At 71.1% G+C, this 55,872-nt stretch carries 57 protein-coding genes and 1 tRNA gene (1 of these 58 only partly in view); 22 read left to right on the top strand and 36 right to left on the bottom strand.

The window, feature by feature from the left end:
* Positions 1-35: the end of a dodecin gene (locus ACXJKD_RS00290; RefSeq protein WP_056923837.1), read on the top strand. The gene continues 175 nt to the left of window position 1, outside the view; only the last 35 of its 210 coding nucleotides appear in the window; the start codon falls outside the window, past its left edge; the stop codon is at positions 33-35.
* A gap of 60 nt (positions 36-95) precedes the next feature.
* On the opposite strand, the gene ACXJKD_RS00285 is transcribed toward ACXJKD_RS00290, so the two are convergent.
* Positions 96-572, bottom strand: coding sequence for an Lrp/AsnC family transcriptional regulator (locus ACXJKD_RS00285; protein ID WP_457252331.1), 477 nt, complete (start codon positions 570-572; stop codon positions 96-98).
* Between the two features lie 108 nt (positions 573-680).
* Between ACXJKD_RS00285 and hppD the strand changes: the two genes are divergently transcribed.
* A complete protein-coding gene (hppD, locus tag ACXJKD_RS00280) occupies positions 681-1,901 on the top strand; it encodes a 4-hydroxyphenylpyruvate dioxygenase (protein ID WP_457252330.1) in 1,221 nt (406 codons plus the stop codon).
* A gap of 149 nt (positions 1,902-2,050) precedes the next feature.
* Entirely contained in the window at positions 2,051-2,962 is a 912-nt protein-coding gene (locus ACXJKD_RS00275; RefSeq protein WP_457252329.1) for an RDD family protein, read from the top strand.
* A 102-nt stretch (positions 2,963-3,064) separates the two neighbouring features.
* Here the strand turns inward: ACXJKD_RS00275 and fahA are convergent, their stop codons facing one another.
* Positions 3,065-4,345, bottom strand: a complete 1,281-nt coding sequence (gene fahA, locus ACXJKD_RS00270; RefSeq protein WP_457252328.1) for a fumarylacetoacetase — start codon at positions 4,343-4,345, stop codon at positions 3,065-3,067.
* Between the two features lies 1 nt (position 4,346).
* Complete coding sequence (locus tag ACXJKD_RS00265) at positions 4,347-5,201, bottom strand: hypothetical protein (RefSeq protein ID WP_457252327.1); 855 nt, start codon at positions 5,199-5,201, stop codon at positions 4,347-4,349.
* Positions 5,202-5,307: 106 nt separating this feature from the next.
* Between ACXJKD_RS00265 and ACXJKD_RS00260 the strand changes: the two genes are divergently transcribed.
* Both ACXJKD_RS00260 and ACXJKD_RS00255 read left to right on the top strand, forming a co-directional pair.
* Entirely contained in the window at positions 5,308-6,582 is a 1,275-nt protein-coding gene (locus tag ACXJKD_RS00260) for a homogentisate 1,2-dioxygenase domain-containing protein (protein WP_457252326.1), read from the top strand.
* Between the two features lie 139 nt (positions 6,583-6,721).
* Positions 6,722-8,623, top strand: a complete 1,902-nt coding sequence (locus tag ACXJKD_RS00255) for a bifunctional metallophosphatase/5'-nucleotidase (protein ID WP_457252325.1) — start codon at positions 6,722-6,724, stop codon at positions 8,621-8,623.
* A gap of 46 nt (positions 8,624-8,669) precedes the next feature.
* Here the strand turns inward: ACXJKD_RS00255 and ACXJKD_RS00250 are convergent, their stop codons facing one another.
* From ACXJKD_RS00250 to ACXJKD_RS00205, 10 genes are all read right to left on the bottom strand, one after another.
* Positions 8,670-9,761, bottom strand: a complete 1,092-nt coding sequence (locus ACXJKD_RS00250) for a uroporphyrinogen-III synthase (protein ID WP_457252815.1) — start codon at positions 9,759-9,761, stop codon at positions 8,670-8,672.
* Between the two features lie 20 nt (positions 9,762-9,781).
* Entirely contained in the window at positions 9,782-10,996 is a 1,215-nt protein-coding gene (gene cobA / locus ACXJKD_RS00245; RefSeq protein WP_457252324.1) for a uroporphyrinogen-III C-methyltransferase, read from the bottom strand.
* The gene (gene nirD / locus ACXJKD_RS00240) at positions 10,993-11,430 is read right to left on the bottom strand and encodes a nitrite reductase small subunit NirD (protein ID WP_457252323.1); all 438 of its coding nucleotides are present in this window, start codon (positions 11,428-11,430) and stop codon (positions 10,993-10,995) included. Before nirD ends, cobA begins: the two co-directional genes overlap by 4 nt.
* Positions 11,427-14,006 carry a nitrite reductase large subunit NirB gene (gene nirB / locus ACXJKD_RS00235; RefSeq protein WP_457252322.1) on the bottom strand — a complete coding sequence of 860 codons (2,580 nt, stop codon included), beginning with the start codon at positions 14,004-14,006 and terminating at the stop codon, positions 11,427-11,429. Before nirB ends, nirD begins: the two co-directional genes overlap by 4 nt.
* Positions 14,007-14,016: 10 nt before the next feature.
* Positions 14,017-15,666 carry an FAD-dependent oxidoreductase gene (locus tag ACXJKD_RS00230; protein ID WP_457252321.1) on the bottom strand — a complete coding sequence of 550 codons (1,650 nt, stop codon included), beginning with the start codon at positions 15,664-15,666 and terminating at the stop codon, positions 14,017-14,019.
* Positions 15,663-17,879 carry a molybdopterin oxidoreductase family protein gene (locus tag ACXJKD_RS00225; RefSeq protein ID WP_457252814.1) on the bottom strand — a complete coding sequence of 739 codons (2,217 nt, stop codon included), beginning with the start codon at positions 17,877-17,879 and terminating at the stop codon, positions 15,663-15,665. The genes ACXJKD_RS00230 and ACXJKD_RS00225 overlap by 4 nt, the downstream gene beginning before the upstream one ends.
* Positions 17,880-17,901: 22 nt before the next feature.
* Positions 17,902-19,290, bottom strand: coding sequence for an MFS transporter (locus tag ACXJKD_RS00220; RefSeq protein WP_457252320.1), 1,389 nt, complete (start codon positions 19,288-19,290; stop codon positions 17,902-17,904).
* 211 nt (positions 19,291-19,501) lie between these two features.
* Positions 19,502-19,975, bottom strand: a complete 474-nt coding sequence (locus ACXJKD_RS00215; RefSeq protein WP_457252319.1) for a nitrite reductase (NAD(P)H) small subunit — start codon at positions 19,973-19,975, stop codon at positions 19,502-19,504.
* A gap of 63 nt (positions 19,976-20,038) precedes the next feature.
* Complete coding sequence (locus tag ACXJKD_RS00210) at positions 20,039-20,647, bottom strand: isochorismatase family protein (RefSeq protein ID WP_457252318.1); 609 nt, start codon at positions 20,645-20,647, stop codon at positions 20,039-20,041.
* Positions 20,648-20,684: 37 nt separating this feature from the next.
* Complete coding sequence (locus ACXJKD_RS00205; RefSeq protein WP_457252317.1) at positions 20,685-21,980, bottom strand: nicotinate phosphoribosyltransferase; 1,296 nt, start codon at positions 21,978-21,980, stop codon at positions 20,685-20,687.
* 61 nt (positions 21,981-22,041) lie between these two features.
* Between ACXJKD_RS00205 and clpS the strand changes: the two genes are divergently transcribed.
* The 6 genes from clpS to ACXJKD_RS00175 all read left to right on the top strand — a co-directional run bounded on the left by clpS (position 22,042) and on the right by ACXJKD_RS00175 (position 26,099).
* Positions 22,042-22,332 (top strand): ATP-dependent Clp protease adapter ClpS, encoded by a 291-nt coding sequence (clpS, locus tag ACXJKD_RS00200; RefSeq protein WP_457252813.1) that lies wholly within the window; start codon positions 22,042-22,044, stop codon positions 22,330-22,332.
* Between the two features lies 1 nt (position 22,333).
* On the top strand, positions 22,334-23,005 hold the full coding sequence (locus tag ACXJKD_RS00195; protein WP_457252316.1) for a DUF2017 domain-containing protein: 672 nt from the start codon (positions 22,334-22,336) through the stop codon (positions 23,003-23,005).
* 146 nt (positions 23,006-23,151) lie between these two features.
* Entirely contained in the window at positions 23,152-23,973 is an 822-nt protein-coding gene (murI, locus tag ACXJKD_RS00190) for a glutamate racemase (protein ID WP_457252315.1), read from the top strand.
* Positions 23,970-24,749 (top strand): MBL fold metallo-hydrolase, encoded by a 780-nt coding sequence (locus ACXJKD_RS00185; protein ID WP_457252314.1) that lies wholly within the window; start codon positions 23,970-23,972, stop codon positions 24,747-24,749. Before murI ends, ACXJKD_RS00185 begins: the two co-directional genes overlap by 4 nt.
* Positions 24,746-25,255, top strand: a complete 510-nt coding sequence (locus ACXJKD_RS00180) for an ASCH domain-containing protein (RefSeq protein ID WP_457252313.1) — start codon at positions 24,746-24,748, stop codon at positions 25,253-25,255. Before ACXJKD_RS00185 ends, ACXJKD_RS00180 begins: the two co-directional genes overlap by 4 nt.
* Positions 25,256-25,379: 124 nt before the next feature.
* The gene (locus ACXJKD_RS00175) at positions 25,380-26,099 is read left to right on the top strand and encodes an MBL fold metallo-hydrolase (RefSeq protein WP_457252312.1); all 720 of its coding nucleotides are present in this window, start codon (positions 25,380-25,382) and stop codon (positions 26,097-26,099) included.
* Positions 26,100-26,115: 16 nt separating this feature from the next.
* Here the strand turns inward: ACXJKD_RS00175 and ACXJKD_RS00170 are convergent, their stop codons facing one another.
* A complete protein-coding gene (locus ACXJKD_RS00170) occupies positions 26,116-26,916 on the bottom strand; it encodes a deoxyribonuclease IV (RefSeq protein WP_457252311.1) in 801 nt (266 codons plus the stop codon).
* Positions 26,917-26,973: 57 nt separating this feature from the next.
* On the opposite strand from ACXJKD_RS00170, the gene rph reads away from it, so the two are divergent.
* Both rph and rdgB read left to right on the top strand, forming a co-directional pair.
* Positions 26,974-27,720, top strand: a complete 747-nt coding sequence (rph, locus tag ACXJKD_RS00165) for a ribonuclease PH (RefSeq protein WP_457252310.1) — start codon at positions 26,974-26,976, stop codon at positions 27,718-27,720.
* Positions 27,720-28,343, top strand: a complete 624-nt coding sequence (rdgB, locus tag ACXJKD_RS00160) for an RdgB/HAM1 family non-canonical purine NTP pyrophosphatase (protein ID WP_457252309.1) — start codon at positions 27,720-27,722, stop codon at positions 28,341-28,343. The genes rph and rdgB overlap by 1 nt, the downstream gene beginning before the upstream one ends.
* An 18-nt stretch (positions 28,344-28,361) precedes the next feature.
* Here rdgB and ACXJKD_RS00155 read toward each other — a convergent pair.
* Positions 28,362-28,445 (bottom strand) — tRNA-Leu (locus ACXJKD_RS00155).
* A 67-nt stretch (positions 28,446-28,512) separates the two neighbouring features.
* Complete coding sequence (locus ACXJKD_RS00150; protein ID WP_457252308.1) at positions 28,513-29,133, bottom strand: TetR/AcrR family transcriptional regulator; 621 nt, start codon at positions 29,131-29,133, stop codon at positions 28,513-28,515.
* A gap of 33 nt (positions 29,134-29,166) precedes the next feature.
* Here ACXJKD_RS00150 and ACXJKD_RS00145 point away from each other — a divergent pair, with 33 nt between their 5' ends.
* From ACXJKD_RS00145 to ACXJKD_RS00130, 4 genes are all read left to right on the top strand, one after another.
* Positions 29,167-29,670: a cupin domain-containing protein gene (locus ACXJKD_RS00145; RefSeq protein ID WP_457252307.1), complete on the top strand. Its 504-nt coding sequence runs from the start codon at positions 29,167-29,169 to the stop codon at positions 29,668-29,670.
* Positions 29,671-29,797: 127 nt separating this feature from the next.
* Positions 29,798-30,457, top strand: coding sequence for a DUF1684 domain-containing protein (locus tag ACXJKD_RS00140; RefSeq protein ID WP_457252306.1), 660 nt, complete (start codon positions 29,798-29,800; stop codon positions 30,455-30,457).
* Positions 30,458-30,508: 51 nt separating this feature from the next.
* On the top strand, positions 30,509-30,736 hold the full coding sequence (locus ACXJKD_RS00135; RefSeq protein WP_457252305.1) for an Ada metal-binding domain-containing protein: 228 nt from the start codon (positions 30,509-30,511) through the stop codon (positions 30,734-30,736).
* Positions 30,737-30,810: 74 nt separating this feature from the next.
* Positions 30,811-32,151: a CoA transferase gene (locus ACXJKD_RS00130; protein ID WP_457252304.1), complete on the top strand. Its 1,341-nt coding sequence runs from the start codon at positions 30,811-30,813 to the stop codon at positions 32,149-32,151.
* On the opposite strand, the gene ACXJKD_RS00125 is transcribed toward ACXJKD_RS00130, so the two are convergent.
* From ACXJKD_RS00125 to ACXJKD_RS00110, 4 genes are read right to left on the bottom strand one after another with little or no spacing between them, the layout of a single operon-like run.
* Positions 32,148-32,897 carry an energy-coupling factor ABC transporter ATP-binding protein gene (locus tag ACXJKD_RS00125; protein ID WP_457252303.1) on the bottom strand — a complete coding sequence of 250 codons (750 nt, stop codon included), beginning with the start codon at positions 32,895-32,897 and terminating at the stop codon, positions 32,148-32,150. The two genes, ACXJKD_RS00130 and ACXJKD_RS00125, sit on opposite strands and share 4 nt — an antisense overlap.
* Positions 32,894-33,655, bottom strand: coding sequence for a cobalt ECF transporter T component CbiQ (gene cbiQ, locus ACXJKD_RS00120; RefSeq protein ID WP_457252302.1), 762 nt, complete (start codon positions 33,653-33,655; stop codon positions 32,894-32,896). Before cbiQ ends, ACXJKD_RS00125 begins: the two co-directional genes overlap by 4 nt.
* 1 nt (position 33,656) lies before the next feature.
* Positions 33,657-34,034 carry a PDGLE domain-containing protein gene (locus ACXJKD_RS00115; protein WP_457252301.1) on the bottom strand — a complete coding sequence of 126 codons (378 nt, stop codon included), beginning with the start codon at positions 34,032-34,034 and terminating at the stop codon, positions 33,657-33,659.
* Complete coding sequence (locus ACXJKD_RS00110) at positions 34,031-34,720, bottom strand: energy-coupling factor ABC transporter permease (protein WP_457252300.1); 690 nt, start codon at positions 34,718-34,720, stop codon at positions 34,031-34,033. Before ACXJKD_RS00110 ends, ACXJKD_RS00115 begins: the two co-directional genes overlap by 4 nt.
* Before the next feature lie 191 nt (positions 34,721-34,911).
* Between ACXJKD_RS00110 and bcp the strand changes: the two genes are divergently transcribed.
* Positions 34,912-35,382, top strand: coding sequence for a thioredoxin-dependent thiol peroxidase (bcp, locus tag ACXJKD_RS00105; RefSeq protein ID WP_457252812.1), 471 nt, complete (start codon positions 34,912-34,914; stop codon positions 35,380-35,382).
* Between the two features lie 64 nt (positions 35,383-35,446).
* Positions 35,447-35,737, top strand: coding sequence for a DUF3618 domain-containing protein (locus ACXJKD_RS00100; protein WP_457252299.1), 291 nt, complete (start codon positions 35,447-35,449; stop codon positions 35,735-35,737).
* Positions 35,738-35,830: 93 nt separating this feature from the next.
* Here the strand turns inward: ACXJKD_RS00100 and ACXJKD_RS00095 are convergent, their stop codons facing one another.
* From ACXJKD_RS00095 to ACXJKD_RS00080, 4 genes are all read right to left on the bottom strand, one after another.
* On the bottom strand, positions 35,831-36,340 hold the full coding sequence (locus ACXJKD_RS00095) for a rhodanese-like domain-containing protein (RefSeq protein WP_457252298.1): 510 nt from the start codon (positions 36,338-36,340) through the stop codon (positions 35,831-35,833).
* Entirely contained in the window at positions 36,337-36,822 is a 486-nt protein-coding gene (locus ACXJKD_RS00090) for a cysteine dioxygenase (RefSeq protein ID WP_457252297.1), read from the bottom strand. Before ACXJKD_RS00090 ends, ACXJKD_RS00095 begins: the two co-directional genes overlap by 4 nt.
* 385 nt (positions 36,823-37,207) lie before the next feature.
* A complete protein-coding gene (locus ACXJKD_RS00085; protein WP_457252296.1) occupies positions 37,208-37,885 on the bottom strand; it encodes a hypothetical protein in 678 nt (225 codons plus the stop codon).
* A gap of 78 nt (positions 37,886-37,963) precedes the next feature.
* The gene (locus tag ACXJKD_RS00080) at positions 37,964-40,246 is read right to left on the bottom strand and encodes a fibronectin type III domain-containing protein (protein ID WP_457252295.1); all 2,283 of its coding nucleotides are present in this window, start codon (positions 40,244-40,246) and stop codon (positions 37,964-37,966) included.
* A gap of 184 nt (positions 40,247-40,430) precedes the next feature.
* On the opposite strand from ACXJKD_RS00080, the gene ACXJKD_RS00075 reads away from it, so the two are divergent.
* Complete coding sequence (locus tag ACXJKD_RS00075) at positions 40,431-40,661, top strand: DUF3263 domain-containing protein (protein ID WP_457252294.1); 231 nt, start codon at positions 40,431-40,433, stop codon at positions 40,659-40,661.
* A 22-nt stretch (positions 40,662-40,683) separates the two neighbouring features.
* Here ACXJKD_RS00075 and ACXJKD_RS00070 read toward each other — a convergent pair whose 3' ends face one another.
* Positions 40,684-42,939, bottom strand: coding sequence for an MMPL family transporter (locus ACXJKD_RS00070; RefSeq protein WP_457252293.1), 2,256 nt, complete (start codon positions 42,937-42,939; stop codon positions 40,684-40,686).
* A 123-nt stretch (positions 42,940-43,062) separates the two neighbouring features.
* Positions 43,063-43,398, bottom strand: a complete 336-nt coding sequence (locus ACXJKD_RS00065) for a hypothetical protein (RefSeq protein WP_457252292.1) — start codon at positions 43,396-43,398, stop codon at positions 43,063-43,065.
* A 201-nt stretch (positions 43,399-43,599) separates the two neighbouring features.
* Here ACXJKD_RS00065 and ACXJKD_RS00060 point away from each other — a divergent pair, with 201 nt between their 5' ends.
* Complete coding sequence (locus ACXJKD_RS00060; protein ID WP_457252291.1) at positions 43,600-43,908, top strand: prolyl oligopeptidase family serine peptidase; 309 nt, start codon at positions 43,600-43,602, stop codon at positions 43,906-43,908.
* A 52-nt stretch (positions 43,909-43,960) separates the two neighbouring features.
* Here ACXJKD_RS00060 and ACXJKD_RS00055 read toward each other — a convergent pair whose 3' ends face one another.
* Genes ACXJKD_RS00055 through ACXJKD_RS00035 form a run of 5 tightly spaced genes read right to left on the bottom strand, consistent with a single transcriptional unit; the run spans position 43,961 to position 48,959 of the window.
* A complete protein-coding gene (locus ACXJKD_RS00055) occupies positions 43,961-44,926 on the bottom strand; it encodes a Gfo/Idh/MocA family oxidoreductase (RefSeq protein ID WP_457252290.1) in 966 nt (321 codons plus the stop codon).
* On the bottom strand, positions 44,923-46,290 hold the full coding sequence (gene ligA, locus ACXJKD_RS00050) for a protocatechuate 4,5-dioxygenase subunit alpha (protein ID WP_457252289.1): 1,368 nt from the start codon (positions 46,288-46,290) through the stop codon (positions 44,923-44,925). The genes ACXJKD_RS00055 and ligA overlap by 4 nt, the downstream gene beginning before the upstream one ends.
* Entirely contained in the window at positions 46,287-47,216 is a 930-nt protein-coding gene (locus tag ACXJKD_RS00045) for an amidohydrolase family protein (protein ID WP_457252288.1), read from the bottom strand. The genes ligA and ACXJKD_RS00045 overlap by 4 nt, the downstream gene beginning before the upstream one ends.
* Before the next feature lie 3 nt (positions 47,217-47,219).
* A complete protein-coding gene (gene ligK, locus ACXJKD_RS00040; RefSeq protein ID WP_457252287.1) occupies positions 47,220-47,909 on the bottom strand; it encodes a 4-carboxy-4-hydroxy-2-oxoadipate aldolase/oxaloacetate decarboxylase in 690 nt (229 codons plus the stop codon).
* A gap of 24 nt (positions 47,910-47,933) precedes the next feature.
* Positions 47,934-48,959 carry an amidohydrolase family protein gene (locus tag ACXJKD_RS00035; protein WP_457252286.1) on the bottom strand — a complete coding sequence of 342 codons (1,026 nt, stop codon included), beginning with the start codon at positions 48,957-48,959 and terminating at the stop codon, positions 47,934-47,936.
* 125 nt (positions 48,960-49,084) lie between these two features.
* Between ACXJKD_RS00035 and ACXJKD_RS00030 the strand changes: the two genes are divergently transcribed.
* Positions 49,085-49,756: a substrate-binding domain-containing protein gene (locus ACXJKD_RS00030; RefSeq protein ID WP_457252285.1), complete on the top strand. Its 672-nt coding sequence runs from the start codon at positions 49,085-49,087 to the stop codon at positions 49,754-49,756.
* 25 nt (positions 49,757-49,781) lie between these two features.
* Here the strand turns inward: ACXJKD_RS00030 and ACXJKD_RS00025 are convergent, their stop codons facing one another.
* From ACXJKD_RS00025 to ACXJKD_RS00005, 5 genes are all read right to left on the bottom strand, one after another.
* On the bottom strand, positions 49,782-50,996 hold the full coding sequence (locus ACXJKD_RS00025; protein WP_457252284.1) for a 4-hydroxybenzoate 3-monooxygenase: 1,215 nt from the start codon (positions 50,994-50,996) through the stop codon (positions 49,782-49,784).
* 88 nt (positions 50,997-51,084) lie between these two features.
* Positions 51,085-51,882: an IclR family transcriptional regulator gene (locus tag ACXJKD_RS00020; RefSeq protein ID WP_457252283.1), complete on the bottom strand. Its 798-nt coding sequence runs from the start codon at positions 51,880-51,882 to the stop codon at positions 51,085-51,087.
* Between the two features lie 71 nt (positions 51,883-51,953).
* Entirely contained in the window at positions 51,954-52,709 is a 756-nt protein-coding gene (locus tag ACXJKD_RS00015; protein WP_457252282.1) for an alpha/beta hydrolase family protein, read from the bottom strand.
* Between the two features lie 195 nt (positions 52,710-52,904).
* Positions 52,905-54,929: a response regulator gene (locus tag ACXJKD_RS00010; protein WP_457252281.1), complete on the bottom strand. Its 2,025-nt coding sequence runs from the start codon at positions 54,927-54,929 to the stop codon at positions 52,905-52,907.
* A gap of 131 nt (positions 54,930-55,060) precedes the next feature.
* Positions 55,061-55,429, bottom strand: a complete 369-nt coding sequence (locus ACXJKD_RS00005; protein ID WP_457252280.1) for a DUF7793 family protein — start codon at positions 55,427-55,429, stop codon at positions 55,061-55,063.
* Positions 55,430-55,872: the final 443 nt, after the last annotated feature.

Below are 55,872 nucleotides of genomic sequence, written 5' to 3'. Positions count from 1 at the left end.
TGACCGTCAAGCTCGGCTTCCGCCTCGACGACTGAGCAGTTCCGCTTCCGCCTCGACGACTGAGCAGTCAGGCTTCCGCCTCGACGACTGAGCAGTCAGGCCCGAGCCGTCGAGGCGGCGCGGACCAGGGGGAGGGTGCGCAGCGGGATGCGGGTGGCCAGCGAGATCGCCGTGTTCGCGCGGATCACGTGCTCGTCGTCGACCACCGCGTCGATGACCCGCTGGAGGTCGGCGTTGTCGCGCGCGACGATGTGGATGAACAGGTCACCCGAGCCGGTGATGGTGTGCGCCTCCAGCACCTCGGGGATGCCGGAGAGGTGGTCGACGACGGGGGTGTGGCCGCGCCCCTGGCGGATCTCCAGGGTGCAGAACGCCGACACGGGGTAGCCCATCGCCGCGGCGTCGATCTGCGGCGCCCACGACCGGATCACCCCGTGCTGCACCAGCCGGTCGAGCCGGGCCTGCACCGTGCCGCGGGCCACGCCGAGCTGGCGCGAGGCGCCGAGCACCCCGATCTGCGGCTGCTCGCTGAACAGGGTGATCAGCCGGCCATCGAGCTCGTCCAGGTTCATGGGCACATTGTCCACTGTTGGGCCGGGTATGACCAACAGTCTGCGCAGAGTGTGCAGCCCATCAGGCCACGGTTGCACACCACGGCCCGGGCCCGGCACCCTGCACGCATGACCACTCACGCCACGGACACCGCCCTGGACCTGACGCCGCAGGAGCGCGAGGCCAACCTCGACCTCGAGCAGCTCAAGCAGCTCGTCGGCCTCGTCGAGTACGACGAGAGCAAGGACCCGTTCCCGGTCACCGGCTGGGACTCGATCGTCTTCGTCGTCGGCAACGCGAGCCAGACCGCGCACTACTACCAGTCCGCGTGGGGCATGGAGCTCGTCGCCTACAGCGGCCCCGAGAACGGCCAGCGCGACCACAAGTCGTTCGTCCTCAAGTCGGGCTCGATCCGCTTCGTCATCAATGGCGCGGTCAGCCCCGACAGCCCGCTCATCGCCCACCACGCCAAGCACGGCGACGGCGTCGTCGACATCTCGCTCGAGGTGCCCGACGTCGACAAGTGTGTGGCCCAGGCCAAGCGCGCCGGCGCCCGCGTGGTCCGTGAGGCCGAGGACGTCACCGACGAGCACGGCACGGTGCGGATCGCCTCGATCGCGACCTACGGAGAGACGGTCCACACCCTCGTCGACCGCTCGCGCTACGACGGCCCCTACCTGCCGGGCTACGTCGCGAGGACGTCCACCTGGGTCAAGCGAGAGGGTGCCCCCAAGCGCCTCTTCCAGGCCCTCGACCACATCGTCGGCAACGTCGAGCTCGGCAAGATGGACGAGTGGGTGACCTTCTACAACAAGGTCATGGGCTTTGTGAACATGGCCGAGTTCGTCGGCGACGACATCGCCACCGACTACTCCGCGCTGATGTCCAAGGTCGTCGCGAACGGCAACCACCGGGTCAAGTTCCCGCTCAACGAGCCCGCTATCGCCAAGCGCAAGAGCCAGATCGACGAGTACCTCGAGTTCTACAACGGCCCGGGCGCCCAGCACCTCGCGCTGGCCACCAACGACATCCTGCGCACCGTCGACGAGCTGCGCGCCAACGGCGTGGAGTTCCTCGACACCCCCGACTCCTACTACGAGGACGACGAGCTGCGCGCCCGCATCGGCGAGGTGCGGGCCCCGATCGAGGAGCTGCAGAAGCGCAAGATCCTGGTCGACCGTGACGAGGACGGCTACCTCCTGCAGATCTTCACCAAGCCCCTCGGCGACCGCCCGACGGTGTTCTTCGAGATCATCGAGCGGCACGGCTCCCTCGGCTTCGGCAAGGGCAACTTCAAGGCGCTGTTCGAGGCCATCGAGCGTGAGCAGGACGCCCGCGGCAACCTCTGAGCCTGAGGCCTGCGGCGCGACGCCGCACCGCACGACAGGGCGGGTATGCCGGGTGGTCACCACCCGGCATACCCGCCCTGTCGTGGTGGTGGCAGGGCCGCGGACCGGTCGTGGGAGAAACCCTCCTCAGCGCGTGAGAGGCTTGCGGCATGAGCACGCCCACGACTCCCGGCTGGTACGACGACCCCGAGGACGACACCCAGCTGCGGTACTTCGACGGCGTGGTCTGGAGCAAGCACACGACGCCCCGCTCGACGAGGCCCGCCTCAGGGGCGGCGCAGCCCGGCCAGCAGCAGTTCCCGGGTCAGGGCCACCCGCCGCAGTACCCGGGCCAGGGTGGGCCCCAGGCGCAGCCGGGAGCGCAGGTGGGTCAGGTGCAGGGGCAGCCGCCCGCGGCCGGTGGCTGGCAGGCCCCACCCCCGCCCCAGCCCGGTCAGCAGCACCCGCAGTTCCCCGGCGCACAGCAGGGTGGCTGGAACGCCCCGACCTACGGCGGCGCGCAGCGCGTGGCGACCACGCCCGACGGCCAGCCGCTGGCGAGCTACTGGCAGCGCGTCGGCGCGTTCATCATCGACGGCATCATCCAGTTCGTGCTGATGCTGGTGCTCGGTGGCTGGTTCCTGTTCAAGGGCTTCGAGCCCGTGTGGGACGAGCTGAGCACGGCGATGGACTCCGGGGACCCGGGCGCCTTCGACCGGATCACGGCCGACAACGTCAACTTCGGCTACATCCTCGCGTTCGGCCTCATCGCCGCCGTCGTCACCTTCGCGTATGCCGTGTTCTTCCTCAGCCGCACCGGCGCCACGCCCGGCAAGGCAGCGGTCGGCATCAGCGTGCGGCTGCGCGACCGGCCCGGCGTCCTGTCCGTCGCGGATGCGGCCAAGCGCACCTCAGTCCAGGCCGGGCTCAGCCTGCTGGGCAACATCCCGTTGGTCGGCAACCTGTTCTCGCTCGCGGCCCTGGTCGACCTCCTGTGGCCGGCCTGGGACGAGCGCAAGCAGGCCCTGCACGACAAGCTCGCCGGGACCAACGTCGTGGTGGGCAAACAGCCCCGACGCTGACTCATGCAAAAGGCGAGTTAGCGCCGCAACCACGCGGCGCTAACTCGCCTTTTGCATGGGGTAGCGACGCCGTGGGGACCCGGCGCGGACCCGTGCTGCGGGTCAGCGCGCGGGGAGGATCGTGCCGCTGACCTCAGCCAGCTCGATGCGGGCACCGTCGGTGCCGGTCGCCCACGCCCGCAGCACGACCGTGTCGCCGTCCTCGAGGAAGGTGCGCTCGCTGTCGTCCGCGAGCTGCACCGGCTCGGTGCCGTTCCAGGAGAGCTCGAGGAAGCTGCCGCGGGTGCCCTTCGCGGCGCCGGAGATGGTGCCCGAGCCGAAGAGGTCGCCGCTGCGGATCGACGCGCCGTTGACCGACAGGTGCGCCAGCATCTGGGCCGGCGACCAGTACAGGTCGCGGGACTCGGGTCGGGCGACGACGGTGCCGTTCCACTCCACCTCGAGGTGCAGGTCGAGCCCGAACACCGCGTCGGCTCCACCCCGCAGGTAGGGGAGCGGCTCGGGGTCCTGGCCGGGCAGCGGCACCCGGGCCGACGTCAGGGCGGCCATCGGCGTGACCCAGGCGCTGATCGACGTGCCGAAGGACTTGCCGAGGAACGGCCCCAGTGGCACGTACTCCCATGCCTGGAGGTCGCGGGCGCTCCAGTCGTTGAGCAGGACGACTCCGAAGAGGTGCTGCTCGGCGGCGAGGCCGACGTCGACCGGCTCGCCGAGGATGGTGCCGCCGCCCACGACGAAGCCCAGCTCGGCCTCGATGTCGAGCTTGCGGCTCGGTCCGAAGGTCGGCGCCGGGTCGCTCGGGGCCTTGCGCTGCCCCTGGGGCCGCACGAGGTCGGTCCCCGACACGACGACCGTCCCGGAGCGACCGTGGTAGCCGATCGGCAGGTGCTTCCAGTTGGGGGTGAGCGGCGCGGAGTCGGGGCGGAAGATGCGCCCGACGTTCGTGGCGTGGTGCTCGCTCGCGTAGAAGTCGACGTAGTCGGCCACCTCGATCGGCAGGTGCAGGGTGACGTCGGCGAGCGGCACGAGGTGGGGGCGCACCCCCTCCTCGTGGACGTCGTCGGTGAGGATCTCGACCAGCCACGCGCGGGCGACCGCCCAGGCCTCGTGGCCCAGGTCGAGGAATGCGTTGAGGCTGGGCCGTTCCCACGCCGCGGTGAGGTCGGGGCCCTCGCCGACGCCGTAGGCGTCCCGGCCGATCCGCGCGACCTCGCTGGCGTCGAGCACCCAGTCACCGATCCGCACCCCGACGCGTGGTGCCGTCTTCGTGGTCGAGAAGACGCCGTAGGGCAGGTGCGCGACACCGAACGGGTGGTCGGCAGGCAGGTCGAGCCAGGTCTGGGCGGGCGCGGTGGTGGCGACAGGCGTCGAGGGGGAGGACACGTCAGGCTCCTTGGATGAGGCCGAGGGTGATCAGCTCGCCGAGCGGGTCGGTGACCTCGCAGCAGCCGTATGCCGTGAAGAAGGCCCGCACGATGGCCGCGTCGGCGGCACTCATGCGGGTGATCTGGGGGACGAGGGCGTCCGGGTCGCGCTCGGCCAGGAGGGGCACCAGCTCATCGACCTCCTCGCCGTTGAGCGCCCAGCGGACCGCCGCCAGGACGTTGAGCAGGCCGTGCTGCTCCTGGCCGTCGTGGGTGCCGCGGACGACGTGGTGCAGTCCGCCGGTCAGCTTGAAGCCGAGGTCGTGGTCGATGGCGTTGCGGACGAACGTCGCGAGCTCTGTCTCGTCGGGCCACGCCCAGGTGTCAGTCGCGCCGGATCGGAACTTTGCTTGCAGGACAACGGAATCGGAGGCATCGGCGGCGATGTCGGCGACGGCCGCCTCCTGCTGGGCGCCGCGCGGCACCTCGAGGGTGCGGGGGAGCCCGGCGAAGTCCGTGGCCCGCCAGTCGGGTGTCCAGCCGAGCTCCACCCCCGTGACCTCGACACCGGGGGTCTGCCGCAGGAGCGCCACCGCGTCGGCCACGTCGGTGGCCGGCGTGCGGGGCCGCCCGATGACCCCGACCCGCAGCGGTTCCCCGTCGAGCAGCCCGGCGAGGTCGGGGGCAGCCGAGGCGGGGACGAGGAGCGGACCCACGCACGCGGCATACCGGCTCGCGCGGTGGACGCGGTGGAGCCGCACGGCATCCGCGAGTGGTGCGTTGCCCGGCGGGAAGACGGCGGCGTCGTCGACGAGGCCGGCGAACAGGGCCGGCTCGGCCGGGCGGTCGGCCGCGGCCTCCGACAGCGATGTCATGGCCGTGAGGCTACCCGCGACTCCGGCCGGCGCTCCCGGCAGCCCGAGGTGTCGGGGTGGCGGCCAGTCGTGCCATGCTCGGCCCAACCGGACGAGAGAGTGAGCGATGGCGTTCTACCAGCACCAGGGCAACATCCCGCCGAAGCGGCACACCCAGCACCGCCGGCCGGCCGGCCGGGGCAAGCAGGGTGAGCTCTACTACGAGGAGCTGATGGGGGAGGAGGGCTTCTCCTCCGACTCCTCGCTGCTCTACCACCGCAACATCCCCTCGACCGTTGCCGGCGCACGCGAGTGGACGATCGGCGACCTGTCGACGACGCCCAACCACCCGCTGATGCCCAGGCACCTCAAGCTGCACGACCTCTTCGAGGCCAAGGACGTCAAGAACACCGACGTCGTGACCGGACGTCGCCTCGTCCTCGGCAACGGCGACGTGCGCATCTCGTATGCCGTGGCCGGGGCTCCCAGCCCGTGGTACCGCAACGGGATCGGCGACGAGTGCGTCTACGTGGAGCGCGGGAAGGCGCGGGTCGAGACCGTGTTCGGGGCCTTCGACGTGGCCGAGGGCGACTACCTGGTCATCCCGCGGGCGACGACGCACCGCTGGATCCCGAAGCGCTCGACCACGGAGCCGCTGCGGGCCTACTGCATCGAGGCCAACTCCCACATCGCGCCGCCCAAGCGCTACCTGTCCAAGTACGGCCAGCTGCTCGAGCACGCGCCCTACTGCGAGCGCGACCTGCGCGCGCCGGCCGGTCCGCTGCTGGCCGAGGACGTCGGTGCGAAGGCGGACGACGAGACCGAGGTCTACATCAAGCACCGTGGCAACGGCCAGTCGAGTAGTGGCGGGATCGTCGGGACGGTGCACACCCTGCCGTTCCACCCGCTCGACGTCGTGGGCTGGGACGGGTGCCTCTACCCCTACGCGTTCAACGTCCGGGACTACGAGCCGATCACGGGGCGGGTGCACCAGCCCCCGCCGGTGCACCAGGTCTTCGAGGGCTGGAACTTCGTCATCTGCAACTTCGTGCCGCGCAAGGTCGACTACCACCCGCTGTCGATCCCGGTGCCCTACTACCACTCGAACGTCGACAGTGACGAGATCATGTTCTACGTCGACGGCGACTACGAGGCGCGCAAGGGCTCGGGCATCGGCAAGGGCTCGATCTCCGTGCACCCGGGAGGTCATGCCCACGGGCCGCAGCCCGGTGCGTCCGAGGCGTCGATCGGCGTCGAGTACTTCGACGAGCTGGCCGTCATGGTCGATACCTTCCGTCCGCTCGAGCTCGGCGAGGGTGGCCGCGCCGTCGACGACGGGAAGTACGCCTGGTCGTGGAGCCGCGGGCGCACCAAGGACGGGTCCGACTACAGCATCGGCTGACCGCCAGACTTTGCCACTTCGGCATGGTCTGTCATGTCGTGCCCGGGTTAGGCTGAAAGACCCGCCCCGTCGACGACGACGAGGCACGCGCACCCGGGACCCCACCCCCGCTCCCGGCCACTTGTCGTTGGAGGCAATCGTGACGTCTGCCCGCACTGCCGTTCAGGACCTCGTCCAGCACGAGAAGAGCCGTCGCGAGATGCTCGCGCTCGCGGTGGTCGGAGGGGCAGGAGCGGCCTTCTTCGCCAGTGCCCCGAGGGCCGACGCGGTGCCTGAGGCAGGCCGACCGACGACGAAGACGCCCACGTTCCGGCTGACCGTGATGGGCACCACCGACACCCACGGCAACGCCCTGAACTGGGACTACTTCAAGGACGTCGAGTACGACGACTCGACACACAACGACATCGGGCTGGCCAAGATCGCCACGCTGGTCAGCGCCGTCCGGGCCGAGCGTGGGGCCCAGAACACCCTCCTGCTCGACGCGGGTGACACGATCCAGGGCACCCCGTTGGCCTACTACTACGCCAAGGTCGACCCGATCACGGCCGGTTCGAAGCACCCGATGGCCAAGGCTATGAACGCGATCGGCTACGACGCTGCGGCCCTGGGCAACCACGAGTTCAACTACGGGCTCGACACGCTGCGGACCTTCGAGTCGCAGTGCGACTTCCCCTTGCTCAGCGCCAACTCGGTCGACTGGACCAGCGGCGCCCCGATCTTCAAGCCCTTTGTGATCCGCACCTTCAAGGTCAGGGGGAGCAAGCCGGTCAAGGTCGGCATCCTCGGTCTGGTCACTCCCGGCGTCGCCATCTGGGACAAGGCCAACGTCGAGGGGCTCGTGAAGTTCCCGGGGATCGTCGAGCAGGCCACCGTGATGGTCCCGCGCCTGAAGCAGGCTGGGTGCGACCTGGTGATCGTCTCGTGCCACTCCGGCTCCAAGCCCGGCTCGTCGTACGGCGACGCCCTGCCGGTGCCGGAGAACGCCTCCCGCCAGCTCGCGGAAGAGGTCGCAGGCGTCGACGCGGTGCTCGTGGGACATGCCCACGAGGAGGTCGTCGAGCTGCTCGTGCCCAGCAAGGTCACGTCCGGCAAGAAGGTCCTCCTGACCGAGCCGCTCAAGTGGGGGATGCGGCTGTCCGTCATGGACTTCGTCCTCGAGTTCACCAAGGGCCGTTGGCACCTGACCAGCTCGGGGGCGACGCTGCTCAACGCGAACACCGTCCCGGAGGACCCGGAGGTCGCCGAGCTCGTCGGTGAGGACCACGCGGTGGTGCGCACCTACGTCAACTCCGTCATCGGCACCTGCACCCTGGCCATGTCGGCGGCGACCGCGCGGTTCGAGGACACGGCGGCGATCGACTTCATCAACCACGTGCAGGCCGCCGCCGTGAAGGCAGCCCTGGCCGGCACCCCCGACGAGTCGCTGCCGGTCCTGTCGATCGCCGCGCCCTTCAACCGGGACGCCGCGATCCCGGCGGGCAACGTCACCGTCCGCGACGTCGCGGGCTTGTACATCTACGACAACACGCTCCTCGGCATCCGATTCACTGGCGCGCAGGTCAAGGCCTACCTCGAGTACTCCGCGGCCTACTTCAAGACCGTCACCGGCACCGGACCGTTCACGCCGGACTCGGTCACGAACGCGCTGCGACCGCCGGTGGACGGCACCCCGATCCCCGACTACAACTACGACATCATGGGTGGCCTCGACGCCTCGCTGGCCTACGACATCGACATCGCCCAGCCGGCGGGACAGCGGATCACGAACCTCACCTATGCCGGCCAGCCCGTCGACCCGTCGGCCGGGTTCGTCATCGCCATCAACAACTACCGCCAGTCCGGTGGTGGCGGCTTCCCGGGCGTCACCACGGCGCCGGTCCTCTACAACGCGCAGGTCGAGATCCGGCAGCTGCTCATCGACTGGACCACCGAGCAGGGCGTGATCGACCCGACCACCTTCACGACCTACGACTGGAAGCTCGTCTCGAACGGCCAGCCGGTCGTCGTCGAGGGAGCCGCCGAGGGCGGCCGCCACTAGGTCAGGACGAGGTCAGGTCGAGGGTCACGTCAGGTCACGTCATGGGTCACGTGGTGGTCAGCCGGTACCCGCGCTTGACCACGGTCTTGACCATGCCCTTGTGCCCCACGGCTTCGCGCAGGCGGGCGATGGCCACCTCCGCCGCGTGCGGGTCGGTCGAGTCCCCGGGGAGGACGGACAGCACCTGGGCGCGAGTGACCACCTCACCGCCTGCCTCGGCCAACACCCGCAGCACCTCGAGGCCACTGGGTGACACCGGGAGCACGTGGTCGTCGAGCAGGGCCACGGTGCGCCTGACCTGGAGTCGGCCGGCGGTCGTCTGGACCGCGGAGGTCTGGGCCTGCTCGTAGTGGTTGACGAGCCCGCGGACCAAGGCCCCGAGCCGTCCGCGGTCGGGGATGATCGGCTGGATTCCTCTCTCCTGCAACGGCTTTGCGGTGACAGGACCGACGGCGGCCACGACCATGGTGCCGCTGCGGATGCGCGCCACGACTTCGTCCCCGACCCCTTGGGCGTCCATCTCGGCGAGCCAGGCCGCAGCCCCGGGCGCCGAGGTGAAGACGGCGGCGTCGATCTCGCCGTCGGCAGCAGCGATGACGGACAGCTTGAGGGCGACCGGGTCCGGTGGCGGGCCCCAGCGGTAGACGACCAGGCTGCGGACCTGCGCCCCCGCGGCGGCGAGCTCGGTGTCGAGCCCGTCGGCCCCGGCGCCGTGGTGCTGCACCGCGATCACCTGGTCGGTGACGCCCTCGGCGAGCAACAGGTCGAGGATCTCGGCGCTGGTCTCCGACTCGGCCACCCAGTCCGCCTGGAGCCCTGCGGCCTGGATCGCCCCGTGCGCCTTGGGGCCCCGCGCGATGATCCGGGCCCCGGAGAGCACCTGCACCAGCTGGTCGGCCAGTCCGGCGGCGTCGGCGGCCTCCACCCACCCCCGGAACCCGATGCCCGTCGTGATGACCACGATGTCGGGCGGGGCGTCGAGGAGCTCTCGGGTGTGGGCCAGCAACTCGTCGTCGTGCTCGTGCGGCACGATGCTCATGGCCGGGGCGTGACGCACGGTGGCACCGCGCCGGGTCAGCGCCGACGCCAGCTCTCCGGAGCGGCGGTCGGCGGTCACCAGCACGACGCAGCCGGTCATGACCTGGCCCAGACGGGTGTTCACGGTGGCGCTGCCAGGAAGCCCTCGGCAGCAACAGCACCCACGACGACGACCGCGGGGGCGCGCACCTGCCGCGCGGCGCAGGTCGCGGCGATGGTCGACAAGGTGCCCCGGGTCACGCGCTGAGAGTCGAGGCTGGCGTCCTCGATGACGGCCACGGGGACCTGCTCCGAGGCCCCGGCGGTCAGCAGGCGGGCGACGTGGTCGGCGAGCAGGCTGATCCCCATCAGGACCACGAGGGTCGCCTCGCCTCGCACCACGGCACCGACTGCGGTGTCGTCGAGCCGGCCGTGACCGTGCGCGACGTGCACGGCGGCGACGGTGCCGCGGTGGGTGACGGGGATGCCGGCAGCCAGCGGAGCCGACAGGGCCGAGCTCACTCCGGGCACGACCTCGACCGGTATGCCGTGGGCCGCCAGGGCGAGCGCCTCCTCGCCCCCGCGACCGAAGAGGAAGGGATCGCCGCCCTTGAGCCGCACCACGAGCCGACCCCGCTGGGCGTGGTCCACCAGGATGCGGTTGATCTCGTCCTGGGTCACGGCGTGGAGGCCGGGGGTCTTGCCGACGTCGATGACCTCGACGTCGCGCGGCAGGTCCGCCAGGACGCTGGTCGGTCCCAGCCGGTCGGTCACCACCACGTCGGCCTGGGAGAGCACTCTGCGGGCCCGCAGGGTCATCAGGTCGGCGGCCCCGGGGCCGCCGCCGACGAGCACGACCCGTCCCTGGGCGCCTGGACGTCGACGCCGGCCGCGAAGGTCGACCTCGCCGGACTGCAGGGTCCACTCGAGCTGGTCGCGCACGGCCCTGGCCCGGCGCGGGTCGGCGTCGCCGGCCGACACCACCCCGACGAGCAGGCCGGCGTGCTCGGTGGTCGCAGGGGTGCGGGCCGTCCCGAGCTCGGCATCGCTCGCGCACACGCTCCAGACCCGGGCGGCGGTCGCCCACTGCGAGACCCGGGCATTCACGCCCGGGTCGTCGGTGGCGGCGTGGACCAGCCACGCGTCGGCGAGGTCGCCCTCCACCACCTCGCGGTCGACCCACGCGACCGTGCCGTCGGCGACCGCGTCGACCAGGTCCTCACACAGCTGTGGGGCGACGACCGTGACAACGGCTCCGTCGTGGGCCAGGGCGTTGGCGCGGCGGGCGGCCACAGGTCCACCGCCGGCCACGACGACGCGCCGACCGGTGACGTCCAGGCCGACCAGGGTCGTCATCCCGCACCGCCGGGGGGACCGGAGCCGGGCACGGCGACGCGCACGACGCCGTCGAGGACGGTCACGGCATAGGACGCCAAGGGCTTCGGCTCCTTGCCCACCGCGTCGAGGCACTCACCGGTGCGCAGGTCGAACACCTGCTTGTACATCGGCGACGCGACGGTCGGCACCTCGCCCCGGCTCCCGACGATCCCTCGCGACATCACGTTCGCGGCGCTGTAGGGGTCGAGCTGCTGCACGGCATACACCTGGTCGTCGTGGGTGCGGAAGAGCGCGACTTGCACGCCGTCGAGGAAGGCGGCGGCGCCGCGCTCCGGGGACAGGTCGGCCAGCACGCACACCTCGTGCCACGTCACGGTGGAGTCGTTCGCGGCGACCGCCCCCGAGCCGACCTCGACACTGGTGCCGAGGTCGGCGCCGACCTCCACGCTCATCGCCGCACCTCCAGCGTCGTCCCGGCGATCAGGACGCCCGAGTCGGCGCGCTCGGCATCCGTGGCCGGACGCGGCTGTCCGCGCTCGCTGACGTAGGCCAAGGTGTCGTCGGGCTGGTCGGGTGCGTTGACGAACGACCCGAAGCGCCGCAACGTCTCGGGGTCGTCCAGGGCAGCGGCCCACTCGTCCTCATAGGCGTCGACGTGCCCGGCCATCGCGACGTCGAGGTCGGCGCCGATCCCGAGCGAGTCCTCGAGGACGACCGCCCGGATGGCATCGAGGCCACCCTCGTGGTCCTCCACCCAGGCCGCCGTCCGCTGCAGGCGGTCGGCGGTGCGGACGTAGTACATGAGGAAGCGGTCGATCGTGCGCACCAAGGTCTCGGTGTCGAGGTCCTCGGCAAGGAGCTGGGCGTGGCGCGGGGTGAAGCCACCGTTGCCGCCCACGTAGAGGTTCCAGCCGTGGTCGGTGGCGATCACCCCGACGTCCTTGCCACGCGCCTCGGCGCACTCGCGGGCGCAGCCCGACACCCCGAGCTTGAGCTTGTGCGGCGAGCGGAGCCCTCGGTAGCGCAGCTCGAGCGCGATGGCCAGACCCACGGAGTCCTGCACGCCGTAGCGGCACCAGGTCGACCCGACGCAGGACTTCACCGTGCGCAGCGACTTCCCGTAGGCGTGGCCCGACTCGAAGCCCGCGTCGACGAGCCGCTTCCAGATCCTCGGCAGCTGCTCGATCCGGGCCCCGAACAGGTCTATCCGCTGGCCGCCGGTGATCTTCGTGTAGAGCCCGAAGTCCTGGGCGACCTCGCCGATGGCGATCAGGCCCTCGGGGGTGACCTCACCGCCCGGGATGCGTGGGACGACGGAGTAGGAGCCGTCCTTCTGGAGGTTGGCCATCACGTGGTCGTTGGTGTCCTGCAAGGACGCCCGCTCGCCCTCGAGGATGTGACCGGTGCCGAGCGAGGCGAGGATCGACCCGATGACCGGCTTGCAGATGTCGCAGCCGCGGCCGGTGCCGTGCCGGGCGATGATCTCGCTGAAGGTCGTCAGCCCCTGCACCCGCACGACGTCGAAGAGCTGCGCGCGGGAGAGCTCGAAGTGCTCGCACAGCGCACTGCTCACCGCGATGCCGGACTTCTCCAACTCGGTGGTGACCAGCCGCTTCACGAGGGGGAGGCAGGAGCCGCAGCTCGTGCCGGCCCGCGTGCACGCCTTCACCCCGGCGAGGTCGGTGCAGCCCGCGTCGGTCACCGAGCAGCGGATGGCACCGGCGGTGACGTTGTTGCAGGAGCACACGGCCGCGTCGTCCGGGAGGTCGCCGGCGGGCGCCGGTGCGGCCCCTTCGGGGAGGAGGTATGCCGCTGGGTCGCCGCCCAGCGCGCGGCCCACCATGGGGCGCAGCGCGGCATACGCGCTGGCGTCGCCGACGAGGATGCCGCCCCGAAGGGTGCGGGCGTCGTCGGACATCACGAGCTTCTTGTAGACCCCGGCGACGGGGTCGGAGATGACCACCTCGAGCCCACCGGGCTCGGCCGCGAAGGCGTCGCCGAACGACGCGACGTCGACCCCGAGCAGCTTCAGCTTGGTGGACAGGTCGGCCCCCGGGAAGGTGCCCTCGCCGCCCAGGAGCCGGTCGGCCACGACCTCGGCCATGGTGTAGCCGGGGGCGACCAGGCCGAGGGTGCGGCCACCGATGCACGCGACCTCGCCCACGGCCCAGACCGCCGGGTCGCTCGTGGCGCAGGCGTCGTCGACGACGACACCACCGCGCTCGCCGACCTCGAGACCGGACTCGCGGGCCAGCTCGTCGCGGGGACGCACGCCGACGGCGAAGACGACCACGTCGACATCGAGCGGCGCCCCGTCGGCGAACTCCATGCGGGAGACCCGTCCGAGTCGCCCCACGATCTTGGCGGTGGCGGTGCCAGTGCGGACGCTGACGCCCAGGGCCTCGATGAGCCGGCGCAGTGCCTCGCCGCCGCCCTCGTCGACCTGGAGTGGCATCAGCCGGGGAGCGAACTCGACGACGGTCGTGTGCACGTCGAGGGCCGTGAGTGCACCGGCCGCCTCCAACCCGAGCAGGCCGCCTCCGACCACTGCTCCGCGCAGCGGGCGGTCCACCTCGGTGCGGAGGCTCTCCACGTAGGAGCGCAGCCCGGCGACGTCGTCGATGGTGCGGTAGACGAACGCGCCGCGCAGGTCCTTGCCCGGGACCGGGGGCACGGCGGCATACGAACCGGTCGCCAGCACGAGGGAGTCGTAGGGGAGGACGCGGCCGTCGGTGGTGCTGACGGTGTGGGCGTCGCGGTCGACCGACGTGGCGGCCACGCCGCGCCGCAGCGTCACCAGCGGGTCGTCCCAGAGCTCCTGGCCACCCAGCGCCAGGTCGTCGGGGTCGCGACCGGTGAAGTACGACGTCAGGGCGACGCGGTCATACGGAGCGCGCGGCTCCTCGCAGAGCATTGTCACCGCCCACTGGCCCGCCACGTCCCGCGAGCGCAGGGCATCGACCAGCCGGCGCGCGACCATCCCGCCGCCGACGACGACGAGCTGGCGCGGAGCCGTGGGCTGGACCATGGCGGCCACGTTAGGAGCCCGCCGTTTCGGTGCTGTGGATCATGTGTTTCCCCTTCGTTACGTCGTTCTCACCGGTGTCGGCGCGCTCGGGTGAGGACGCGGGTGTGAGCCAGTCGAGGAGGGCGCACACGCCGTCGCGGCACCCACCGCAGCCGGTCGTGGCGCGGGTGGCGGTGGCGACCTCCGCGACGCTGGTCGCGCCGTCCCGGACGCACGCCTCGATGCCGGCCTTGGTCACGCCGTTGCACCGGCAGACCGCGGCGTCGTCGGCCAGGTCGGCGGGGGAGGTGGGCCCGCCCCCCTGGTGCGGTGCGAGGGCCGGCAGCAGCAGGTATGCCGGGTCGGCGGGCACGGGCGTGCGCCGGGTGTACGTCGTGACCAGGTCGGCGGCGACGGCGCCGGCGCCCACACACGTGGCGCCGACCAGCCGACCCCCGGAGACGACGACCTCGACGTGCCGACCGACGTCCGGGTCGCTGAGGCGCAGGGTGCGCTGGGCCGGGTCGTCCGCGCGAGCCGAACCGCACACGCCCATGGTCACGACGTCGAGGCCGTGGGCCTTGAGCCGGACCACGTCGCTGCCGGACGTCGACGACCGGCGAGCCAGGTCGGTGCTGACGGTGAGGGTGGAAGTGGCCTGGCCGGAGGCGCTGGAGGCGCTGGAGGAGCTGGAGGCGCTGGAGGCGCGGCAGAGGTGGGCGGCAAGTCGTCGTGACTGCTCCCACCCCTGGGCCACCAGCCCGGTGCCGCCCTCAGGGGGCTGGGCGCAGTCACCGATCGCGAAGACCCGGTGGTCGTCGGGGGAGCGGAGGTCGTCGTCCACCACGACCCCGCGGTCCACCCCGAGCCCGGCGCTCGCGGCCAGCGCCGTGCTCGGCACGGTGCCGGTCGCCAGCACCAGGAGGTCGGTTGGCACGAGCTCGCCGTCGTCGAGGCGCAGTCCCGTCAGGCGCCCACCGTCGACGACGGCGCTGGTGGCCCCGACGCCGACGCGCTGGTCGATGCCCAGGCGCGCCATCGCGAGCTCCACCACCCGCCCTGCCTCGGCGTCGAGCTGGCGTTCCATGAGCGTGCTCGCGGGGTGCACCACGGTGACGACGACGCCACGCCGGGCCAGACCGCAGGCCGCCTCCATCCCGAGCACGCCCCCGCCGAGCACCACGGCCCGGGTCGCGTTGAGGGTGGCGGCCACGACCTCACGCGCATCGTCGATGGTGCGCAGCGCGTGGACGCCGGCAGCCAGGTCGTCGGTGCGCAGGGGGTCGGCACTGTGCTGGTGTTCGTCACCGTGCAGTGGGTCGGCACTGCGCAGGCCCGGCAGTGGGGGCACCCGGGCCGCCGACCCGGTGGCCAGCACGAGGCGGTCGTAGCGCAGTCGGACGCCGTCCGCGGTCACGACGACGCGGTCCTCCCGGTCGAGGTGCGCGGCGGGCGCCCCGCGCAGCACGGTCAGCCGGGGACTGGTGGGGGTGGGGAGGGTGAGCGCGGCGAGGTCGTGCTTGCCTGCCACGACCTCGCTCAGCAGCACCCGGTTGTAGGGCTCGCACGCCTCGGCCCCGACGACGGTGATGTCGTAGCGGCCGCTGGTGTCGGCGGCCAGCAGGTCCTCGACGAACCGGGAGCCCACCATGCCGTTGCCGATGACGACGAGGCGGGTCATGCCGACACCCCTGCCGTCGGTCGCGGCGAAGCTGCGGGCCGCACCCGCGCGGAGGTGACCTCCACGGCGCAGACCTTGAACTCGGGCATGCCCGAGACGGGGTCGGTCGCGTCGCTGGTGAGCCGGTTGACGCTGCCGGTGCCGGCCCAGTGGAAGGGCACGAACACCGTGTCGGGGCGGATCGAGTCGGTCACCCTGGCCGGGACGGCGAGCGACCCCCGTGCCGTGGTCAGTCGCACCCGCTCGCCGTCCCCGATCCCGATCCGCGCGGCCAGCAGGGGATGGACCTCGGCGAAGGCGCCGGACACGGCGCCGGCCAGGGCCGGGACCCTCCGGGTCTGGGCACCGGACTGGTAGTGCTGCAGGACCCGGCCGGTCACGAGGTAGAGGGGAGCGTCGGGGCGCAGGTCGTCGGCCGGCCCGAGGTGGTCGACCGCGACCATCAGGGCCCGCCCGTCATGAGTCGAGAACGACTCGGCGAACAGTCGTGGGGTGCCCGGGTGGTCGGGCTCCCCGTCGGCGGTGGCAGGGCAGGGCCAGTGCAGGGCCTGGTCGCCGTCGAGCCGCGCGTGGCTGAGGCCGCTGTAGTCGGCGCGGCCCCCGCGGCTGGCCCGGGCGAGCTCGTCGAAGACCAGGGTCGGCTCGGTGTCCCAGGTGCCCGCCGACTCGAGGCGGGCCGCCAGCTGCGCCCAGACCCAGAGCTCGCTGCGGACGCCGCTGGGTGGGTCGACCGCCTTGCGTCGCCGGATGACGCGACCTTCGAGGGAGGTCATGGTGCCCTCCTCCTCGGCCCACTGGGTGACGGGGAGGACCACGTCGGCCAGCAACGCCGTCTCGGAGGGGACGAAGTCGCAGACCACGAGCAGGTCGAGGGCCGCGAGGCGGTCCGCCACGCGGTGGACGTTCGGGGCGCTGACCAGGAGGTTGGAGCCGTGCACCAGCAGCGCGCGCGGACCGTCGGCCGTCCCGAGCGAGGCCAGCAGCTCGACGGCGGGCATTCCCTTGCCGGGCAACGACTCCGGCGACACGCCCCAGACCTTCGCCACGTGGGCGCGCGCCGCGGGGTCGTCGATCATGCGGTAGCCGGGCAGCTGGTCGGACTTCTGCCCGTGCTCGCGGCCACCCTGGCCGTTGCCCTGGCCGGTGACGGCGCCGTACCCGCTGCCCACCCGGCCCGGTAGCCCGAGCAGCAGCGACAGCGTGATGGCCGCCGAGACCGTGGCGGTGCCCTGGCGGGACTGCTCGGCCCCCCGGCCGGTGAGCACGAAGGCGCCGGCGCCGCCCCGGGACGGGCTGGCGGCCGCGAGCAGTCGGGCCGCGTCGCGCAGGACGTCGGCGGGCACGCCGCACACCTGTTCGGCGCGTTCCGGCCACCACAGCGCCGAGCGCCGCCGGACGTCCTCGAGCCCGTTCGTGCGTCGCTCCACGTAGTCGGTGTCCACGAGGCCCTCGGTGAGCAGCACGTGCTGCAGTGCGAGGAGGACCACGAGGTCGGTGCCGGGCACCGGCTGGAGGTGCAGCCCCTGCTCGTCCGCCGCGAGGTCGGCGGTGGCACTGCGGCGCGGGTCGACGACGACGAGCCCTCCTCGAGCGCGCACCTCGGCGAGGTGGGCCACCGACGGAGGCATGGTCTCGGCGAGGTTGCTCCCGAGCAGGAGGATGGCGTCGGCCCCGCCCAGGTCGGTCAGCGGGAACGGCAGGCCCCGGTCCACCCCGAGCGACCGGTTGGCGGCGGCTGCGGCACTGCTCATGCAGAACCGCCCGTTGTAGTCGATGTTTGCGGTGCCGAGGGCCACCCGGGCGAACTTGCCCAGCTGGTAAGCCTTTTCGTTGGTGAGGCCGCCCCCACCGAACACCGCGACGGCGTCCGGGCCGGACTCCTGCCGGATGACGAGCAGCCGATCTGCCACGAGGTCGAGGGCGTCCTCCCAGCTCGACGGCGCCAGCTCGCCGTCGTGCCCCCGGACGAGCGGGGTGGTGAGTCGGTCGTGAGTCGTGAGCAACTCTCCGCTCGTCCAGCCCTTCTGGCACAGACCGCCCCGGTTCGTGGGGAAGGCCCGGCCCTCGACGGTGACGCCGTTGGCACCGTCGAGTCCAGGGGTGGCCGTCAAGGTCTGGGCGCACTGCAGGGCGCAGTACGGGCAGTGGGTGGCGACACCCGGGCTCCCAGCAGCGCTGTCGCTGGGAGTCGGACTGCCCGTGGCGAGAGGAATGGGGGTCAACAGGATTCCCGGCTCAGATCGACTCGGCGGCGAGGGCGGAGCCGCGCCGCGCGTACACGGCATACGTCGTTGCCGCCATGAGGGCGTAGGCGACCACGAACACCCACAGCGCAGGCACGAGCGAGCCGTAGGTCTCCTTGGCCATCGCGAAGCCACGGGGGATGAAGAAGCCTCCGTAGGCGCCGACTGCGCCGGCGATGCCGATGCACCCGGCGGCCGTCTTGCGCGCGAGGGGGAGGCGGTCGGCGCTGACACCGGCGCGGAAGACCGCAGGGATCATCCGGTAGGTCGCGCCGTTGCCGATGCCGGCTCCGACGAACAGGACGAGGAACGACCCGAAGAACACGACGAAGCTGTGCGACTTCAGGCCCTCGATGGCACCGATCGCGCCGACCATGAGGAGGGTGAACGAGGCGATCGTGACGCGGGCACCACCGAGCCGGTCGGCCACGATGCCACCGAGCGGTCGGGTCAGCGCCCCGATCAGCGCGCCCAGGAAGGCGATCGTCGTGGGCGTCTCGGGGAACTGGGTCTTGAGCAGGGTCGGGAAGGCCCCCGAGTAGCCGATGAACGACCCGAAGGTGCCGATGTAGAGGAACGAGATGATCCAGGTGTGCCGGTTGCGGGTGGCAGCAGCGAAGCTGCGGTAGTCCGCCTTGGCGCCCGTGAGGTTGTCCATGCCCCGCCAGGCCAGGACGGCCGCGAGGATGGCCAGCGGGATGAACATCAGCCCGGCCCGCTCGAGGTGCGTCCCGGCGCCGATGACGATGACAGCGGGCACGACCAGCTGCACGAGGCCGGTGCCGAGGTTGCCGCCTGCGGCGTTCAGGCCCAGGGCCTTGCCCTTCTCGGCCTCGGGGAAGAAGAAGGAGATGTTGGTCATCGACGAGGCGAAGTTGCCGCCGCCGAAGCCGGCCAGCGCGGCGCAGGCGAGCAGCAGCCCGAACGACGACGACGGGTCGCTCACGACCCATGCGAGGGCCGACGCCGGCAGGAGCAGCAGGAGGGCCGAGATGATGGTCCAGTTGCGGCCGCCGAAGCGCGGTACCGCGAAGGTGTAGGGGATCCGCACCGTCGCGCCCACCAGGCTCGGCACGGCGATCAGCCAGAACTGCTGGTCGAGGGTCAGGCTGAAGCCCGCGCCGGGGAGCAGCGGCACGACGACGCTCCACAGGGCCCAGACGCAGAAGCCGAGGAACTCGGCGAACACCGACAGGGTCAGGTTCCGACGGGCGATCGCGCGGCCGCCGCCGCGCCAGAAGGTGGGGTCCTCGGGATCCCAGTGGTCGATCCAGCGGCCGCTGCGGTGCGTGGGGGCGGCCGTGGTGGTGGACGACGGGGGCGGCGTGGTCGTGGTCGGCGACGTCGCGGTCGTGGGGTCGGGGCTCAGGTTCGTGGTCACGCAGTCAGCGTGGCAAGACCGTGTTTCCCGTCCCGACGACTGCCGTAAAGGCTCCGTAACCATTGCCGCACAAGGGGTCCCGAGTGGTTGTGAGAACTGCGACCCCTCCCCGACTTCTGGCCACGCAGGCGGCACGCGGGGCCCGGACCCGGGGTCCGAAGGCGCACGGCTGGCCAGAAGTGGGGAGATCGACGGGGCGGGTGCCCGCTGACTAGGCGCTGACACGGGCGGGCACGGCCCGGTCGGCGCGGTGGAGCTGGTCAGCCCGGAGGTCAGTCACGTCGACGTGGACGACGTCCGCGACCACCTCCACCGGGACGGTGCGCAGACGCTGTTGCGGGAGGTCGACCGCATTCAGGCAGGCGCCGGTCCGCAGGTCGAACACGAGGTGGTACATCGGCGACACGACGACCGGCGTGCGGCCGACCCGTGACATCCGGCCACCGGCGACGCCGCACCCGGTGTAGGGGTTGTGGTCGTGGACCGCCCAGACCCGGTCGCCGGCGCGGAACAGTGCGAGGGCCACGCCCGCGACCGTGATGGCCGCTCCGTGCCGGGTCGGCACGTGCTTGAGGCCGCAGAGCGCCACCAGGTGGGGCGCCATCCGCACCGACGCGACCCGCGCCGACGCCACCCGCGCGGACGCCGTCCGCGGTCCGGCGGCAGCATCGGGGTCCTGGTCCACGCCGCCACGCTAGGGACCGCCTGTTTCGCGATGAGGGTGCCCGTGTGTCGTCCCGGTAAACCTTCAGTCAGGGGGCGCGTGAGCCGTCAGGCCAGGTGCGCCGGTTGTCTCCACCCCGGCGGCGGCGAGCTCGGCCAGGGCTGCCCTCGTGGTCTCGGCGGCGACGCCCGCGGTGAGGTCGAGCAGCACAGTCGTCTCGAAGCCCTCGTCCGCGGAGTCGAGAGCCGTGGCGCGGACACAGTGGTCGGTGGCGATCCCCACGACGTCGACCTGCTCGATGGCCCGGTCGCGCAGCCAGTCGGCGAGGGCGACCTTGCGGTCGGCCTCGACGGTGAAACCCTCGAAACCGCTGTAGGCGGCGCTGTGGTGACCCTTGCGGAAGATCGCCTCGACGTGCTCGAATGCGGGCCCGGCAGCGGGGTGGAAGAGCGCGCCGTCACTGCCGACCCGGCAGTGTGCCGGCCAGCTGTCCACGAAGTCGGGGTCGGTCGAGAAGTGTGCGCCCGGATCCTCGTGCCAGTCGGCCGTGGCGACGATCGCGGCGTAGTCGTCGAGGTGGGCGACCACGTGCTCGCTGACCCGTCGCGCCACCTCCGCTCCTCCCGCGACGGCGAGCGAGCCGCCCTCACAGAAGTCGTTCTGCACGTCGACGATGACCAGCGCGCGGCTCATGCCGCGACGCTACTGCCCACCGCGGGCCGACGCGTGGTCAGTCCTCGTAGACCGTGGGGATGGCGGGCTCGCCGCGCTGCAGCCGCAGGGCAGCCCGGGGGAGCTCGGCGAGGGACGCGGCGTGGCGCTCTCGGGCGTCCTCGAGGGTCGACGTCGAGACGGTGCGTCCGGACGTCATCAAGGGGACGAGCAGCTCGCGGTCGTCGCCGTCGTCGACCGGCGGTTCGCCGATGCCGAGCACCTCGGCGTCGGCAATGCCCTTGGCGTTGCGCCTCCTCAGCGCGTACTTGCGCCCGGCGACCGACGCCTTGTCCTTGCTCTTCTTGGCGACCCCGACCATGACGCCGTCGTCGTCGCTCCGGGCCACCAGCTTGTAGACCATGCCGGCGGTCGGGGCGCCAGAGCCGGTGACCAGGGACGTGCCCACGCCGTAGCGGTCCACCGGGCCCGCGGCCAGCGCGGCGATGGCGTACTCGTCGAGGTCGCTGGTCACCACGATCTTGGTCTGCGTGGCGCCGAGCCGGTCGAGCTGCTCGCGCACCTCGCGGGCCTGCGCCAGCAGGTCACCCGAGTCGAGCCGCACGCCACCGAGCTCGGGCCCTGCCAGCTCGACGGCGAGGGCCACCGCGGTCGCCACGTCGTAGGTGTCCACGAGCAGCGTGGTGCCCTTGCCGAGCGCCGCGATCTGGGCCGTGAAGGCCTCCCGCTCGTCGTCGTGCAGGAGTGTGAAGGCGTGCGCGGCGGTGCCCGCCGTCGGCACCCCGAACCGGCGTCCTGCCTCCAGGTTGGAGGTGGTGGCGAAGCCGGCGAGGTATGCCGCGCGGGCGGCGGCCACCGCCGCCTCCTCGTGCGTGCGGCGCGACCCCATCTCGATGCAGGGCCGCTCGCCCGCCGCCGACGTCATCCGCGACGCCGCTGAGGCGATCGCGCTGTCGTGGTTGAGGATGCTGAGGACGAGCGTCTCCAGGACCACCCCGTGGGCGAAGTCGGACTCGACCACGAGCACCGGTGAGCCGGGGAAGTAGCTCTCGCCCTCGGCATACCCCCAGACGTCGCCGTCGAAGCGGTAGTCGGCCAGAAAGGCCAGGGTGGGCTCGTCCACGACCTCGCGCAGGTGCTCGAGCTCGTCGTCCGCGAAGCGGAACCGCTCGATCGCGTCGAGCAGCCGACCGGTGCCGGCCACCACGCCGTAGCGACGACCGTCGGGCAACCGGCGGGCGAACACCTCGAAGACGCAGCGGCGCGAGGCCGCCCCGCTGCGCAGGGCGGCTTCGAGCATCGTGAGCTCGTAGTGGTCGGTCAACAGGGCGGTGCTGGGTGAACGCGGGGTCACGGTCGCAGCCTAAGGTGGACCCGTGCCCCATGCTGTCCCCTCCATGACGTCAACTGCGGTGATGTCCATCGCGCCCGTGCAGCAGGAGAGTGTCTCCACCGACGAGCTGGCGGAGGTGGATGTCCCGTGGATCACGTTGGTGTGGAACGACCCGGTCAACCTGATGTCCTACGTGACGTTCGTCTTCCAGACCTACTTCGGCTACTCCAAGGCCAAGGCCGAGCGGCTGATGATGGACGTCCACGTGAAGGGCCGCGCCGTCGTGTCGACCGGCGCCCGCGAACGCATGGAGACCGACACCGAGGCACTCCAGGGCTACGGCCTGTGGGCCACCTTCCAGAAGGACAGCTGACGTGGCCCGCGGGTTCAAACGCCGCGACGGGCGGTTCGTCGCCAAGCTCGACGCCGTTGAGCGTGGGCTGGTGGTCGGGCTGATGGAACAGGTGCTCGAGCTGGTCGAGCCCGAGCCGGAGCCCGACCTCGGGACCGAACCGACCGACGCCACCGACGCGACCGACGCGACCGACCCGACCGACGAGGACGAGTTCGACCGGATCGTGGCCGGGCTGGGCAGCATCGGGATGGGCATCTCGCTGTCCGCGGCCGACCAGGTGCCCGAGCTCTCCGGCGCCGTCCCGCAGCCGCGCGACCCCGCCCTCGAGCGCATCTTCCCCACGGCGAACCGCGAGGACGAGCAGGTGGCCGCGGAGTTCCGTCGCCTCACCGAGGACGGGCTCCGGGCGCGCAAGGCGGCCAACCTGACGACGGCGATCACGGCCCTGGCCGCCATCGACGACCAGAAGATCTCCCTCGAGCAGCCGCAGGCCCTCGCCCTGCTCATCGCCCTGACCGACGTGCGCCTCGTGCTGGGGGAGCGGCTCGGGCTCAAGCACGATGACGACATGGAGCTGCTGGAGGAGCAGGTGTCCGGCCTCGAGGACGACGACCCCGCGGTCTACGCCCTGGCCGTCTACGACTTCCTCACCTGGCTCCAGGAGACGCTGGCGCACGCGCTGGCGCCCTGACCTCCCGGTGACCACTCATGCAAAAGGCGAGTTAGCGCCGCCAGCCGCGGCGCTAACTCGCCTTTTGCATGAGAGAGCGACCGTGTGACACACGAGACGCCGGAAGGATGAGGACGAGACCGGGGTCGGCACCTAGCCTTGACCCCGTGGCGGACGCACCCATCGGGATCTTCGACTCGGGCTATGGCGGGCTGACCGTTGCCCGGGCCGTCCTCGACCAGCTGCCCCACGAGTCGATCGCCTACTTCGGCGACACGGCCCGTGCGCCCTACGGACCACGGCCGATCGCCGAGTCCCGGGAGTTCGCGCTCGAGTGCCTCGACCGCCTGGTCGACCACGGCGTGAAGGCCCTCGTCATCGCGTGCAACACCGCGAGCGCGGCCGTCCTCCACGACGCCCGCGAGCGCTACGAGGTGCCGGTGGTTGAGGTCATCCGGCCTGCGGTCCGTCGCGCTGCCCGCGCCACCCGCAACCACCGGGTCGGCGTCATCTCCACGCGGGGCACACACCAGTCCGGCGCCTATGTCGACGCCTTCGCCGCCGCCCCACACCTCGAGGTCACCAGCGTGCCCTGCCCGCGGTTCGTCGAGTTCGTCGAGTCCGGCGTCACCAGTGGCCCGGAGGTCATCGACGTCGCGAGGGACTACCTGGCGCCGCTCGTCGACCGCGACGTCGACACCCTGGTGCTCGGCTGCACGCACTACCCGCTGCTGACGGGCGCGATCTCCTACGTGATGGGCGACGGCGTCACGCTGGTCTCCTCCGCCGACGAGACCGCCAAGGACGTCTACCGGGTGCTCGCGGACCGCGACCTGCTTCGGCCGGGCCACCTGCCCGCACCCGAGCACGGGTTCACCACCACCGGCGATGCCGAGGAGTTCCGGGCTCTGGCCCGCCGGTTCCTCGGGCCGGAGGTCGGCGACGTCTACGGCAACTCCGTGGTGCGGACGGTCGTGGTGGCTCGATGAGGCTCACCGTGGTCGGCTGCTCCGGCTCCTTCGCCGGGCCCGCGTCCCCCGCCTCCTCCTACCTCATCCAGGCTGACCACCAGGGGCGCTCCTGGTCGATCGTCCTCGACCTCGGCAACGGCGCCCTCGGCCCGCTCCAGCGCTACGTCGACCTCGCCGACCTCGACGCCGTCTTCATCAGCCACCTGCACCCCGACCACTGCGTCGACGTCTGCGGCCTCTACGTCACGCGCAAGTACCGCCCGAGCGGCCCGGTCGAGGGCCAGCTCCCGGTGCATGCGCCCTCCGGCGCCGACGAGCGCTTCGCGCTGATGTACCACGGCCTCGAGCACGGGGGCATGACCAACGAGTTCGCCGTGCACGAGCTGGCCGACACCCAGGTGAGTCGCGTCGGTCCGTTCACCATCACGGCATACCGGGTGAACCACCCGGTCGAGGCCTACGGCTTCCGCGTCGAAGCCGACGGCGCGGTGATCGCCTACACGGGCGACACCGACACCTGCGAGGCCCTGACCCCGCTCCTGGCCGGCTCCGACCTCGCGCTGACCGACAGCGCGTTCGTCGAGGGGCGCGACGACACCCAGGGCATCCACCTGTCGGGTGGACGCGCCGCCGCCGCAGCGGTCGCGGCCGGGGGTGTCCGTCGCCTCGTCCTCACCCACATCCCGCCGTGGAACGACCCCGAGGTATGCCGCGCGGAGGCCGCCGCGATCTGGTCCGGTCCGTTGGACGTGGCCTTCCAGGGCGCGACCTACGAGGTGGGCGGCAGCTCGTGAGCGGGGACCCGACCGGCCCCTCCGTGCCGGTCGACCGGGACGCCGGCCTGCGGATGTACGACCACTTCCTCGCCGCCCACCCCGAGGTCCCACGCCGCGACGACACCGAGGTGATCTGCTTCGGCAGCACGCCCGAGGTCGCCGACGAGATCCTTGGCCTCATCGTCGGGGGCGCCAAGCGGGCCACCGCCACCCTCGTCGCGGGATACCTCGCGTCGGGCGACCCGTTCCCACCGCTGGGGGCCTGCTGGGTCTGTTGCGACGGAGCCGGGGTGCCCCGTGCCGTGCTGCGCACCACGGAGCTGCGGCTCGGCCCGTTCCACAGCGTCGACACCCGGTTCGCGTGGGACGAGGGGGAGTACGACCGCACCCTGCAGACCTGGCTCGACGGTCACCGCGCGGCCTACGAGCGCCAGTGTGCCGGGCTCGGCATCGCGTTCGCCGAGGACCTGGAGGTCTGCTTCGAGCGGTTCACGCTCCTCTGGCCCCCGGACCTCGCCGACTGACCGGTTCCCCGCGCACTTCCGGCCACTGGTGCCGCGTGCGGGCCGCCTCAGGGGCAGTCGGTGCGGCATGGGCGGCCAGAAGTGGAGAAGGGCGGGGTGGCAGGTGATCGCCTAGGCTCGCAGCATGGCCAGAGCGGCAGCCGTCCCCATCGCGTCCTGTGTCTGGCGCATCCCCCTCCTCGGGGACTTCGTCAACGGCTTCATCCTCCGTGACGCCGACGGCCAGGTGACGCTGGTCGACATGGGCATCAAGCAGTCCGGGCCCAAGGTGATGGCCGCCCTCGCGTCGATCGGCTCCGGCCCGTCGGACGTCACGCGGCTGCTGCTGACGCACGCCCACCCCGATCACGCCGGCGGGGCAGCACACGTGGCCGAGCAGACCGGGCTCGACTTCGGCATCCACGAGGACGACGCCCCGTACGCCGAGGCCGGGCACACCGCTCAGCGTGACCAGTCGTTCCTCGTGGCCAGGATCATGACCAGGCTGATGGGCACCAACGGGTTCCCGCCGGTCACCGTGGGGGAGCGACTGACCGACGGCCAGGTGCTCGACGTCGCCGGTGGTCTCGAGGTCGTGCACACGCCCGGGCACTCACCCGGCCACGCGGCATACCTGCACCGCGAGTCGGGGGTGCTGATCACCGGTGACTCGATCTTCAACGTCCGCGGCCTGCGCTGGCCGATCAAGTCGTTCTGCTCCAACTTCGCCCTGACCCAGAAGACCGCCCACCGGCTCGCCGAGCTGGACTACTCGACGGCGGCCTTCACCCACGGCCCGCACCTGGCCGACCAGCCGCGCGAGCACATCCGCCGGTTCCTCGCCACGCACCCGCTGGTCGACTGAGCGGTCTCCACCCGCGTCAGAGCCGAGCGCGGAGCCAGTCCAGGTCGGCCTGCTGTCCCTCGAGCCCGCCACGGGTCTCGATGACGACGGGGGCCCCGGCTGCCCGCACTGCGCCCACCAGCTCGTCGGGGTCGATGAGTCCCTCGCCGAGGTTGGTGTGGCGGTCGGCTCCGGAGTCGAACTCGTCGCGGCTGTCGTTGCAGTGGACCAGGTCGATCCGACCCGTGATGGCCCGGAGGTCGTCGACCGCGGTGGCCAGGGGGATGCCGCCGGCGTGGGCGTGGCAGGTGTCGAGGCAGAAGCCGACGTTGTCGGACCCCTCGGCAGTGCCGATCGCGTCCCAGACCCGGGCGATGCGCTCGAGCGTGCGCGCCATGGCGTTGTCGCCGCCTGCGGTGTTTTCCAGCAGGAGCGGGATCTTGAGGTCGGTGGCCTCGATCGCCTTGCGCCAGTTGTCGATGCCCTTGTCGACGTCAGCGGCCTGCTCGACGTGGCCGCCGTGGACGATGAGCCCCTTGGCCCCGATGAGCGCACCCGCGTCGATGAACTGCTGGAGCAGCTTGCGGCTGGGGATGCGGATGCGGTTGTTCGTCGAGGCGACGTTGATGAGGTAGGGGGCGTGGATGTAGAGGTCGACGTCTGCGGCCTCCGCAGCAGCCCGTAACGCCTCCGGCCCGCCGTCGTAGGCGTACTCAGGACCCTTGTAGCCCTGCGGGTTGCCGAGGAAGAACTGGCTCAACCCGGCGCCGCGCTCCCGGGCAGCGGTGACGGGGTCGGCCGAGTCGACGTGGGCGCCGAGACGAGTGGTGTCAGCCATGGCTCCCACCCTAGGCCGGGCCACCGACGCCCGGCACGCCCCCGTTAGCCTTGCCGCATGACTCGCCACGACGGACGCACCCCTGACCAGACCCGCGAGGTGCGCATCACGCGCAACTGGCTCGACCACGCCGAGGGCAGCGTGCTCGTGGAGTTCGGCCGCACCCGGGTGCTGGTGGCGGCGTCGTTCACCGAGGGCGTGCCGCGCTGGCTAAAGGGCAAGGGCACCGGCTGGGTGACCTCGGAGTACGAGATGCTCCCGCGGTCGACCAACACCCGCTCCGACCGCGAGTCCCGCAAGGGCAAGGTCGGCGGGCGCACCCACGAGATCAGCCGGCTCATCGGTCGCAGCCTCCGCGCCATCATCGACACCAAGGCCCTGGGCGAGAACACCATCGTGCTCGACTGCGACGTCCTGCAGGCCGACGGCGGCACCCGCACCGCCTCGATCACCGGCGCCTACGTCGCCTTGGTCGACGCCATCGAGGACGCCCGCGCCAAGGGCCTGATCCGCAAGGACGCCCAGCCCCTGACCGGCTCGATCGCGGCGGTCTCCGTGGGCATCGTCAAGGGGGAGGCCGTCATCGACCTCGACTACCCAGAGGACTCCACGGCCGAGACCGACATGAACGTCGTCATGACCGGCGACGGGCGGTTCGTCGAGGTGCAGGGCACCGCCGAGGGTGCGCCCTTCGACCGCGAGATGCTCAACCTCCTGCTCGACAAGGCCACCGTCGGGTGCGCCGACCTCACCCTCAAGCAGCAGGAGGCGCTCGCCACGACCCCGCGCGAGCGCGTCCTTTGATGTCAGCGCAGCCTGTGTGCCGGGTCGTCCTTGCCACCCGCAACGACCACAAGGTCGGCGAGCTGCGGGCGATCCTCGCCGACGTGTGCGAGGAGCTCGGCCTGGAGATCGTCGGGGCGTCCGAGTTCGACGGTGCGCCCGACGTCGTCGAGGACGAGGTGACCTTCGAGGGCAACGCCCGCCTCAAGGCCGTGGCGCTCGCCGCCCACACCGGCCTGCCGTCGCTCGCCGACGACTCCGGCCTCGCGGTCGACGTGCTCGGTGGTGCGCCGGGCATCTTCTCGGCGCGCTGGTCGGGGCGGCACGGCGACGACCGGGCGAACCTCGACCTGCTGCTGGCCCAGGTCGCCGACGTCAAGGACGAGCACCGCGCCGCGGCCTTCGTCTGCGCTGCGGTGCTCGCCCTGCCCGACGGCACGGTCCGCGCGACGGAGGGCCGGATGGCGGGGTCGCTGGCGCGCGAGGCCAAGGGCGCCAACGGTTTCGGCTACGACCCGGTCCTGGTCGTGGAGGGCGACACCCGCCACGCGGCAGAGCTGAGCCCCGAGGAGAAGAACGCCATCTCGCACCGCGGCAAGGCCTTCCGCGCCATGGTCCCGCACCTGCGCGAGCTCCTCGGCTGAGCCCCACACGTCAGGCATTGGTGCCAGAGGGGGGACTCGAACCCCCACGCCTAAGGCACGGCATCCTAAGTGCCGCGTGTCTACCAGTTCCACCACTCCGGCGAGCGCGGCAATTCTACGCAGACGCCGTGGGCGCGCTGGCCCCCTGCGGTGGCCACGCGCCTGAGCGTCAGCCGGTCGAGCTCCCGAGACCGGCTTCCGCGAGCGTCTGCCGAAGGAGGGCTCGCGCGGACCAGTGCATCCGATGGGCCGCCTCCTCGCGGGTGAGCCCAGCGATGTCGGTGAACCAGACCAGCGACTCGATGCCGACGGCGCTGCGGACGGACAGTGCCAGTGAATGGATCTCAGCGTCGGAGAGGCGCGGACGCAGGGGGGCGAGGGCCTCCTCGAACCACGTGATGGCGCGCCCCTGACGGAGCGGCAGTGACTCGCGCGAGATGTCCGGGTCCAGCGAGAGCCGCAGCATGGTTCGCTGTTGGTGCTCGGTGTCCACGACGATCCTGATGAAGGCGTCGACCGCGCCCAGGAGTCGGGTCTCCGGGTCGTCGCCGGCGTCCTCAGGGACGAGGGTCTTCGCGCTGATCTCGGGATGCGCAGCGACCAGCAGAGCCTTCTGAGTGGGGAAGTACCGGTAGGCGGTCGTGCGCGAGACCGATGCCGCCTCAGCGGCCGACTCGACGGTTGGCGCGGTTCCACCTTGCGCGACGAGATCACGCGCGGCGGCGACCAGCGCGTCGCGGGTTCGCACCTTCTGGCGGGATCGACCGGTGAGCTCGTAGGGCGTTGACACGAGTTTCACGGTACCCTAATCTCATCATGGGACATGAGTCCCACGAAGAAGGTGGGTCTCTTCATGGCGACGCTGGCAACGACACTGCGAGCGGACGGAGCGGGTGAGCGTCGCTGGTTCTGCGGCGGGGGAGTGCACACCTGGCTGGCCACCGAGGACGAGACCGGTGGCGCGTACCTCCTCTTCGAGGACCTCCTGGACGCGGGCAAGGTGACCCCGCTGCACCAGCACCCTGAGGCGGACGAGACCTTCTACATGCTCGACGGCGAGGTGCGCCTTCACGTCGCCGGTCACGAGCAGACCCTTGCGGCGGGCGGCATCGCGATCATCCCGCGCGGCATACCGCACGCCTTCATGGTGACGACGCCAACGGCGCGGATGCTCTGCCTCCAGACTCCCGGCACAGGGGAAGCCTTCTACCGGCAGGCAAGCGACCCGGCCGGGCTCGCGGAGCCGCCGCCTCCTGACTTTGAGCGCGTCGCCTCAGCGGCCGCGGCCACTGGCGCGATCGTCATCCTGGGACCCCCGCCGTTCTGACCGCGCCCGAAGCCGACCTGTCGGCAGGGCACGTCACGGCTCTGTTGGTCCAGTCCGGGTACGTGCTGGGGAGCGACCCACGCTGGGTGGGGACGACGGAGCAGGGCGAGGCGCCTACGATCGGCGAGTGAGCGACCACGAAGGCAGCGACCTCGAAGGGCAGGACGAGCTGGAGTACCCCGGTGCCCTTGACGTCGCGTCGTGGCGGCGTGAGGTGCATGCCCTGTATGCCGCGGTGCGGGCCGAGCCGGACCCGGCCACCTCCCACGCGCTCTGGGTCGAGCGACGGTCCGAGCTCTTCCTCGACCACCCTGCCTCGCCCCGGCGCGAGGGCCAGCAGCTGCGGCACGCGGCGTACGACGCGGCCTACCGGTTCGTCGTCGAGGTGCAGGCGGTGGGGGAGGACGACGCAGACGCCCAGCAGCCATGGGAGTTCCGGTCCGCGACCGACGGGGTGGTCCCGTTCACCGGCGCCGGTCGGGTCACCCTCGACGGACTCGGCACGCTCGACGTGTGGTGGCTCAACTCCTACGGCGGCGGCATCTTCCTGCCGGTGCGCGACGGCTCGGCGGGCACCGAGACCTACGGTGCCGGTCGCTACCTGCTCGACACGGTCAAGGGCACCGACCTGGGTCGCGACGACGACGGCCGGTGGGTGGTCGACCTCAACTTCGCGTACAACCCGTCGTGCGTCTACGACTACCGCTGGGTCTGCCCCCTGGCGCCTGCGGCCAACCGGATCGAGCCCAGCACTCCGGTCGGCGAGCTCCTTCCGGAGGGCTACTAGGCCACCGTGTTCACGCTCATCGGCGCTGACGGAAAGCCTTGCGAGAGTGAGGTGCCCGGGACGCTGGGTGGCAACCGCCGGGGCAAGCTCTACGGACGCCTCGACTGCCCGTCCGCGCTGCGCGCCATCCGCCAGGGCGGCTACGTCCAGCACCGGGTCTTCTTCGCGGACGCGGCGACCGCCGTCGCCGCGGGCTACCGCCCCTGCGGCACCTGCCTGCGGACCGAGTACGCCGCGTGGAAGGCCCAGGCCGTCGCCGACGCACCGGCGAGCCGCTGACGCACCGGCGAGCCGCTGAGGCACAGGCGAGCAGCCAGGACGACGAGGTCTCCCGGGGGTTCTAGAGTCGACGTGTGAACCACCTGCTGCGCGAGGTGCTCCCGGCCCTGGGCCTCGACGAGGGGTATGCGGCGGCGCACCTCGAGCTCGCGCCCGGCGGCGCCCTTCCTTCCGAACTCCCGGTGAACACCCTCGCCTGCGGAGCGGTCGCTGCCGCCGGGCTGGCCGGCGCCGCGCTGCGGGGTGCGCAGCGGGTGCGGGTCGACCCTCGTCAGGTGTCAGTGTCCTTCCGGAACGACCAGGTGCAGACCATCGACGGCGCGCGCGAGCCCGGATTCGCAGCGCTGTCAGGCTTTTTCGAGGCGAGCGATGGCTGGGTCCGCACGCACGCCAACTATCCCCACCACCGGGTGCGACTGCTGCGGGCCCTCGGGCTGCCCGACGGCGCCACCCGCCACGACGCCAGCTCGGCGATCGCCGACCGGCCGGCGCAGGCTCTCGAGGACGTCGTCACCGCCGACCACGGCATCGCCGTCCGGGTCCGGACGATCACCGAGTGGATGGCGTCCGAACAGGCCCACGCGATCGCGCGCCACGACGTCCTGGCGGTGCGTTCGGTCGCCACGACGGACCCGATGCCCACGCCGGTCCGGCCTCGCGTCCTCGACCTCACGCGCGTCCTCGCCGGCCCCGTGGCGACGAGGGCGCTGGCCCAAATGGGGTGCGACGTGCTGCGGGTCGACAGCCCCCACCTCCCCGAGCTGGACGTGCTGCACCTCGACACCGACTCGGGCAAGCGCTCGACCCTCGTGGACCTCCAGGACGAGCATGCCCGCCACCGCCTCCACGACCTGCTGGCGGCGGCCGACGTCCTGGTCACCGGCTACCGGCCCGGGGCGCTGGCAGCCTTCGGCCTCGACCCCGAGCACCTCGCCGAGCAGCACCCCCACCTCGTCTGCGCCAGCCTGAGTGCGTGGACGCCGAGCGGGCCGTGGGGCGGGCGCCGCGGCTTCGACAGCATCGTGCAGGCGGCCACCGGCATCGCCGTGCTCGAGTCCCGCGACGGACGGACGCCGGGCGCGCTCCCCGCCCAGGCGCTCGACCACGCGACCGGCTACCTCCTCGCGGGGGGCGTGCTGTCAGCGCTGCGCCGCCGCGCCGAGGAGGGCGGCACCTGGCGGGTGGAGGCGCACCTGGCGCGCACCGCCCACTGGCTGCTGCAGACCGACGCCCTCGACGGGGGAGTCGAGCCAGTCGACGACCTGGGCCCGTGGACGGTCGGGTCCGACACGGCATACGGGCACGTCGTGCAGGCTCGTCCGGCGTTCACGCTCGACGACGCCCCGCGGGAGTTCGCGTGGGTGGGGCGCCGCTACGGCGCCGACGAGGCCGCGTGGGAGCCCGGACCCCGCTAGGGGGTGGGGATGGTCCGCGGGTCGAACCCGAACGGCAGCTCGAGCCGGTGCGCCGACATCAGGGCGTCGTCGGTCAGCACCTCCCGCGTCGCGCCGTCCGCGACCACGACCCCGTCGGACAGGACCACCGAGCGGGGGCAGAGCTCGTAGGCGTAGGGGAGGTCGTGGGTGACCATGAGGACGGTCACGTCCAGGGACCGGATGATGTCGGCCAGCTCCCGTCGCGACGCGGGGTCGAGGTTCGACGAGGGCTCGTCGAGCACCAGGATCTCGGGCTCCATCGCGAGCACGGTGGCCACCGCGACCCGTCGACGCTGACCGAACGACAGGTGGTGCGGTGGTCGGTCGATGAAGTCGAGCATCCCGACCTGGTCGAGGGCGGCGACCACCCGGGCCTCGAGCGCCGCGCCACGGAGGCCGAGGTTGGCCGGCCCGAACTCCACGTCGGCCCGCACGGACGGCATGAAGAGCTGGTCGTCAGGATCCTGGAAGACCACGCCCACCCGCCGGCGCACCTCCATGAGGTTGGGCTCGGTCACCGGCAGGCCGGACACCGAGACCGACCCGGCACCGGCCGTGAGGATGCCGTTGAGGTGGAGCACCAGGGTGGTCTTGCCCGCGCCGTTGGGTCCGAGGAGGGCGACACGTTCCCCTTGGTGCACATGGAGATTCACGCCGAACAGCGCTTGGTGTCCGTCGGGATAGGCGTAGGCCAGCCCGCGCACGTCGAGCACCGGCGTGGTCACCGGGTCGCCACCACGAGCAGGGTCGCCAGGGCCGCGGCGGGGAGTATGCCGGCCACGCGCCACTGCGCGGGTGTCGCCGTCACCGGGTGGGTCACCGGCAACGACCCGGTGTAGCCGCGGGAGAGCATGGCCAGGTGGACCCGCTCGCCACGCTCGTAGGAGCGGATGAACAGGGCGCCGGCAGTGGACGCGAGCACCGGCCACGCGCGCACCGACCGGGCTTGGAAGCCACGCGACTCGCGGGCGACCTTCATCCGTGACACCTCGCCGGTCACGACCTCGAGGTAGCGGACCATGAAGCCCATGATCTGCACGAGCTGGCCGGGCAGCCGGAGCCGCTCCAGACCGGCGACCACGTGGCGCGGCTCGGTGGTGGTCGCCAGCACCAGCGACGCCATCACCCCCAGCGTGCCCTTGGCCAGCAGGGCGAAGGCGCCGATCAGCCCGTGCTCGGACAGCCGCAGCGGACCCACGGTGAGGCGGGGGCCAGTGGCGACGAACGGCATCAGCAGCGCGAACAGCACGAAGGGCACCTCGACCACCATCCGCTTGGCGAAGTAGCCGAACGGCACCCGGGACGCACGCTGGGCGACGAGCACGAGGAGGAGGTAGACGGCATACGCGGCGAAGGCGGTGCGCGGGGTGAGGACGACGGTCAGGACGAAACCCACCAGGGCGAGGAGCTTGAGGTGCGCCGGCAGGTGGTGGACGGGGGAGTGCCCGTGGAAATGAAGGTGGTGGCCGTGTCCCGCGCCCATGTCAGTCGCCGTCCCGCTCGGGGTGGCCGCCGACCGTGTCGACGCCGGCCTCCGCGTGCCCGGTGCCGTCGTCGCGTCGACGCACGGCCAGGAAGAGCCCGCCGGCGATCACGAAGACGAGCGCGCCACCGACGATGCCGGCCACGCCGCCGGACACCCGGGCGTTGTCGATGCCACGCGTCGCGTAGCCCGCGAACGGGGAGTCGTCGCTGGCGTGGGGCGCGGCCGAGCCGGCGAAACCCTTGTCCTTGGCGACGAACTCGAGCCCGTCGGGGTGGCTGGAGGCGTAGTAGGAGACCACCCCCGCGAGGAAGAGGCACACCAGGATGCCGACCGCCATGAGGCGTCGGGTCGAGACGCGAGGTCGGGGAGCGGTCACGCGGGCACCCCTTCGCGGATGGTCAGGGTGCGGTGCTGGAGGTTCGGCCGGGCTCCGTGGACGAGGTCGGGTCGCACGGCGACGATGCTCAGGACGGCCAGGGCGCTGATGATCGCCTCGCCGATGCCGATGATGGCGTGCACCCCGACCATGGCCGTGGCGACGGTCGCGAACGGCACGTCCACCGTGCCGCCCACGTCGAAGAGGACGGAGAACGCCAAGGCGGCCGTGGGCACGGAGACCAGCGCTGCGACGGCTGCGGCGGGCACCACCCACAGGGGGCGCTGGGGCAGCACCCGGCGCAGGGCGATGAACACCAGCCAGCCGGTCCACACCCCGACCAGCCCCATCAGGGTGATGTTGGTGCCGAGCGCGGTGATCCCGCCGTCAGCCATCAGGGTCGCCTGGACCAGCAGGACCACGGTGATCGACAGGGTCGCCGTGCACGGTCCGACCAGGACCGCAGCGAGGGCGCCCCCGAGCAGGTGGCCCGACGTGCCTGCGGCGATCGGGAAGTTGAGCAGCTGCGTGCAGAAGATGAACAGCGCGACCAGTCCGGCGAGCGGTGCGGTGCGGTCGTCGAGCTCGCGACGGGCTCCACGCAGGGCCAGCGCCACCCCACCGGCGGCCACGACTGCGGTGCCGATCGACGTCGGTGCGTCGAGGAATCCGTCGGGGACGTGCACGGGTCGCTCCTTCGGGTGGATGGTGCCGCCTGGTCGAGGCTGCCGCCTGGTTGACGGTGCCCTGTCCCTGAGGTGTTCGTAGCCGGGCTGGGATAGGTTGGGAACCGCTGGTGACAGCCACGTTATTGCAACTGACTCGCAATAACATCATCGTGCAACAACACCGTCCGGACGACGAGGAGCAGACAGCAGTGGCCGAGCGACTGACCACAGGTGACATCGCCCCCGACTTCACCCTGCCCGACGACCAGGGCGGCGAGGTCTCGCTGTCCGACCTGCGTGGCCGCAAGGTGATCGTCTACTTCTACCCGGCTGCAATGACGCCGGGGTGCACCACGCAGGCGTGCGACTTCAGCGACAACATCAACACGCTGCGCGGTGAGGGCTACGAGGTGCTGGGGATCTCCCCCGACAAGCCAGAGAAGCTCGCGAAGTTCCGGGAGAAGGACGGCCTGACCATCCGGCTGCTCTCCGACGCCGACAAGGCCGTCATGAACGCCTACGGCGCGTTCGGCGAGAAGAAGCTCTACGGCAAGACCGTCGAGGGCGTCCTGCGCAGCACGGTCGTGGTCGACGAGGACGGCAAGGTCTCCAACGCCTGGTACAACGTCAAGGCCACCGGCCACGTCGCCAAGCTGCGCCGCGACCTGGGGCTGGCCTGACGACCGGCTCAGCCCCGTCTCCCCGCCTGACCCAGACTCCGCCCCACCCACCGAGGAGCGCCGCATGAGCGACAACCAGAACGGCAAGGCCTCGTCCGAGGCGAGCCGGTCGGTCGACCAGATCGAGGCCGACATCGCCGCCGCGCGCGAGCGGCTCGCTGGCACGGTCGACGAGCTGCACACCCGCACCGCGCCGCACGAGATCGCCCGACGTCAGGTGGAGTCGGCCAAGGCGAAGTTCACCGAGGCCACCCGCACCGAGTCCGGTGACCTGCGCACCGAGCGCATCGCCGCGCTGGCCGCGGCAGCGGTCGCCCTCATCGGCCTGAGCGCGATCCGCCGCCGACGCGGCTGAGCCACCAAGGCCCCGACACTGCTGGACCACGACGCACGGAGGTATGCCGCGGGGCCGGGCCGCGCGGCATACCTCGGTCGCCGGGGTGACCGCTCAGGCGACGACGGGCAGGCCCGCCTCGCGCCAGGCACGGAACCCGCCCACGATATCCGTGCTGCGGTGGATCCCCAAGCGCAGTAAGGCATCCGCAGCCAGCGACGAGGTGAACCCCTCCTGGCACAGCACGAGGATGCGCGCGTCGAAGGATGCCACGTCGAGTCGCGCGTCGTGCCGCGGGTCGAACCGCCACTCGAGCACGTTCCGCTCGACGACGAGGACGCCGAGGTGGGGAGCCACCTCGCCCTCGACGAGGCGCTGGGCGGCCGGACGGATGTCGACCAGGATGGCCCGTCCGTAGAGCACCTCCTGGTAGGCGGCGCGCACACTCACCCGGTCCAGCCGGCTGCGGGCGTCACCCAGCTGGTCGTCGATGCCGGCGTAGGTGGGCGCGTCCCAGCCGCGTCCGGCCGGCGGCGCGCTGGTCGCGGTCGGGTCGCTGAACAGCCGGGTCTCCCAGTGGACGGAGGGCGCGACCGTGGTGGTCGGTGCGACGGTGGCGGTCACCACTGGTCTCCTGCCCGCTCGATCGCGGTCTGCTTGAGCCGCCCGTCGAGCAGGGCGTAGCGGGTCATCCCGCGCAGCGATGGGGAGTAGACGTGGACGGACAGGGCCGGCCGGTCGCCGAGGTTGGCGACGTTGTGGACGTGGTGCGGGCCGAAGGTGCGGCCCTCACCCTCCCAGAGGTAGCGGTCGTGGGCGGTGCCCCCGGACCAGGACTGCTCGGCGAGCTCGCCCTTGACGGTGAGGAAGGCGCCCTCCGACTGGAGGTGGTCGTGCCACCCGGTGCTCGCGCCCACGGGCCAGCTGATCAGCCAGATCTCGAGGTGGTCGGTCGCGTCGAGGCGCTGCCAGCTGCGCTCGGTGGCCTCGGGGTCGACCAGGCGGTCGAGGTCGGGGTCGGTGGCGAAGAGCCGCGCGGTGCGCAGCAGCTGGCTACGGGTGAAGCGGTTGACGCCGGGGGTCCCGGCGGTGGTGATGGCGGTCATGGAACTGCTCCTGTTCAGTGGACTGGGTGTCGGAATGTGCGGCGTGGCAACACATTCGGGGACACACAGAGCCCTGGGTCAGGTGCAGGTCGAGGTGGATGCGGTGGTATGCCGCGTGGCTGGTGAGGGTGCTGCTCATGACTCGGTCTCCGATGGGGTGGGGCGCTCACTCAGATGGAGCGCCGGGCTGGTGCGGGCTGGTATTCAGGCGCAGCAGCAACACCGCATGACGCCGCAGCACATGGAATCCATGCGCATGGCGGTCACCGCGGTGGTCGAAGACATGTCACCAGTGGAGCACGAGTGGCCGGGGCTCGTCCACGACGTCGGGGGGATGTCTCGCAGACCGGACGAGACGGGGACGGAAGCGGGACGGGCGAACGGCTCAGTCGTCTTCGGGGGAGGGGAAGCGCGACTCCTGGCGGATCGAGGCGAAGGTCCGCTGCCCGATGACGAGCTGGCCGGCCACGTAGCCGAGGCCGCACAGGACACCCGCGCCCACGACGACGGCCGAGGCGGCGCCGGCCGCATCGGCCACCAGGGACCCGAGGGTCCCCGCGACGATCGCGTTGACCACGGTCAGGAAGACGCTCGTGCTGCCCGCGACATGGCTCAGTGTCGATCGGGGCCAGCCCATGAGATAGGTCTGCATCAGGCCCTTCTGGTCGTCGTGGGGAGAGGTGACGAAGTAGGGCGCGAGACCTGGGTCGAGGTCGAGGTAGGCCGCGCGGAGGCGGTTCATGCCGAGGACCGTCGAGGCGTCGTCCATGCTGGCGTTGACGACCCGGATCTGGGTCAAGGTGCCCATGACGAGCACCGCTGCGGCCAGGCCGATGGCCATCACCTGGAAGGCCGTGGTGAACCCGGACGCCTGGGCGAACAGGGCGAGCACCACGAGCGACGCCGAGGCCACGGTGAGGTGGATGGTGATCCGGCTCATCACCTCCGACCAGGTCATGCTGCGCGTGGCGAGCAGGCTCCAGTGCTCAGTGGCGAGGATCTGCGCACGGACCCCATCGGGGACTCCCTGCGGCGGGGGTGCTTCCGATGGCGACACGGTCATGCTGGGCCTCCTGCCGACGACTCGTCTGGCCAGTGTGCTCCGCCCGGTGCCCGCTCGTCAGCCAGTCGTGACCGACGGTCAGAGGAAGATGTTCCAGCCCTTGCCGATGACGCCGCGGTAGCTGAACCCGGCCCGGTTGTTGCCGCGGTAGAGGCGCAGGTCGCCCTTGGCGTCGACGGTGAGGAGGTCGGGACCGCCACCGTCGAAGTCGGTGATGAACGCCGCCCGCACCGAGCCCCAGCCGCTGCCGATCCGCTTGCCGGCTGCGGCGAACCCGCCCTTGCCGTTGCCCGCGTAGAGCCAGAGCGTGCCGTCGGACTTGATCGCCATCAGGTCGTTGCGCCCGTCGCCGGTCTGGTCGCCCGCGCCGAACACCTGCGTGAACGCCTGCCAGCCGCCGCCGATCCGGACGCCCGGGTAGAAGCCGCCCGTCTGCCACCGGTGCGGGTAGTAGTAGAGGTCGCCGCCGTCGGTGATGCCCATGACGTCCGGGTAGCCGTCGGTGCCGAAGTCGCCGGCCGTGAACACCTTGGCGTACTTGTCCCAGCCGGAGCCCATCGGCGCCCCGGGCGAGAGCGTCCCGTTTCGCGTCGAGGCGTAGCGTAGGAGGGTGCCGCCGTAGCTGACCGCCCACACGTCGGGGAACAGACCGCCCTCGCGGGGACCCTGTCGCGGGAAGACCAGTCGGTTGACCTGCCAGCCGGCACCGATGACCTTGCCGGTGGAGGCGAAACCGCCGCGCCCGTTGCCGCGGTAGAAGAGCAGCTTGCCGTCGTGGTTGACGGCCAGGATGTCGCTCTTGCTGTCACCGTCGAAGTCCCCGGGCGAGAGGATGCGCAGCCCGAAGGCGCGCGGCATACCCAAGACCGATCTCCCTGCACCCGTGCCGACGGCGTTCTTCGCACGGACCGTGAAGGTGTAGCGAGTCTTGTTGGTCAACCCGGTGATGGTCGCCGACCGGGCCGTGCCGCTCGTCGTGACCACCTTGCCCGAGGGGCTGACGGTCACGGTCCAGCCGGTGATCGGAGCGCCGTTGTCACCGGCGTCGTCCCACTGGACCCTGGCCGAGGCCGGGCCCGGGGTCACAGCAGCCCACGTCGTAGCGGTCGGAGCCTTTGCGAGGCGGATCTCGCGGAGCGAGAAGTCGAAGCTGTGGGTAGTCGAGCCGCCGGGGAGGTCGAGGAGGCCGCCATGGTGATAGGTCGCCGAGCGCCCCTTCGCGTCCGTGATGCGGAGGGAGGAGAGCTCGTAGTCCGCGATGCTCTTCATCGGGGCCGGGTTGGCTGGACCGGTGAGCGTCCCCGACAACGGCGCGCCGGTGTTGGTCAGGGTGAAGGCGTCGCCGGACGACGAGGCGAAGGTGGCCGTGATGCTGTTGAGCGGGCCGCTGGCGTCGGTCGTGGTGTACGGCAGGGAGACCGTTCCCCCGAAGGTGGCCAGCGGCGTCGGGAGACCCAGGCCGGTCAGGACCGGGGGTTCGAAGTCGGCCGGGGAGCCCGAGACGGTGAAGGACAGGGCGGTCAGGTCGACGCTGTGGGTGCCCCAGAACCCATCGCGGAGCGTCCTACCGTCGGAGTAGAAGCTCGAGGTGTTGCCGAACTGGTCGACCACGGCCACCGACGTCACCGCATACAGGCCGTTGGCCCAGGTGTCAGGCACGGTGGTGGTGACGACCCCCGACGTCGGCAGGTCGGCGTCGACCGGCTTGGCAGCCTGGACGGAGGTCGAGAAGTTGGCGGTCTTGTTCTGGTAGTACACGGTCACGGCGCGCAGGAGGTGCTGCTCGGTCATCCCGTAGCCGACGGCCACCTGATCGCCCACCGTGAGCGTCGAGTCGGTGATGGAGGCGGAGGTCAACAGGGCTGACGTCTGGTCGGGGACCGAGCCGGTCAGGGTGAGGTCCCCGGCGGAGAGGGTCAACGGATGGGTCGCCGGGCCGGTGGCGCCCGCGGAGTAGCTGACTGAGCCGTTGCGGAAGGCGATGGAAGTGTTGCCCGCGGGGTCCTTGAGCCGCACGAGGGTGAGGGAGTAGATCCCGTTCGCGGAGCCGTCCGGCAGGCTGACGTGGACGGTGCCCGAGGTCGGCACCGCACCGGTCGCGTGGGCCGTGTAGGCGACTGTGCCGCGTTGGAACTGGAACTCGACCGACGAGAGGGTCCCCGCCGCCTCCGTCGCCGCGTAGGTGACCGTGACGTCCTGTCCGGGCACGACGGCGCGGGGTGCGACCGAGAAGGAGGTCAGCACGGGAGCCTCGGCGTCGGCGGCCTGGGCCGACGGCGCGGAGAGCGCGAGCACCCCCACCAGCATGGCGAACGCAGTGGCGCCGCTCAGGACATGGCGCCAGGACGGCAGAAAGCTCACGGTGGTCCCCCCAGAGATGGTCGTGTGGCGGCACGAGTGTACGGCCCGATGCCCTTCCCTGAGGGCTACTTCACGCACCGACTGGCCAGGTGATCGACGGGCGGCGGACTGATTGAGGAGGACGGATCCGGGTAAGGGCGTGCTGGTGGCGTCCGCTGGCGCGGGCCCGGTGAAGGAGGTTCCGATGACTGCTGATGAGATGGCGATGCTCGACTTCGAGCGGGAGTGGTGGCGCCACGCCGGCACCAAGGAGGCAGAGGTCCAGCAGCGCTGGGGCCTGAGCGCCGCCGAGTACGGCGGCCGACTGATCGGGATCGCCCTGCGTCCCGAGGCGATGGAGTACGACCCGCTCACCGTGCGGCGGATCCGCAGGAGGCTCGTGCCCCAGCGCCGCACGGAGCTCGTCGAACGCTGACCGGGCGCTTCGGCCTCGCGCCTTAGTTGCCTCGGTCGGCCCGGTCGGCTCGGTCGAGTCGGTCGGGTCGGGCAGCCCCCGCCGGCTCTTCGCGTGCCGTGGCACCCCCGAGCTTCCGGGGCCAGGCGCTGAACCGACCAAGGAGGGCGAGCAGTGCCGGCACCATGACTCCCCGCACGACCAGTGCGTCGATGAGGACGCCCAGGCCCATGACGAACGCGAGCTCGCGGAACTGCCGCAGCGGGACGATGGCGAGCATGGCGAAGCTCGCCGCGAGGGTGACCCCTGCTGCGGTGATCGCTCCCGATGTCTCGGGCACTCGCTCGGCGATGGCCTCCCGCATCGTGGTGTGCTTCGCCCGGGTCCAGATGTGGCCGACGCCGTAGATGTTGTAGTCGGACCCGAGCGAGAGGAGCAGCACCGACGCGGCGAAGGGCACGTAGAAGGCGACCCCGTCATGGCCCAGCCGGTCCTGGAAGACGAGCGTGAGGCAGCCGAGCGATGCGGCGAGGGCCAGCACGCTGCAGCCGAGCAGCAGCACCGGCGCCACGATCGCACGCAGGAACACCATCAGCAGGACGAGGTTCACGAGCAGCACCGCGACCGCGATGCGGCGCAGGTCGGCGTTGGTGGCGGCGACGAGCTCGCTGGCCACTGCGGTGTCGCCGGCGAAGCCATAGCGGACCTCGTCCAGCCCGGCCCGCTGCAGCAGGTCGGGCATGGCTGCAGTCACCCGGTTGAGGTCACGGATCGCGGTGGGCCCCAACGGATCGTGGTCGAGGACCACGATGAGGCGAGCCGCGTCGCCGCTCTTGGTCACCAGCGACCCACGCACCACCTCGTCGGGCAGTGCGTCAGGGCTCAGCACGCCGGCGACCCCCTCCTGCTCTGACAGCTCGTGGCCGAGGCGGGTGAGCTTGTCCCGGTCGCCGCCGACGTTGCTCCCCTGGAGCAGCAGCTCGGTCGGCGCGACGATGCCCGGTGCGAACCCGGATGCGGCCGCTTGAGCCGCCCGATTCGGCGCACTGTCGGAGGGGAGGGACGCCGCGAAGGAGACGCCCAGGTGCAGCCGCCCCGCGTCCGTGGCCAGGGTCGCGAGCCCGACCACGCACGCTCCACCGAGGACCAGCGCCACCACCCGCACCGTCAGCACCCGGGCGGCGGCCCGCGCGACGGGCTGGTTCCGCTCCCGCTGGGGCCGGGTGGGCCAGAACAGCGCGCGACCGAAGATCGCCATCAGTGCGGGCAGCAAGGTCAGCGAGACGACCATCGAGGACAGCACGGACAGCGACAGCACCGGTCCGAACGCGCGGAAGAAGCCCGACTCCGCGACCACCATCGCGGCGCTGCCTGCCGCCACCGCGATCCCGGCGACCAGCACGATCCGACCGGTCTGCGCGGACGAGGCCCTGGCCGCCGCTACCTTGTCCAACCCGCTCTCGAGACCGGCGCGCATGCTGGACAGGTAGAAGATCGCGTAGTCCGTCACGATGCCGAGCACCAGCGCCAGCACCAAGGGTTTGAGCTCGTCGGGCGCACCGCCCTCCACGAACCCCCCGGCGTAGTTGGTGACCCGGACGGCCAGGAAGTACGACGCTGCCGCCGTCACCAGAGCCACGAGCGGGGCGACGATCGACCGGAACTTGAGGGCCACGATCCCGATGACTGCCACCAGCGTGACGCCCTCGAGCAGCAGCAGGTGGTCGTAGAGGATCGTGGACTGAGCGAGCTGCGCGGGGACCGTCCCCGTGACCCCGACGAAGTGGTCATCCGGCTGGTTCACCTTCTCCCGAGCGAACCTGTCCGCGGCACCGACCTCGTCGCCGAACGTGGTGCCCGGCTTGGTGAAGACGTAGCTCACGGCAGTGGTGTCCCGCTCCGACGACGAGGGGAAGACGCCCTGGGTGTTGCCGATCGGCACGACCGCCACGATCGGGCCGACGTCCCCTCCGGTGTGCTTGGCCACGGCCACGGCGCGCTCCACGGCCCGCTGCTGCGCTGCCTGCGACAGGCCGTTGGCGTCGCGTTGCACGAGCATGGTGCGCGACAGGACGGGAAAGCCGAACGCCTTGGCTGAGGTGGTCTCCGTGGCGATGGCCTTGCTGTTGGGCGGCGCGAAGCCACCGAGGTCGGCACTGGTGCTGGAGGCTGGGAGCCACACTGCCGCCGCGACCAGGAGGACCGCCCACCCCACCACGATGAACCAGCGGAACGTGACTACGAGCCACGCGAACAGCCGGGCGAAACCGCCGGCCTCGGACTTGCGCCACGACCTCATTGACCAGCCTCTCGTGTGATGGAGAAGGAATACCCCACTTCCCGGTCCGGCACACCTTGGCTGCACAGGGACGGGTCGCGTAGGCGGAGGGCGGTGAGTGCGACGGCCTGGGTCAGCTGCAGGTCAGGGTTGCGATCGGGCCGCGAGGCGGGCGCCGTCCCTGAAGAAGGCAGCCATCCCCGCCACGTCGGCCAGCTCGCCGACGAGCCGCGCGGCGCCGAACGGTGCGTTCCAGAAGTCACCGGTCAGCTGGTCGTGCGGGCCGACGTAGGCATACGGCCGGTCGAGGTAGCCGTCGCCCGGAGAGACTCCGTAGTTGACCCGGTCCACCGTGATGGCGAGGTCGAAGTGCTCCGGCCAGAGCGTCCGCTCCGCGTCAGGCCTGAACTCGCGCAGGGCGTCCTCGCCGAGTCGGAACGCCGTCTCGACCACCCGGACCGACTCGGGGTCCAGACGCACCGTCTCCGACGGTGGGACGTGCGGCCCGTACCGGGAAGAGCTCGGCCTCGGTGACGTGCCCATGGCCGTGGTCGGAGTCAGCGCCGGCGGCCACCTCGCCACCCTGCACGCTCTCCGCACGGAGACTGCGCCGCCCGTCACCTCAGCCGCGCTCTGGTACCCCGTCACAGACCTGCTGGCCATGCCCGACGACCGGCCGCGGTGGGGGGCGATGCCGACTGTGGGCCGGGCTCGCGGGAGGCGGTGCTCCTCGGCAGACCGGCGGCCGACCTCCCCGATCTGGCCCGGGAGGCGAGCCCGGTCAACCACGCCCACTCCGGTGCGCCGCCGTTCCTGCTGGGGCACGGTGACGCGGACCTGGCCGTACCGCATCGGCAGAGCGCCCGCCTGGCCGAGGCTCTGCTGGCTGCCGGGGTGGCGGCCGAGGTGGTCACCGTGCCCGGGGGAGGGGCCCATGTTCCCGACGCTGCCGACGCCAGAGGTCGAGGCCCTGGTGGACCGGACGACTGACTTCCTGCTGGCTCACGCGGGCTGACCCCAGGACCCCCTGCCGAGGCCTGGGTCACCGGGCCGCCTCGAGCTGCCGCTCCAGTGCGTCGAGGGTCTGGTAGCAGGCGAGGACGTCGGCGATCGAGGAGTTGGGCTGCCGGCCCTCGCGGATGGCCGCCACGAACTCGCGGTCCTGCAGCTCGATGCCGTCCATCGACACGGCCACCCGGGTCACGTCGATCGGCTCGTCCTTGCCCGTGCTGAGGTCGTCGTACCGCGCCAGGTAGGTACCGGTGTCGCCGATGTAGCGGAAGAACGTGCCGAGGGGGCCGTCGTTGTTGAACGACAGGGACAGCGTGCAGATCGCGCCACTCTCGGCCCGCAGCTGGATGGACAGGTCCATGGCGATGCCGAGCTCGGGGTGGATCGGGCCCTGGATCGCGTTGGCCTGCACGATGGGTGAGCCGGTCTGGTAGGCGAACAGGTCCACCGTGTGGGCGGCGTGGTGCCACAGGAGGTGGTCGGTCCACGACCGGGGCTGGCCGAGGGCGTTGAGGTTCTGACGGCGCAGGAAGTAGGTCTGCACATCCATCTGCTGGATGGTGAAGCTGCCCTCCACGACTCGTTGGTGCACCCACTGGTGGCTGGGGTTGAACCGGCGCGTGTGGCCGACCATCGCGACCAGCCCCGTCTCCCGCTGGAGCTCAGCGCACGCCAGCGCCCCCGCCAACGAGTCGGCGAGGGGGATCTCCACCTGGACGTGCTTGCCGGCCCGCAGCACGGCCTGGGTCTGGTCGGCGTGCATCGGGGTCGGGGTGGCCAGGATGACCGCGTCGACGTCGTCCATCGCGAGGATCTCGTCGAGGGTGGCCACGGCCCGGCTTACGCCGTGCTCGGCCGCGAAGGCCAGCCCCGACTCCAGCGAGCTGCTGACCACCGCGGCCACCTCCACGTCGGGGATGCGCTTCAACCCGTTGACGTGTTTGGCGCCGAAGGCGCCGCCCCCGGCGAGGGCCACTCGGATCGGCTGGTTGGTCATCTCGCTCCTGTTTGTGGGGTAGCCGGACCGTTGGCTGGGTCCTGGGCCGCGTGGTTGGCGAGGACGAGGTGCCCGACCGCGGTGTTGGACGCCGGCACGTGGTAGAAGCGGTGCAGCACCTCGGTGGTGCCGGCCCCGGGGCCACCATCGTCGGCGATGTCGGCCATCGCGCCGCGCGCGATCAGCCACATGACCAGCTCGATGCCCTCGGAGCCGGCTTCCTCGACGTAGTTGAGGTGGCCCACCTCTGCCTGCCCGGCGGGGTCCGAGATGAGCTGGTCGAGGAAGGCGTTGTCCCACTCCCGGTTGATCAGGCCGGCCCGCGGCCCCTGCAGCTGGTGGCTCATGCCGCCGGTGCCCCAGACCTGGACGCGAAGCGGCTGGTCATACGACTCGACTGCCCGGCGCAGGGCCCGACCGAGCGCGTAGCAGCGGGCACCGTGGGGGACGGGGTACTGCACGACATTCACGGCCAGGGGGATGACCTTGCACGGCCACGGGTCGTGGGGACTGCGCTCGCCGAACATCAGCGACAGCGGCACGGTCAGGCCGTGGTCGACGGCCATCTCGTTGACGAGGGTGAGATCGAAGTCGTCGAGGATGAGTGACTGGGCGAGGTGGGCCGCGAAGTCGGGGTCGCCCTCCACCGGGGGCACCGGGCGCGGTCCATACCCCTCGTCCGCCACCGGGAAGTGGGGTCCGGTCCCGATGACGAAGGTCGGGATGAGGTGCAGGTCGAAGGCCGTCGCGTGGTCGTTGTAGACGAGGATGACGACGTCGGGGGTGTTCTCGGCCATCCACTGACGCGACCACTCGTACCCGTCGAACACCGCCTTCCAGTACGGCTCCTCGGTCTTGCCGAGATCCATCGCCGCACCGATCGCCGGCACGTGCGAGGTGTAGACACTGGCCGTGATCGTCGGGTGCGCCTCGACCGCTGCGGGCTGCACGGCATAGCCCTTCTCGACGATCCGGGCGGCGAGCGCGTCGCGGATCCGGTTGCCCTCGATCGAGCGACCCCCGGCGAGCATCATGTCGCGGTACTCGGCCTCGGTCATGCCCGTCATGGACCCGGCCATCTGCTGGAAGGACAGCCCGAACGTCGCACCGATCTTGGACAGGAAGTAGATGTTGCCGCCCAGCCGGATGCACTCGTTGAGGTCGAGGTCGAGCACGGCCTGCTTCTGCTCGGGCGACAGCTCCCACTCGTCGAGGTAGGCACTCTGGTCGGCGATGAAGCGGCTGCGGTTCTCCGGCGACATCAGCGACATGCAGAACTGGTTCAGGTGGTAGCCCCTGGCCGACTGGTCGGCATCGAAGATCGTCGTGCCGGGCACGTCGAGGTACGGCTTGTCCATCGTCATGGGGTTGATCCTTCCTCAGGCCAGTAGAGGCGCATCGGGTTGTCGACCAGCAGAGCTTGCTGCAGCTCGGGTGTGGGCGCGATGTGGGGTATGCCGTCGACGAGGAGGCCGTCATCAGGCATGTGGTCGGTGAGGTTCGGGTGCGGCCAGTCGGTGCCCCACAGCACCCGGTCGGGGAACTCCTCGACGACGCGGCGGGCGAACGGCACGACGTCTCGGTATGCCGCGTGCTCGCCGTCGAGGGCCAGTGGCCCGGTGCGCGACAGGCGTTCGGGGCAGGTCACCTTGCACCACACGTCGGGCTTGGTCCGCATGAGGTCGAGGAAGCCGGTGAAGCCAGGTCCGCCCGGCGACGCGGACACGTCGGGCCGGCCCATGTGGTCGACGACGAGGGGCAGGGGGATCGCGGTGAAGAAGTCGCGCAGCTCGGGCAGGTCCGGAGCCTCGAAGTAGATGACGACGTGCCAGCCGAACGGGGTGATCCGGGCGACGACGTCCTGCAGGTCTGCAGGGGAGGGCGTGTCGACGAGCCGCTTGACGAAGTTGAACCGCACGCCGCGGACGCCGGCCTCGTGCAGGTCGGCCAGCTCGACCTCGGAGATGCCGGGACGAACCGTCGCCACCCCGCGTGCCCGGCCGCCGGAGGCCCGCAAGGCGTCGACCATGGCGCGGTTGTCGGCGCCGTGGCAGGTCGCCTGGACGATGACGTTGCGGCTGAAGCCGAGGTGGTCGCGCAGCGCGAAGAGCTGGTCCTTGGAGGCGTCGCAGGGGGTGTACTTGCGTTCCGGCGCGAAGGGGAACTCCGCGCCCGGGCCGAAGACGTGGCAGTGTGCGTCGACTGCGCCGTCGGGGAGCACGAAGCCGGGCTTCGTCGGGCCGGCGTACCAGTCCAGCCAGCCGGGCGTCTTGGTGATGGTCTCGGTCATCCGTCAGTCCTCGTAGCGCAGGCCGAGACGGGCGAGCGGCTCACGCATGTCGTAGAGGTCGAGTCCCAGTGTGCCGCTGCGGAACTTGGCCCGCTTGCCCTCCTCGTTCGCCTCCCGCTTGGCCGCCTCCGCTGCCACGGCGGGCGCGCTCGCGGCGGGCACGACGACCACCCCGTCGACGTCGGCCACGATGACGTCACCGGGGTGGACGAGGGCATTCGCGCACACGACCGGGATGTTGACCGAGCCCAGCGTTGCCTTGATCGTGCCCTTGGCGTTGATGGCTCGGCTGAAGACGGGGAAGTCCATCTTCTCCAGGTCTGCCACGTCCCGGACTCCGCCGTCGATGACCAGACCGGCGCACCCCCGACTGCGGAGCGAGGTGGCCAGCAGCTCGCCGAAGAACCCGTCCTCACTCTCCGTCGTGCACCCCGCCACGAGGACGTCGCCCTCCCGGACCTGCTCGGCGGCGACGTGGAGCATCCAGTTGTCGCCCGGCTGGAGCAGGACCGTCACGGCCGGCCCGCAGAGCTTCGCGCCTTGGTAGACGGGCCGGATGTAGGGCCGCATCAGGCCGACCCGGCCCATGGCCTCGTGGACGGTGGCCACGCCGTAGGCCGAGAGGGCCCGGACAGCGTCAGCGTCAGCCCGCTCGACCCTGGTGTGCACGACACCCAGCTCTGTCCCGCTCACGGCGTCTCCTCCTCGGTGCTCATGTCAGCGTCCCTGCTCGCGCAGCCGCGCGTCGAGGCGGGGGTAGACCCGACGCGCGTTCGCGGCATACACGTCCTGGCGCTGGTCATCGGTCAGGTGCGGTGTGGCGTCGACGTAGCGCTTGGTGTCGTCGAAGTACGCACCGGTGCGCGGGTCGACGTCACGGACGGCTCCGATCATCTCGCTGGCGAAGAGGATGGCGCTGCTGGGGATCACGTTCGTCAGCAGGTCGACCCCCGGCTGGTGGTAGACGCAGGTGTCGAAGAAGACGTTGGCGAGCAACGCTTCCGGGTCCGGCCGCTTGAGTGCCATCGCGAGTCCGCGGAACCGGCCCCAGTGGTAGGGGACTGCCCCGCCGCCGTGCGGGATGACCAGGCGCAGCGTGGGGAAGTCGGCAAAGAGGTCGCCCTGGAGGAGCTGCATGAACGCCGTCGTGTCGGCGTTGAGGTAGTGCGCCCCCGTCGTGTGGAAGGCGTCGTTGCAGGAGGTGCTGACGTGCACCATGGCCGGCACGTCGAGCTCGACCAACGCCTCGTAGACCGGGTACCAGGACCGGTCGGTGAGGGGCGGGCTGTTCCAGTGGCCACCCGACGGGTCGGGGTTGAGGTTGACCGTGACGGCGCCGAGCTCCTCGACCGCACGCCGCAGCTCGGGCACCGAGGTGGCGGGATCGACCCCCGGCGACTGAGGCAGCATGGCTCCCATGACGAAGCGGTCCGGGTAGAGGGTGCTGACCCGGTGGCAGAGGTCGTTGCAGATCCGGGCCCAGGTCGAGGAGACGTCGAAGTCGCCGATGTGGTGGGCCATGAAGCTGGCGCGCGGCGAGAAGATCGTCACGTCGATGCCACGCTCGTCCATCAGCCGCAGCTGGTTGGCCTCGATGCTTGCCCGGATCTCGTCGTCGGTGATCTGCAGTGCCGCCGGGTCGGGCGCGCTGGCCGGGTCGCCGATCGCGGCGACCTGGGCGTTGCGCCAGGCCTCGAGCGGCGCCGGCGCCGTCGTGTAGTGCCCGTGGCAGTCGATGATCACCGGTCCAGCCTCGCACCCGTGGACCGGTCGTCGAGCGGGCCTTCCGCCTGACGGAAGGGCTCTGTGGAGGACTGTGGTGGCCGCCTAGCGTGGACACCGTGGTTGCGCTGCGAGGGGTTTCGTCGATGGCAACGCGTGGCGTGCTGACTGCGCTGACAGCCGAGGACGACCTCGGACTGGGTCACCTCACTGTGGAGTCGGGAGGCGGCATCGAGGTGGCGCAGCGACTCAGGGCGGGTGAGGTGGCCGACGTCGTGGTGCTGGCGGGTGACGCGATCGAGGCGCTGGCCCACGACGGCGTCGTCGACGGTCAGACGGCCCGGCCCTTGTTCGTGTCCGATGTCGTGGTCGGGGTCCCCGCGGGCGCTCCTGTACCGGACATCAGCAGCATCGAGGCCCTGACTGCTGCCCTGCTCGCCTCGCGACGAATCGGCTACTCCAGTGGGCCGAGTGGCTCGGCCCTGCTTGCCCTCGTCGGGGCTTGGGGCCTCGGCGAAGACCTCGCGGACAGGTGGGTGCAGGCACCTCCGGGTATGCCGGTCGCCCGGCTGCTCGCCGACGGCGCAGCGGATCTCGGCTTCCAGCAGCGCAGCGAGCTCGCCGCCGCCCCGGGCGTGACCGTCATCGGCCCGATGCCACCCGGTGCAGAGATCGTCACGATCTTCACGGGCGCGGTCGCGACGTCTTCGGACCACCCGGCTGAGGCACTGGCTGCCCTGACCCTGCTCGCTCACGCAGCGGCTCACGACGTGATCAGGCGTCACGCCCTCGCGCCTGCCGGTGATCCCGTCGACTGACGTCGAGCGTCACGCGTCACTGCCGTTACGAGTCGTTGGGCCACCCCGCGTACTGCTCGGCGAGGTAGGTCCGGCCGGCGCGCGTGGAGACGACGTTGTCCAGCTCGCCCAGCTGTCGGCGCAGGTCGAACGCGCTCGCGCCGGGCGCGGTGTGCAACATCTGGGTCATCCAGTAGGAGAAGTTCTGCGCCCGCCAGACCCGGCTGAGGGCTCGCGGCTCGTAGCCGTCGAGGGCGTCGAGCCCTGCCGAGCCGAGGGCGCGCGGGAGCACCTCGGCGAGGACTTTGACGTCGTGGAGAGCCAGGTTGAGACCACGGGCGCCGGTCGGTGGAACGGTGTGCGCCGCGTCCCCGGCCAGCACCATGGAACCCCACCGCATTGGTTGCTGCACAAAGGATCTGAAGCGCAGCACGGTCTTCTCGATGACCGGCCCCTCGACGAGGGAGAAGCCGTCGTCGCCGGCCACGCGCAGCTGCAGCGTCTCCCAGATCCGGTCGTCGCTCCACGCCGCGGTGTCCTCGTCGGGGTCGCACTGGAAGTACATGCGCTGCACGGCGTCGGTGCGTTGGCTGATCAGCGCGAAGCCGTGCTCTGAGTGGGCATACACGAGCTCCGGGGCGCTCTTCGGCGCGGCAGCCAGGATGCCGAACCAGGCGAACGGGTACTCCCGGAAGTACTGGGTGCGGCGTGCTTCGGGGATGAGCGACCGACACATCGAGCGTGAGCCGTCTGCACCGACGACGACCTTGGCGCGCACCTCGTGGCGCACGCCGTCGGCACTCGTGAACCGCAACGTCGGTCGATCTCCCTCGACCCCGCTCACCTCGGGATCGGTCACGCCGAAGTGGACCGTCCCCCCGTCGCGGTCCCGCGCGTTGGCCAGGTCGATGAAGACATCGGTCTGCGGATACAGCCACACGGACCCGCCGACGAGGTCGCGGAAGTCGATGCGGTGTCCCCGACCGGCGAAGCGCAGCTCGGTCCCGCCGTGCTCGTGCCCGTCCCGCAGGATGCGGTCCGAGACGCCCGTGTCGACGAGGTCCCGAGCGGCGCCGGCCTCGAGGATGCCGGCGCGGTGAGTGGCTTCGATCTCCGACCGCGTGCGCAGGTCGATGTTCACGCAGTCGATGCCCGACCTGCCCAGCCGGTGCGCGAGCATCAGCCCCGCCGGACCCGCGCCGACGATGGCGACGGGCACGTCGACGACGATGTCGACGGGGGATGCTGGGGCAGGTGCCACCCGGGTCTCCTCGGGTCGGTGGTGTGGTGGGGTTCAGCATCGCCGGTATTCCAAGGCCTCCACAGCCACCTTCCGCCAGGTGGAAGGACTATCGAGGCGCGGTGTCCGCCACGTCGACGCCCGACGGGGGGCCCGCCCGTCGGCCCAGCTCGACCGAGATGGCAGCAGCCGCGGCGACCACGGGCTGCCGCAGGTGGCGCACCGCAGCCGCGGTCTTGCCCAGCACGACGATGCCGATGGCGGCATGGACCGGACCTGCCGCGCCGATCCGCACCGGGGCGGCGAGTCCCACGGTGTGGTCGGACAGCTGGCGGTCGTTGACGGCATACCCGTGTCGTCGGACGGAGGCGAGCATGGCGCGGAGCCGTCGTTGGTCCGTGACCGTGAACTCGGTGTGCCGCGGCAACGGCTGGGACAGGACGGCGTCCCGGATGTCCGTCGGGGCGAAGGCGAGCAGCACCATGCCCACGCCGGTCGACGGCAACGGGAATCGGGTGCCCACCATCGTCTTCAGCTCGACGGACCGGTGGCCCGCGATGCGCTCGACGAAGGTGAGCTCAGTGCCCTCCCGCACGGCGAGCTGGATGTTCTCGTGGGTCACCTCGTAGAGGTCCTGGAGATAAGGGAGAGCCACCTCCCGCAGGATCTGGCCGCGAGGGCAGAGCGAGCCCACTTCCCAGAGGCGCAGGCCGATGTGCCACCGCCCTTCGTCATCGCGCTCCAGAGCTCCCCAGTCTCCGAGCTCGGCGACGATCCGGTGTGCGGTGCTGAGCGGAAGCCCGGTGCGCCGGGCGATCTGGGAGAGGGTCTGGTGGTCATGGTCGCGCCCGAAGGTGGACAGGACCGCCAAGGCCTTGCCGGCCGCACTCACGCCTTCACTCGCCATGGCCTGATCCTGTCACTCTCGTCGGCCGCCGAGTCGAGGTTCCGCCGGACGAAGCGATGGGGTGGAGGGTCTCAGGTGAGGTAGGGATCGGCCCAGGCGCTGATGATCCGGGCCGCACGCTTGGCCTGGTCCCGACCCGTCAGGAGGTGGTCGGCGCCCTCGAGCGAGACGAAGTTGCGGGGGTGCCGTGCGGCCCGGAAGATCTCGCTGGCGTTCGCGATGCCGACCGTGTTGTCGGTGGGGGAGTGCATGACCATCAGGGCGCGCCGAAGCGTGCGGATCTGCTCGCGCAGGTCAGCCGCGCGCACGTCCTCGATGAAGTGCCGACGCAGGACCAGCGCCTTGCCACCAATGAGGAATGGGGCCTCGCCCTCGGCGATGATGCGCTCCACGAGGGCGTCGTAGTTGTGCTCCACGTGTCCTGGTTGGTACGGCGCGCAGATGCTCGCCACGGCTCGCACCGAGTCGAGCTCGTGAGCGGCCGCGATGACGGCTGCTCCGCCGAAGGAATGGCCCACCAGGAGCCGCACGGTCCGACCGGAGTCGTTCATGAAGCGGACCGCCTGAGCTGTGTCGGCGACCTTGTGCGAGAAGGAGCCGTCGCCCCAGTCGCCGTCGGAGTCACCCAGTCCCAGGTTGTCGAACCGCAGCATCCCCACGCCTTCGTGGGCCAGCTGCTTGCAGATCCGACTGGCCGCGGGGCTGTTCTTGCCGAGGGTGAAGCCGTGCGAGAACACCCCCCAGCCCCGGACGGCGCCTTGGGGGTGGTCGATCACACCGGCCAGCCGCGGCCCGCTGGTGCTCGGAAACCACACAGGTTCGGCCATGGCGCCCATCCTCCCAAAGCTGGAGGGATCTCGGCTCGTCGATCTCAGGAGCCGGCACGACGAGGAACCCGATGCTTCGCCGACAGTGCGCCATCAGGGACTCGAGCCCCGAACCCGCTGGTTATCCAGATGGGGTTCGCGTCGTTGGCCATCCGATAGCGACGCGTGGTCGTTTGGTCGGCGGGTCCTCTGGTGTCAGAAGGCCACGCGCAACAGTCGTTGTGCGCGCTCAAGCTCGGACCCCAGCAGGTCGAGCAGTGCGACGTCAGCTGGTCTTCCGCCGGTTTCGACCTGACGGGCCAGGTCGGCGACCCTGACGGCACCGATGTTCGCTGCGGATCCTTTGAGTTCGTGGGCGGCGCTTCGCAGGCCGTTCGTGTCGGTCGTGTCGAGGGCCCGGCGCATCGTCGCAAGCAGGCCCGGGGAAGCGGTGGTGAAGGCATCGACCAGCGCGGGGAGGAGCCCGGGCCCGGCCGTTGCGCCGAGCGCGCGGAGGGCCGCGAGGCGCTCCGGGTCCAAGGCCGACGTGTCACTGTCGAGCGAGGCGGCCGGCTCCGGGTCGGGTTGGATTGCCTGGCCAGGGGCGGGCCGCGCCCAGCGGCTGAGAACGTCCTCCAGCGTGCTCAGGTCGACGGGTTTGGGAATGTAGGCGTCCATCCCGGCCGCCAGGCAACGTTCGTGATCCGCGGCCATCACTCCGGCCGTCATGGCGATGATCGGCACCCGTTCACCACCGGCCTCCCGCCGCCGGATTTCCTGGGTCGCGGCGTACCCGTCCATCACGGGCATGTGGCAGTCCATCAACACGGCTGCGTAGTGGGTGGCCGCGACGGCGTCGAGGGCCTGCGCACCGTCCTCCGCGATGTCGACGTCGTAACCCAGATGCGAGACCAGCCCCTCGGCGACCAGTTGGTTCACGGTGTTGTCCTCGACCACGAGTACCCGTCCCAAGACAGTCTCCGCGCGCGGGGCGTCGGTCTGCTCCGCCCGTCGAGACGCCTTGACCGGCGCATCTCCCACCAGTCTGAGGAGCCGGTCGAAGAGCTCGCCGCTGCGCACAGGCTTGCGCAACGCGTCCCGGACCCCGGCGCGGCGCAGCGCGGTTCGGTCGACCTCGATCGTCGACGACAGCATGAACAGCGCGGTGCCGCTCAACGTCTCGTCGGCGCAGATGAGGCCGGCCAGCTCGAGGCCGTCGACGGACGGCATGCACATGTCGAGCACCGCGATCGCATAGGGATCGCCAGCAGCGAGAGCGGCCCGCATCAGGCCGACGACGGCGTGCGGATGCTCCACCACGTCGGGTCGCGTTCCCCAGTCCTTGAGCTGCGCCTCCAGGACCAGCCGGTTGGTGGCATTGTCGTCGACGACCAAGACGCGCAGTCCCCGTAGCTGGTCGCGGCCAGGCACCGAGGGCGGATCGGTCGCCGACACGGGGAGCGGCACTTCGAACCAGAACGTGCTGCCGACGCCTTCCTCACTGTCTACTCCGATGGTGCCGCCCATCGCCTCGGTCAAGCTGCGCGAGATGGCCAACCCGAGACCGCTGCCGCCGTACCTGCGCGTGGTGGAGGCGTCGGCCTGGGTGAACGAGTCGAACATGGCGTGCTGGGCGTCGTCTGGAATGCCGATGCCCGTGTCCGCCACCTGAAAGCGCACCAGGCCCGGGTTCGTCTCGCTCATCCGGGCCGTGATCACGACCTCACCCTTGTCGGTGAACTTGACGGCGTTCGCGGCCAGGTTCAGCAGGATCTGACGCAGTCGGCCCTCGTCACCGACCAGCCGCGACGGGACCTCAGGGGCGCAGTAGGCGATGAGCTCCAGCTCCTGGCGCGAGGATATCGGCGCCACCAGGGTCGCGACGGACTCGACCAGCGCTCGGGGGTCGAGGTCGACGAGCTCGAAGTCGACCATGCCCGCTTCGAGTCTGGAGAAGTCGAGAATGTCGTTGATGACCCGAAGGAGGGTCTGCCCGGCATTCTGGAGGCTGTGGACGTACTGGGCCTGGGTTTGGTCCAGGCCCGTGTGCAGGAGTAGCTCGGTGAGTCCGATGACCCCGTTCATGGGAGTGCGGATCTCGTGGCTCATCGTCGCCAGGAACTCCGATTTCAGGCGCGAGGCCTCCATGGCCTCCTTGCGCGCCACCTCGAGCTCGACGGTGCGGCTTTGCACTCGCTGTTCGAGCTCCGAGCGGTTGGCGCTGAGCTCCTCGGCGAGCATGTTGATTCCGAAGACCACAGCGTCGAGGTCGTCGTCCGCCGCGCTGCGTGCCCCACGGGCGTCCAGGTCGCCAGCGGCGAGGCGGGTGAGGAGCTCGATGATGTTGTCGATGCCCGTCTGACGCGCCCCGGTCATGCCTGCACTTGCAGCCACGCGACTGCGTCGGCCTCGGAGGTGAACATCTTCACCGGGATCGCGCCTCGCTTCAGGCCCATGAAGAAGTTGGCCAGCATTCGCGTCGACGCGGAGGCGGCGATGAGCGCGACGGCCCGGTAGTTGGGATTGCGGTCCATGAAGAACTCCCGGGCGGGCCGGTCGATCGAGGCGACCTGACGGAGGTCGACCAGCGAGAGCACCTTGCCCCGTCCTAGTGCCTTGATCTCGGCATCCACAGCGCGAGCCTCCTCAATGCCGCACACCGCACCCGGGAGCCAGTCGGTTCGTGCGACAGCGCTTTCCTCGTCCCACGTGACGGCGTAGCACTTGTCCTCGGCATCCATCCCCACACCTCCGCAACCGCACCTCACGACTTACGGCCAATGTAGTCCAGTACCTCCCGTAAAGGGCAGAACGGCATCGGCCAAGGCAATTGGCCCCCCAGTGGTGATGTCCGACATTTCGGTGTACTGCCTCATGTTCGCGACAGGCGGCCGATCGGTGGGCGGCCTCCGCTCCCGCGACTGCTCGCCGACAGCCGAGATGGGCCCTCCGATGGCGGGCCCTGAGGCCATCGCCTCGAGGCAACCGTAGTTGCCGCAAGGACAGGAACCAGCGAGCTCGAGGCGATCGGCTTCCTGCAGATCTCCCTCGCAGCCAACGAAAAGCGCGCCCGTCGTCGCGACCTACGGCGCGACCGACTCGTCGGCACCGATCGTCGTGCTGCTTCACGGACGGGGATCGAGCGAGCGAGTGATCCTGAAGTGGCAAAGGTGAGAGGGGCCGA

It is taken from the genome of Pedococcus sp. P5_B7 (assembly GCF_054049895.1).
The sequence above is the reverse complement of the archived record's forward strand: the minus strand, read 5'-3'. Positions and strand labels throughout refer to the sequence as shown.

Bases quoted from the DNA above. Each gene is read 5' to 3' on its own strand.
- ACXJKD_RS00185 (WP_457252314.1), top strand. From the start codon at position 23,970: ATGAGGCTCACCGTGGTCGGCTGCTCCGGCTCCTTCGCCGGGCCCGCG.
- ACXJKD_RS00010 (WP_457252281.1), bottom strand. From the start codon at position 54,929: ATGCTCGCCGAGGAGCTCAGCGCCAACCGCTCGGAGCTCGAACAGCGA.
- cobA (WP_457252324.1), bottom strand. From the start codon at position 10,996: ATGACGACCCTGGTCGGCCTGGACGTCACCGGTCGGCGCGTCGTCGTG.
- nirB (WP_457252322.1), bottom strand. From the start codon at position 14,006: ATGGTCCAGCCCACGGCTCCGCGCCAGCTCGTCGTCGTCGGCGGCGGG.
- ACXJKD_RS00275 (WP_457252329.1), top strand. From the start codon at position 2,051: ATGAGCACGCCCACGACTCCCGGCTGGTACGACGACCCCGAGGACGAC.
- ACXJKD_RS00260 (WP_457252326.1), top strand. From the start codon at position 5,308: ATGGCGTTCTACCAGCACCAGGGCAACATCCCGCCGAAGCGGCACACC.
- ligA (WP_457252289.1), bottom strand. From the start codon at position 46,290: ATGACGATGGACAAGCCGTACCTCGACGTGCCCGGCACGACGATCTTC.
- ACXJKD_RS00085 (WP_457252296.1), bottom strand. From the start codon at position 37,885: ATGACCGTGTCGCCATCGGAAGCACCCCCGCCGCAGGGAGTCCCCGAT.
- ACXJKD_RS00170 (WP_457252311.1), bottom strand. From the start codon at position 26,916: ATGGCTGACACCACTCGTCTCGGCGCCCACGTCGACTCGGCCGACCCC.
- ACXJKD_RS00145 (WP_457252307.1), top strand. From the start codon at position 29,167: ATGAGTCCCACGAAGAAGGTGGGTCTCTTCATGGCGACGCTGGCAACG.
- ACXJKD_RS00015 (WP_457252282.1), bottom strand. From the start codon at position 52,709: ATGGCCGAACCTGTGTGGTTTCCGAGCACCAGCGGGCCGCGGCTGGCC.
- ACXJKD_RS00285 (WP_457252331.1), bottom strand. From the start codon at position 572: ATGAACCTGGACGAGCTCGATGGCCGGCTGATCACCCTGTTCAGCGAG.
- ACXJKD_RS00075 (WP_457252294.1), top strand. From the start codon at position 40,431: ATGACTGCTGATGAGATGGCGATGCTCGACTTCGAGCGGGAGTGGTGG.
- ACXJKD_RS00030 (WP_457252285.1), top strand. From the start codon at position 49,085: ATGGCAACGCGTGGCGTGCTGACTGCGCTGACAGCCGAGGACGACCTC.
- ACXJKD_RS00090 (WP_457252297.1), bottom strand. From the start codon at position 36,822: ATGACCGCCATCACCACCGCCGGGACCCCCGGCGTCAACCGCTTCACC.
- clpS (WP_457252813.1), top strand. From the start codon at position 22,042: ATGTCCATCGCGCCCGTGCAGCAGGAGAGTGTCTCCACCGACGAGCTG.
- hppD (WP_457252330.1), top strand. From the start codon at position 681: ATGACCACTCACGCCACGGACACCGCCCTGGACCTGACGCCGCAGGAG.
- ACXJKD_RS00230 (WP_457252321.1), bottom strand. From the start codon at position 15,666: ATGACCCGCCTCGTCGTCATCGGCAACGGCATGGTGGGCTCCCGGTTC.
- nirD (WP_457252323.1), bottom strand. From the start codon at position 11,430: ATGAGCGTGGAGGTCGGCGCCGACCTCGGCACCAGTGTCGAGGTCGGC.
- ACXJKD_RS00175 (WP_457252312.1), top strand. From the start codon at position 25,380: ATGGCCAGAGCGGCAGCCGTCCCCATCGCGTCCTGTGTCTGGCGCATC.
- ACXJKD_RS00070 (WP_457252293.1), bottom strand. From the start codon at position 42,939: ATGAGGTCGTGGCGCAAGTCCGAGGCCGGCGGTTTCGCCCGGCTGTTC.
- ACXJKD_RS00005 (WP_457252280.1), bottom strand. From the start codon at position 55,429: ATGGATGCCGAGGACAAGTGCTACGCCGTCACGTGGGACGAGGAAAGC.
- ACXJKD_RS00100 (WP_457252299.1), top strand. From the start codon at position 35,447: ATGAGCGACAACCAGAACGGCAAGGCCTCGTCCGAGGCGAGCCGGTCG.
- ACXJKD_RS00250 (WP_457252815.1), bottom strand. From the start codon at position 9,761: ATGACCGGCTGCGTCGTGCTGGTGACCGCCGACCGCCGCTCCGGAGAG.
- ACXJKD_RS00265 (WP_457252327.1), bottom strand. From the start codon at position 5,201: ATGACATCGCTGTCGGAGGCCGCGGCCGACCGCCCGGCCGAGCCGGCC.
- ACXJKD_RS00210 (WP_457252318.1), bottom strand. From the start codon at position 20,647: ATGAGCCGCGCGCTGGTCATCGTCGACGTGCAGAACGACTTCTGTGAG.
- cbiQ (WP_457252302.1), bottom strand. From the start codon at position 33,655: ATGGGCGCGGGACACGGCCACCACCTTCATTTCCACGGGCACTCCCCC.
- rdgB (WP_457252309.1), top strand. From the start codon at position 27,720: ATGTCAGCGCAGCCTGTGTGCCGGGTCGTCCTTGCCACCCGCAACGAC.
- ACXJKD_RS00020 (WP_457252283.1), bottom strand. From the start codon at position 51,882: ATGGCGAGTGAAGGCGTGAGTGCGGCCGGCAAGGCCTTGGCGGTCCTG.
- ACXJKD_RS00045 (WP_457252288.1), bottom strand. From the start codon at position 47,216: ATGACCGAGACCATCACCAAGACGCCCGGCTGGCTGGACTGGTACGCC.
- rph (WP_457252310.1), top strand. From the start codon at position 26,974: ATGACTCGCCACGACGGACGCACCCCTGACCAGACCCGCGAGGTGCGC.
- ACXJKD_RS00055 (WP_457252290.1), bottom strand. From the start codon at position 44,926: ATGACCAACCAGCCGATCCGAGTGGCCCTCGCCGGGGGCGGCGCCTTC.